The organism is Micromonospora sp. NPDC004540 (assembly GCF_040610095.1).
In the GTDB taxonomy this organism is placed as follows: domain Bacteria; phylum Actinomycetota; class Actinomycetes; order Mycobacteriales; family Micromonosporaceae; genus Micromonospora.
Genome location: NZ_JBEXLR010000003.1, coordinates 1 through 54,238 on the forward strand (window position 1 = coordinate 1; position 54,238 = coordinate 54,238).

At 74.6% G+C, this 54,238-nt stretch carries 57 protein-coding genes and 1 pseudogene (1 of these 58 cut by a window edge); 32 read left to right on the forward strand and 26 right to left on the reverse strand.

Annotation, left to right across the window (positions count from 1 at the left end):
- The 4 genes and pseudogenes from ABZV78_RS01535 to ABZV78_RS01550 all read left to right on the forward strand — a co-directional run.
- A pseudogene (locus ABZV78_RS01535) lies at positions 1-428 on the forward strand (hypothetical protein); the annotation flags it as partial.
- A complete protein-coding gene (locus ABZV78_RS01540; RefSeq protein WP_355634826.1) occupies positions 425-922 on the forward strand; it encodes an SRPBCC family protein in 498 nt (165 codons plus the stop codon). The pseudogene ABZV78_RS01535 and the gene ABZV78_RS01540, both read left to right, overlap by 4 nt.
- Positions 923-969: 47 nt before the next feature.
- Positions 970-1,554, forward strand: a complete 585-nt coding sequence (locus tag ABZV78_RS01545; protein WP_355634827.1) for a DNA-3-methyladenine glycosylase I — start codon at positions 970-972, stop codon at positions 1,552-1,554.
- A 55-nt stretch (positions 1,555-1,609) separates the two neighbouring features.
- Positions 1,610-2,233 (forward strand): hypothetical protein, encoded by a 624-nt coding sequence (locus tag ABZV78_RS01550; protein WP_355634828.1) that lies wholly within the window; start codon positions 1,610-1,612, stop codon positions 2,231-2,233.
- 12 nt (positions 2,234-2,245) lie between these two features.
- On the opposite strand, the gene ABZV78_RS01555 is transcribed toward ABZV78_RS01550, so the two are convergent.
- Both ABZV78_RS01555 and ABZV78_RS01560 read right to left on the reverse strand, forming a co-directional pair.
- Positions 2,246-3,037, reverse strand: coding sequence for an enoyl-CoA hydratase-related protein (locus ABZV78_RS01555; protein ID WP_107076012.1), 792 nt, complete (start codon positions 3,035-3,037; stop codon positions 2,246-2,248).
- A 4-nt stretch (positions 3,038-3,041) separates the two neighbouring features.
- Positions 3,042-3,860 carry a PaaX family transcriptional regulator C-terminal domain-containing protein gene (locus ABZV78_RS01560; protein WP_355634829.1) on the reverse strand — a complete coding sequence of 273 codons (819 nt, stop codon included), beginning with the start codon at positions 3,858-3,860 and terminating at the stop codon, positions 3,042-3,044.
- 190 nt (positions 3,861-4,050) lie between these two features.
- Between ABZV78_RS01560 and ABZV78_RS01565 the strand changes: the two genes are divergently transcribed.
- Together ABZV78_RS01565 and ABZV78_RS01570 are read left to right on the forward strand one after the other, a co-directional pair.
- A complete protein-coding gene (locus ABZV78_RS01565; RefSeq protein WP_013283866.1) occupies positions 4,051-4,218 on the forward strand; it encodes a DUF3117 domain-containing protein in 168 nt (55 codons plus the stop codon).
- Positions 4,219-4,362: 144 nt separating this feature from the next.
- Positions 4,363-5,823, forward strand: coding sequence for a leucyl aminopeptidase family protein (locus ABZV78_RS01570; RefSeq protein WP_355634830.1), 1,461 nt, complete (start codon positions 4,363-4,365; stop codon positions 5,821-5,823).
- A gap of 10 nt (positions 5,824-5,833) precedes the next feature.
- On the opposite strand, the gene ABZV78_RS01575 is transcribed toward ABZV78_RS01570, so the two are convergent.
- A complete protein-coding gene (locus ABZV78_RS01575; protein WP_355634948.1) occupies positions 5,834-6,484 on the reverse strand; it encodes an O-methyltransferase in 651 nt (216 codons plus the stop codon).
- A gap of 207 nt (positions 6,485-6,691) precedes the next feature.
- On the opposite strand from ABZV78_RS01575, the gene ABZV78_RS01580 reads away from it, so the two are divergent.
- Together ABZV78_RS01580 and ABZV78_RS01585 are read left to right on the forward strand one after the other, a co-directional pair.
- Positions 6,692-8,002 (forward strand): trypsin-like peptidase domain-containing protein, encoded by a 1,311-nt coding sequence (locus ABZV78_RS01580; protein WP_355634949.1) that lies wholly within the window; start codon positions 6,692-6,694, stop codon positions 8,000-8,002.
- 72 nt (positions 8,003-8,074) lie between these two features.
- Positions 8,075-8,497 carry a preprotein translocase subunit TatB gene (locus tag ABZV78_RS01585; RefSeq protein WP_355634831.1) on the forward strand — a complete coding sequence of 141 codons (423 nt, stop codon included), beginning with the start codon at positions 8,075-8,077 and terminating at the stop codon, positions 8,495-8,497.
- Positions 8,498-8,562: 65 nt separating this feature from the next.
- Here the strand turns inward: ABZV78_RS01585 and ABZV78_RS01590 are convergent, their stop codons facing one another.
- The 3 genes from ABZV78_RS01590 to ABZV78_RS01600 form a co-directional block, all read right to left on the reverse strand.
- The gene (locus ABZV78_RS01590; protein ID WP_355634832.1) at positions 8,563-9,711 is read right to left on the reverse strand and encodes an Mrp/NBP35 family ATP-binding protein; all 1,149 of its coding nucleotides are present in this window, start codon (positions 9,709-9,711) and stop codon (positions 8,563-8,565) included.
- A gap of 175 nt (positions 9,712-9,886) precedes the next feature.
- A complete protein-coding gene (locus ABZV78_RS01595) occupies positions 9,887-10,495 on the reverse strand; it encodes a DUF1003 domain-containing protein (protein WP_355634833.1) in 609 nt (202 codons plus the stop codon).
- Positions 10,488-11,774 carry a CBS domain-containing protein gene (locus tag ABZV78_RS01600; RefSeq protein WP_355634834.1) on the reverse strand — a complete coding sequence of 429 codons (1,287 nt, stop codon included), beginning with the start codon at positions 11,772-11,774 and terminating at the stop codon, positions 10,488-10,490. The genes ABZV78_RS01595 and ABZV78_RS01600 overlap by 8 nt, the downstream gene beginning before the upstream one ends.
- Before the next feature lie 33 nt (positions 11,775-11,807).
- On the opposite strand from ABZV78_RS01600, the gene ABZV78_RS01605 reads away from it, so the two are divergent.
- Both ABZV78_RS01605 and ABZV78_RS01610 read left to right on the forward strand, forming a co-directional pair.
- Positions 11,808-12,677, forward strand: coding sequence for a PhzF family phenazine biosynthesis protein (locus ABZV78_RS01605; RefSeq protein WP_355634835.1), 870 nt, complete (start codon positions 11,808-11,810; stop codon positions 12,675-12,677).
- A gap of 18 nt (positions 12,678-12,695) precedes the next feature.
- The gene (locus ABZV78_RS01610) at positions 12,696-13,229 is read left to right on the forward strand and encodes a hypothetical protein (protein ID WP_355634836.1); all 534 of its coding nucleotides are present in this window, start codon (positions 12,696-12,698) and stop codon (positions 13,227-13,229) included.
- Between the two features lie 24 nt (positions 13,230-13,253).
- Here the strand turns inward: ABZV78_RS01610 and ABZV78_RS01615 are convergent, their stop codons facing one another.
- Positions 13,254-13,949 (reverse strand): HAD family hydrolase, encoded by a 696-nt coding sequence (locus tag ABZV78_RS01615; RefSeq protein ID WP_355634837.1) that lies wholly within the window; start codon positions 13,947-13,949, stop codon positions 13,254-13,256.
- Between the two features lie 103 nt (positions 13,950-14,052).
- On the opposite strand from ABZV78_RS01615, the gene ABZV78_RS01620 reads away from it, so the two are divergent.
- The gene (locus ABZV78_RS01620) at positions 14,053-15,009 is read left to right on the forward strand and encodes a DMT family transporter (RefSeq protein WP_355634838.1); all 957 of its coding nucleotides are present in this window, start codon (positions 14,053-14,055) and stop codon (positions 15,007-15,009) included.
- Positions 15,010-15,073: 64 nt separating this feature from the next.
- Complete coding sequence (locus ABZV78_RS01625) at positions 15,074-17,230, forward strand: APC family permease (RefSeq protein WP_355634839.1); 2,157 nt, start codon at positions 15,074-15,076, stop codon at positions 17,228-17,230.
- Between the two features lie 3 nt (positions 17,231-17,233).
- On the opposite strand, the gene ABZV78_RS01630 is transcribed toward ABZV78_RS01625, so the two are convergent.
- Positions 17,234-17,950, reverse strand: coding sequence for a GNAT family N-acetyltransferase (locus tag ABZV78_RS01630; protein WP_355634840.1), 717 nt, complete (start codon positions 17,948-17,950; stop codon positions 17,234-17,236).
- Between the two features lie 49 nt (positions 17,951-17,999).
- Positions 18,000-18,824, reverse strand: a complete 825-nt coding sequence (locus tag ABZV78_RS01635; RefSeq protein WP_355634842.1) for an SDR family NAD(P)-dependent oxidoreductase — start codon at positions 18,822-18,824, stop codon at positions 18,000-18,002.
- A gap of 126 nt (positions 18,825-18,950) precedes the next feature.
- Between ABZV78_RS01635 and ABZV78_RS01640 the strand changes: the two genes are divergently transcribed.
- Positions 18,951-19,907 (forward strand): CoA ester lyase, encoded by a 957-nt coding sequence (locus ABZV78_RS01640; RefSeq protein ID WP_154229812.1) that lies wholly within the window; start codon positions 18,951-18,953, stop codon positions 19,905-19,907.
- 45 nt (positions 19,908-19,952) lie between these two features.
- Here ABZV78_RS01640 and ABZV78_RS01645 read toward each other — a convergent pair whose 3' ends face one another.
- Positions 19,953-20,549, reverse strand: a complete 597-nt coding sequence (locus ABZV78_RS01645) for a DUF4190 domain-containing protein (RefSeq protein WP_355634843.1) — start codon at positions 20,547-20,549, stop codon at positions 19,953-19,955.
- A 114-nt stretch (positions 20,550-20,663) separates the two neighbouring features.
- On the opposite strand from ABZV78_RS01645, the gene ABZV78_RS01650 reads away from it, so the two are divergent.
- On the forward strand, positions 20,664-21,554 hold the full coding sequence (locus ABZV78_RS01650) for an SDR family NAD(P)-dependent oxidoreductase (RefSeq protein WP_091260769.1): 891 nt from the start codon (positions 20,664-20,666) through the stop codon (positions 21,552-21,554).
- A gap of 3 nt (positions 21,555-21,557) precedes the next feature.
- Here the strand turns inward: ABZV78_RS01650 and ABZV78_RS01655 are convergent, their stop codons facing one another.
- Positions 21,558-21,992 carry a DUF4190 domain-containing protein gene (locus ABZV78_RS01655; RefSeq protein WP_355634844.1) on the reverse strand — a complete coding sequence of 145 codons (435 nt, stop codon included), beginning with the start codon at positions 21,990-21,992 and terminating at the stop codon, positions 21,558-21,560.
- 181 nt (positions 21,993-22,173) lie between these two features.
- Here ABZV78_RS01655 and ABZV78_RS01660 point away from each other — a divergent pair, with 181 nt between their 5' ends.
- Entirely contained in the window at positions 22,174-23,370 is a 1,197-nt protein-coding gene (locus tag ABZV78_RS01660) for an acyl-CoA dehydrogenase family protein (RefSeq protein ID WP_154229816.1), read from the forward strand.
- 71 nt (positions 23,371-23,441) lie between these two features.
- Here the strand turns inward: ABZV78_RS01660 and ABZV78_RS01665 are convergent, their stop codons facing one another.
- Positions 23,442-24,089, reverse strand: coding sequence for a hypothetical protein (locus ABZV78_RS01665; RefSeq protein WP_355634845.1), 648 nt, complete (start codon positions 24,087-24,089; stop codon positions 23,442-23,444).
- Between the two features lie 92 nt (positions 24,090-24,181).
- Between ABZV78_RS01665 and ABZV78_RS01670 the strand changes: the two genes are divergently transcribed.
- Together ABZV78_RS01670 and ABZV78_RS01675 are read left to right on the forward strand one after the other, a co-directional pair.
- Complete coding sequence (locus ABZV78_RS01670; RefSeq protein ID WP_355634846.1) at positions 24,182-24,781, forward strand: TetR family transcriptional regulator C-terminal domain-containing protein; 600 nt, start codon at positions 24,182-24,184, stop codon at positions 24,779-24,781.
- A 74-nt stretch (positions 24,782-24,855) separates the two neighbouring features.
- Positions 24,856-26,742 carry a hypothetical protein gene (locus ABZV78_RS01675; protein WP_355634847.1) on the forward strand — a complete coding sequence of 629 codons (1,887 nt, stop codon included), beginning with the start codon at positions 24,856-24,858 and terminating at the stop codon, positions 26,740-26,742.
- Positions 26,743-26,749: 7 nt separating this feature from the next.
- Here ABZV78_RS01675 and ABZV78_RS01680 read toward each other — a convergent pair whose 3' ends face one another.
- Together ABZV78_RS01680 and ABZV78_RS01685 are read right to left on the reverse strand one after the other, a co-directional pair.
- A complete protein-coding gene (locus tag ABZV78_RS01680; protein ID WP_355634848.1) occupies positions 26,750-27,157 on the reverse strand; it encodes a CoA-binding protein in 408 nt (135 codons plus the stop codon).
- A gap of 50 nt (positions 27,158-27,207) precedes the next feature.
- Complete coding sequence (locus tag ABZV78_RS01685) at positions 27,208-29,253, reverse strand: intein-containing Rv2578c family radical SAM protein (protein WP_355634849.1); 2,046 nt, start codon at positions 29,251-29,253, stop codon at positions 27,208-27,210.
- 83 nt (positions 29,254-29,336) lie between these two features.
- On the opposite strand from ABZV78_RS01685, the gene ABZV78_RS01690 reads away from it, so the two are divergent.
- Complete coding sequence (locus ABZV78_RS01690; RefSeq protein WP_355634850.1) at positions 29,337-29,717, forward strand: DUF393 domain-containing protein; 381 nt, start codon at positions 29,337-29,339, stop codon at positions 29,715-29,717.
- A gap of 21 nt (positions 29,718-29,738) precedes the next feature.
- Here ABZV78_RS01690 and ABZV78_RS01695 read toward each other — a convergent pair whose 3' ends face one another.
- The 6 genes from ABZV78_RS01695 to ABZV78_RS01720 form a co-directional block, all read right to left on the reverse strand.
- On the reverse strand, positions 29,739-30,485 hold the full coding sequence (locus ABZV78_RS01695; RefSeq protein ID WP_355634851.1) for a cellulose binding domain-containing protein: 747 nt from the start codon (positions 30,483-30,485) through the stop codon (positions 29,739-29,741).
- A gap of 71 nt (positions 30,486-30,556) precedes the next feature.
- Positions 30,557-30,937, reverse strand: coding sequence for a DUF742 domain-containing protein (locus tag ABZV78_RS01700; RefSeq protein WP_355634852.1), 381 nt, complete (start codon positions 30,935-30,937; stop codon positions 30,557-30,559).
- Positions 30,915-31,358 (reverse strand): roadblock/LC7 domain-containing protein, encoded by a 444-nt coding sequence (locus ABZV78_RS01705; protein ID WP_355634853.1) that lies wholly within the window; start codon positions 31,356-31,358, stop codon positions 30,915-30,917. The genes ABZV78_RS01700 and ABZV78_RS01705 overlap by 23 nt, the downstream gene beginning before the upstream one ends.
- A complete protein-coding gene (locus ABZV78_RS01710; RefSeq protein WP_355634854.1) occupies positions 31,355-33,181 on the reverse strand; it encodes a nitrate- and nitrite sensing domain-containing protein in 1,827 nt (608 codons plus the stop codon). Before ABZV78_RS01710 ends, ABZV78_RS01705 begins: the two co-directional genes overlap by 4 nt.
- 32 nt (positions 33,182-33,213) lie before the next feature.
- A complete protein-coding gene (locus tag ABZV78_RS01715) occupies positions 33,214-35,784 on the reverse strand; it encodes a LuxR C-terminal-related transcriptional regulator (RefSeq protein ID WP_355634855.1) in 2,571 nt (856 codons plus the stop codon).
- Positions 35,785-35,789: 5 nt separating this feature from the next.
- Positions 35,790-37,046, reverse strand: coding sequence for an Hsp70 family protein (locus ABZV78_RS01720; RefSeq protein WP_355634857.1), 1,257 nt, complete (start codon positions 37,044-37,046; stop codon positions 35,790-35,792).
- Between the two features lie 287 nt (positions 37,047-37,333).
- Between ABZV78_RS01720 and ABZV78_RS01725 the strand changes: the two genes are divergently transcribed.
- The 3 genes from ABZV78_RS01725 to ABZV78_RS01735 all read left to right on the forward strand — a co-directional run bounded on the left by ABZV78_RS01725 (position 37,334) and on the right by ABZV78_RS01735 (position 41,684).
- Positions 37,334-38,260, forward strand: coding sequence for an IniB N-terminal domain-containing protein (locus ABZV78_RS01725; protein ID WP_355634858.1), 927 nt, complete (start codon positions 37,334-37,336; stop codon positions 38,258-38,260).
- Between the two features lie 101 nt (positions 38,261-38,361).
- Complete coding sequence (locus tag ABZV78_RS01730; RefSeq protein WP_355634859.1) at positions 38,362-40,221, forward strand: dynamin family protein; 1,860 nt, start codon at positions 38,362-38,364, stop codon at positions 40,219-40,221.
- Positions 40,218-41,684, forward strand: a complete 1,467-nt coding sequence (locus ABZV78_RS01735; protein WP_355634860.1) for a dynamin family protein — start codon at positions 40,218-40,220, stop codon at positions 41,682-41,684. Before ABZV78_RS01730 ends, ABZV78_RS01735 begins: the two co-directional genes overlap by 4 nt.
- Here the strand turns inward: ABZV78_RS01735 and ABZV78_RS01740 are convergent.
- The 3 genes from ABZV78_RS01740 to trxA all read right to left on the reverse strand — a co-directional run bounded on the left by ABZV78_RS01740 (position 41,598) and on the right by trxA (position 43,466).
- Positions 41,598-42,500 carry an MFS transporter permease gene (locus ABZV78_RS01740; protein WP_355634861.1) on the reverse strand — a complete coding sequence of 301 codons (903 nt, stop codon included), beginning with the start codon at positions 42,498-42,500 and terminating at the stop codon, positions 41,598-41,600. The genes ABZV78_RS01735 and ABZV78_RS01740 overlap by 87 nt on opposite strands.
- Entirely contained in the window at positions 42,497-42,937 is a 441-nt protein-coding gene (locus tag ABZV78_RS01745) for a hypothetical protein (RefSeq protein WP_355634862.1), read from the reverse strand. The genes ABZV78_RS01740 and ABZV78_RS01745 overlap by 4 nt, the downstream gene beginning before the upstream one ends.
- A 160-nt stretch (positions 42,938-43,097) precedes the next feature.
- A complete protein-coding gene (gene trxA, locus ABZV78_RS01750; protein WP_355634863.1) occupies positions 43,098-43,466 on the reverse strand; it encodes a thioredoxin in 369 nt (122 codons plus the stop codon).
- 547 nt (positions 43,467-44,013) lie between these two features.
- Here trxA and ABZV78_RS01755 point away from each other — a divergent pair.
- Together ABZV78_RS01755 and ABZV78_RS01760 are read left to right on the forward strand one after the other, a co-directional pair.
- Entirely contained in the window at positions 44,014-44,529 is a 516-nt protein-coding gene (locus tag ABZV78_RS01755; RefSeq protein ID WP_091314480.1) for a MaoC family dehydratase, read from the forward strand.
- 93 nt (positions 44,530-44,622) lie between these two features.
- On the forward strand, positions 44,623-45,114 hold the full coding sequence (locus ABZV78_RS01760; protein ID WP_355634864.1) for a hypothetical protein: 492 nt from the start codon (positions 44,623-44,625) through the stop codon (positions 45,112-45,114).
- A gap of 36 nt (positions 45,115-45,150) precedes the next feature.
- On the opposite strand, the gene ABZV78_RS01765 is transcribed toward ABZV78_RS01760, so the two are convergent.
- Positions 45,151-45,801, reverse strand: coding sequence for a hypothetical protein (locus ABZV78_RS01765; RefSeq protein WP_355634865.1), 651 nt, complete (start codon positions 45,799-45,801; stop codon positions 45,151-45,153).
- 123 nt (positions 45,802-45,924) lie between these two features.
- Here ABZV78_RS01765 and ABZV78_RS01770 point away from each other — a divergent pair, with 123 nt between their 5' ends.
- From ABZV78_RS01770 to ABZV78_RS01810, 9 genes are all read left to right on the forward strand, one after another.
- Positions 45,925-46,548: an RNA methyltransferase gene (locus tag ABZV78_RS01770; protein ID WP_355634866.1), complete on the forward strand. Its 624-nt coding sequence runs from the start codon at positions 45,925-45,927 to the stop codon at positions 46,546-46,548.
- A gap of 65 nt (positions 46,549-46,613) precedes the next feature.
- On the forward strand, positions 46,614-47,300 hold the full coding sequence (locus tag ABZV78_RS01775) for a DUF6758 family protein (protein ID WP_355634950.1): 687 nt from the start codon (positions 46,614-46,616) through the stop codon (positions 47,298-47,300).
- Positions 47,301-47,419: 119 nt separating this feature from the next.
- A complete protein-coding gene (locus tag ABZV78_RS01780) occupies positions 47,420-47,578 on the forward strand; it encodes a hypothetical protein (RefSeq protein WP_167537080.1) in 159 nt (52 codons plus the stop codon).
- A gap of 6 nt (positions 47,579-47,584) precedes the next feature.
- Positions 47,585-48,460, forward strand: a complete 876-nt coding sequence (locus ABZV78_RS01785) for a PH domain-containing protein (RefSeq protein ID WP_355634867.1) — start codon at positions 47,585-47,587, stop codon at positions 48,458-48,460.
- A 102-nt stretch (positions 48,461-48,562) separates the two neighbouring features.
- On the forward strand, positions 48,563-49,246 hold the full coding sequence (locus ABZV78_RS01790) for a SigE family RNA polymerase sigma factor (protein ID WP_355634868.1): 684 nt from the start codon (positions 48,563-48,565) through the stop codon (positions 49,244-49,246).
- The gene (locus ABZV78_RS01795; protein ID WP_355634869.1) at positions 49,243-50,505 is read left to right on the forward strand and encodes a hypothetical protein; all 1,263 of its coding nucleotides are present in this window, start codon (positions 49,243-49,245) and stop codon (positions 50,503-50,505) included. The genes ABZV78_RS01790 and ABZV78_RS01795 overlap by 4 nt, the downstream gene beginning before the upstream one ends.
- A 30-nt stretch (positions 50,506-50,535) precedes the next feature.
- Positions 50,536-51,402 carry a PHP domain-containing protein gene (locus ABZV78_RS01800; RefSeq protein ID WP_355634870.1) on the forward strand — a complete coding sequence of 289 codons (867 nt, stop codon included), beginning with the start codon at positions 50,536-50,538 and terminating at the stop codon, positions 51,400-51,402.
- A 31-nt stretch (positions 51,403-51,433) separates the two neighbouring features.
- Positions 51,434-52,048, forward strand: a complete 615-nt coding sequence (locus tag ABZV78_RS01805) for a MarC family protein (RefSeq protein WP_189193044.1) — start codon at positions 51,434-51,436, stop codon at positions 52,046-52,048.
- A gap of 132 nt (positions 52,049-52,180) precedes the next feature.
- Positions 52,181-53,026, forward strand: coding sequence for a PD-(D/E)XK nuclease family protein (locus ABZV78_RS01810; RefSeq protein WP_355634951.1), 846 nt, complete (start codon positions 52,181-52,183; stop codon positions 53,024-53,026).
- A 16-nt stretch (positions 53,027-53,042) separates the two neighbouring features.
- Here ABZV78_RS01810 and ABZV78_RS01815 read toward each other — a convergent pair whose 3' ends face one another.
- Together ABZV78_RS01815 and ABZV78_RS01820 are read right to left on the reverse strand one after the other, a co-directional pair.
- The gene (locus ABZV78_RS01815; RefSeq protein WP_355634871.1) at positions 53,043-53,894 is read right to left on the reverse strand and encodes an oxygenase MpaB family protein; all 852 of its coding nucleotides are present in this window, start codon (positions 53,892-53,894) and stop codon (positions 53,043-53,045) included.
- 76 nt (positions 53,895-53,970) lie between these two features.
- A protein-coding gene (locus ABZV78_RS01820) for a Fur family transcriptional regulator (RefSeq protein WP_091314440.1) crosses the window boundary here: on the reverse strand, positions 53,971-54,238 show its 3' portion. It continues 161 nt past the right edge of the window; 268 of the gene's 429 nt are visible here — the last part of the coding sequence; its start codon lies beyond the right edge, outside the window — the gene reads right to left on this strand; its stop codon occupies positions 53,971-53,973.

The window sequence follows — 54,238 nt, forward strand, 5'->3', positions numbered from 1 at the left end:
CCACCGCCTGCCAGCCGGTGTCGCGCTGGCGGAGCAGACTTTTCGCGTACGCCTGCGCGGCCTGCGCGGCCGCGCCGCCGCCGGCCGCCGACCCGCCGGCCGCCGAGCCGCCGATCGCCGAACCGCCGGCCGCCGAGCCGCTCACCGCCGAGGCCGGCGTGGCGGAGGCCCCGGCCGCCGCCGCCGTCGAGGACGTGGCCACGCTGCCGTCCGCCGGCCCGTCGGCACCCACCGGCGGCCCGGCCCCGATCGCCCCGGTGGCGGCCCCGGTCGACCAGACCCCGCCCGAGGTCGGCCTCCGGCCGCCCGCCGACGCGACCGCCACCCCCGCCGACCGTGACCCCACCGCCGAGGCCGCCCCGACCAACGGGGCCGCCCGCGACGACGACCGGGAACGCGGGCCGGTGGTCCGCTCGGAGTCCGCGTGACGGGCGCGGAAGGCGGCGCCGGCTTCGCCGAGGCGGCGCAGCCCGGGGCCGCCGAGGTCACCGCGACGGTGATCGTCAAGGCGCCGGCCGAGCGGGTCTTCGCCGCGCTGACCGCCTGGGAGCGGCAGTCCGACTGGATCCCGTTCACCACCGTCCGCGTGGTCGAGGGGGACGGCGGCGAGGGGAGCCTGGTCGAGGCGGTCACCGCGCTCGGCCCGGCCGTGGTCCGTGACGAGATGCGGGTGGTCCGGGTGGACGCGCCGTACGAGGTCGGGGTGGTGCACTGCGGCCGGCTGCTGCGCGGCCCCGGCGTGCTGCGCTGCACCCCGATGGCGCGGGACCGGACCCAGGTGGTCTGGCACGAGTGGTTCCACCTGCCCGGCGGGACGGCCGGCCGGGTGGCCTGGCCGGTGCTCTGGCCGGGCTCGAAGTTCGGCCTGACCCAGGCGCTGAAGAAGTTCGCCCGGCTGGTGGAGCAGGGCCGGCTGCCCTGACCGCCGCGCGCGGCCGGTTGTCGGTGGGCTGACCTACCGTGTACGGCGTGACTGACCTGGTGACCGGCGCCGACGGGCTGCCCCGCTGCGCCTGGGGGGCGAGCACCCCGGACTATGCCGTCTACCACGACGAGGAGTGGGGCCGGCCACTGCGCGGCGACGACGCGCTCTACGAGCGGCTGACCCTGGAGGCGTTCCAGTCCGGCCTGTCCTGGCTGACCATCCTGCGCAAGCGGCCCGCGTTCCGGCTCGCCTTCGACGAGTTCCGGATCGAGAAGGTCGCCGGCTACGGCGAGGCCGACGTGGCCCGGCTGCTGGCCGACGCCGGCATCGTCCGCAACCGGGCCAAGGTCGAGGCGGCCATCGCCAACGCCCGGGCCGCCCTGGTGCTGCCCGACGGCCTCTCCGCGCTGCTCTGGTCCTACGCGCCGCCGCCCCGGGCGGCCCGGCCGCGGTCGTTCGCCGAGGTGCCGGCGCTCACCCCGGAGTCCACGGCCATGGCCAAGGCGCTCAAGAAGAGCGGCTTCCGCTTCGTCGGCCCGACCACGGCCTACGCGCTCATGCAGGCCACCGGCATGGTCGACGACCATCTCGCCGGCTGCCACGTGGCCGGCGAGCGCCCCGGGGCGTGACCCGGACGGCGGACGCGCCGGGACCGGCCCCGGTCCGGCGTGATGGGATTGGGACATGACCGACACCGAGCCGCGGACGAGCGGGACGATCGAGGGCGGCACCGCGCCGGGCGCCTGGGGGGTGCTGCTGCCCGCCGAGCGCTACGAGGCCGAGCGGCTGGTGCACCACGACACGCTGGAGCTGACCGGGCTCGACGCGGCCGTCCGCCCCCGCCCCGGTGACCCGGTCGCGGTGCTGGTCGACGAGCCGCTGCGGCTGGTGGCGCTCGGCCGGGTCGCGCTGGCCACCGGGGAGGTCCGGGAGGACCCGGACGACCCGCAGTCGGAGGCCGGTCCCGGGGTGCTCGTGGTGACGTACACCCGACGCGTGCTGGACGAGCCGGTGCCGGTCGCCGGCCTGGCCCTCGACGGGCCGGTCACCGGCCTCGACCCGGCCCGCTTCCGCGAGCTGGCCGACCGGATCGGCCCGCCGCCGGCCCGCCGTTCCTGGCTGGTCAGCCTCGACCTGCCGATCGAGGCGGCGTCGCCCGCCGAGGCGGTCCGGCTCTTCTGGGCCTACGTGCAGGAGCTGGGCCCGCGCGAGCTGCCCGCCTTCGTCTCGCCGGCCGGCGACGAGCTGGCCATGCAGGCATTCGTGCTCGGCGCCGAGGCCAACCAGGATCCCGAGGAGGACGACTGACCCGGGGGCGGGTCAGCGGCCCTCGAAGACCGGCTTCTGCTTGTTCACGAAGGCCATGGTGGCGGCCCGGTGGTCGGCGGTGGCGCCGCAGATCGCCTGGGCCTGCGCCTCGGCGGCCAGCGCGTCGGCCAGGGTGCCGGCGTCGGCGATGGAGAGCTGGCGCTTGATCGCCCCGTAGGCGACGGTCGGGCCGGCGGCGAGCCGGGCGGCCAGCTCCTGCGCGGCCGGGAGCACCTGCTCGTCGTCGTCCACGAGCCGGGTGAGCAGGCCCAGCCGGCAGGCGTCCTCGGCGCCCACGGGCTCGGCGAGCATCAGCAGCTCGACGGCCTTGGCGTGCCCGACGAGCCGGGGGAGCGTCCAGGAGGCGCCGGTGTCGGCGGCGAGCCCGACCCCGGCGAAGGCCATCAGGAACCGGGTCTTCGGGCCGCCGATCCGGAAGTCGGCGAGGAACGCCAGCGAGGCGCCGGCCCCGGCGGCCATGCCCCGGACCGCGGCGATCACCGGCTTGGGCAGGTTGGCCAGCCGGGCGGCGATCGGGTTGTAGTGGGCCCGCACGGTGCCCAGGGGGTCGGCGTCGGCGGACTCCAGGGTCTGCACGTGCTCCCGCAGGTCCTGCCCGGCGCTGAACGAGCCGCCCGCGCCGGCCAGCACGACCGCCCGGCAGGACCGGTCGGCCTCCAGCTCCGCCAGGGTGTCCCGGAGCGCCTCCTTGAGCGCCACGTCGAGCGAGTTCATCGCCGTCGGGCGGTTCAGCGTCAGGGTGACGACGGCGTCGGTGCGGTCGACGAGCAGCGGCTCGGTCACGTTTCTAACGACCCTTCTGTCGGGCGAGGCGGTTGCTGGCGTCGAGGCACTGCTCGACGTACCGGTCGGCGGGCGGCCGGAGCCGGGCCGCGTGTCGGTCGAAGAAGCTGGCGGCGCTGCTGCCCGGCCAGCGCTCGGGGAGCAGTGCCGGCGGCAACTGCGGGTCCCGGAACAGGAAGGTACGCCACGCGTGCACCAGCCGGAACCGGGCCGCGTACGCCTCCTCGTCGCTGCTGCGCACGGTGACCCCGGTGAGCAACGGCTTCTGCTCGGCGACGAACCGCTCGTAGGCGCGGCCGATCTCGGCCAGGTCCCAGGCGCGGCGGACCACTCCCATGGCGCCGGGGGTGCCGGCGGCGTGCGCGGCCGTGAACCGCTCGTAGCGCACCCCGGCCTCGGCGAGCAGGACGTCGACGTCCTCACCCGGACGGGTCGCCACCCAGGTGCAGTCGTCGAGCGTGCCGTAGCCGAGGAAGGTCAGGTTGGCGGCGAGCCGCTGCCGGTCCCGCCGGGACGCGGGGGCCTCCAGCACCAGCAGGTCGAACCGGCCGTCCCAGGCGTGCCGGCCCGTGCGGTAGATCCGGGCGCCCGCCTCGTCCAGCCGCCGGGCCGCCTTCGGTGTGATCGAATATCCGGGTCCCGAGGCGAGCCGGAGCGGTTCGAGCCAGCCCTGGCGGACCATCCGGGAGACCGCGGTGCGCACCGCCGGTGGCGCGATCCCGAGCGGTGCCAGCAGCTTGACCAGGGCGGCGACCGGTGCGCGGCCACCCCTCGCCCGGAGGTGGTCGCCGTACAGGTCGAAGAGTGCCGACCGTGCCTGCATGACCGCACATTGTGACAGGCCTATCCAAGATAAGCTAGGTGCTGTTACATCAATGCTGCTTCGGTTTGGGTCCGGCGGTGTTCATCAGGGAAAATCGTTGGTCGACGCCCCCGCGACGGTTGCGGGTGGTTATGACGAAGTGGCTGTGGGGCAACCCACCAACCCTGGTGTAGGTCTGAGGGGAGACAACATGGCGGCGATGAAGCCGCGGACGGGCGACGGTCCGCTGGAGGTCACCAAGGAGGGCCGGGGCATCGTCATGCGGGTCCCGCTGGAGGGTGGTGGCCGGCTCGTCGTCGAGATGACTCCCGACGAGGCCACCGCGCTGGGTGACGCGCTGAAGGCGGCCGCCGGCTGATTCGAGGAGCGGTCCGCGCGACGTCTGTCGCGCGGACGGTTCGTCATACCCTGAGCCACCGGCCGAGCCGGTGGCTCAGGGCCTTCATCGCCCGGTGAGCGGCAAAGTGTCCCGCTTCGAGCAGTTTCGGAGGTACGGTCCAGCGTGCTGGCCATTCGTCTGGTGAGCGGGCCCGCGCGGCCCGACACCCTCGTCCTGCCCATTCGTCCCGAGGGGCCGGACACCCCGGCCGCGCTGGTCCCCACCGCCACCCCGACCGGCGACGACGTCCGGGCCGAGGCGATCGCGCTGCTGCCCGCCACCCGGCTCACCGGCGCCGCCGGGGAGGTGCGGGAGCACCTGCGTCCCAGCGGCAGCCCCGCCCGGCTCTGGCTGCTCGGCGTCGGCGCCGGTGACGAGCACGACTGGCGGGTCGCCGGCGCGGCCCTGGCCCGGGCTGCCAAGGATGAGACGCACATCACGATTGCTCTGCCCGACGAGGCCGCGGACGCGCTGCGCGGCCTGGCCGAGGGGCTGCTGCTCGGCTCCTACCGCTACCGGCTGACCGAGGCCGGCGGCACATCCGCGCTGGCCGAGGTGGACGTCGTGGTCGGCGACCCGGAGGCGCTCGCGCCGACCCTGGCCACCGCCCGGACCACCGCCGAGATGACCCGGCTGGCCCGGGACCTGACCAACACCCCCTCGTCGACCAAGAACCCGGAGTGGTTCGCCGCTGAGGTGGCCTCCGCCGCGTCCGGCCGCGCCGACCTGCACCTGCGGGTGCGGGGGCCGGAGGACCTGGTCGCCGAGGGCTTCGGCGGCATCCTGGCCGTCGGCGGCGGCTCGGCCAGCGGCCCCCGCCTGGTCGAGCTCGACTGGCGGCCGGCCGACGCGCGTACCCACGTGGTGCTCGTCGGCAAGGGGATCACCTTCGACACCGGCGGCATCTCGATCAAGCCGGTGCCGGCCATGAAGCTGATGCGCAAGGACATGGCCGGTGCCGCCGCGGTGGTCGCCGCCACCCTGGGCGCCGCCACGCTCGGGCTGCCGGTGCGGGTCACCACGCTGGCCCCGCTCGCCGAGAACATGGTGAGCGGCTCGGCGTTCCGCCCCGGCGACATCGTCCGCCACTACGGCGGCGTGACCAGCGAGAGCACCAACTCCGACGCCGAGGGCCGGCTGGTGCTCGCCGACGCCATGGCGTACGCGGTGCGGGAGCTGAAGCCCGACCTGCTGGTCGACCTGGCCACCCTGACCGGGGCGAACGCGGTGGCGCTGGGCAAGCGGCACGCCGCCCTCTACAGCGAGAACGACGACCTCGCCGCCGGCCTGCTGGACGCGATCACGGCGGCCGGCGAGCGGGCCTGGCGGATGCCGCTGGCCGACGACTACGTCGAGTACCTGGGCAGCGAGATCGCCGACCTGCACAGCTCCCCGAACCGGGGCGCCGGCTCGGTGGTCGCCGCGCTCTTCCTCCGCGAGTTCACCGGCGACCTGCGCGACCGCTGGGTGCACGTGGACATGTCCGCACCCTCCTGGTCGGACGACGTGCACGGCGAACTGGTCAAGGGCGCCACCGGTTGGGGCGTCCGCGGGCTGCTGCGCTGGCTGGCCACGCTGGCCTGACCGGAGGCGGTCAGCCCTTCACGGCGGCCAGCAGGCCGTGCCCGACCGGCAGCAGCGCCGGCACCCAGTGCTCCGACTCGCGGATCGCCTTGATGGTCTCCCGCACGGTCACCGTCTCCACGTCGCGGGCGGCCGGATCGCCGATCCGGCCGCCGGCCAGGGCCCCGTTGAGCGCGAGCACCCCGCCGCGGCGCAGCAGCCGCAACGCGGCGTCCACGCAGGCGGCGAAGCCGGCCGCCTCGGCGTCGACGAAGACCAGGTCGTAGGCGCCGTCCGCGAGCCGCGGCAGCACGTCGAGGGCCCGACCGGTGATGATCCGGGTACGGCCCGACGCGAAACCCGCCTCCTGGAACAGCCGCCGCGCGATGCGCTGGTGCTCGACCTCCACGTCGATGGTGGTGAGCACCCCGTCGGGGCGCATGCCGCGGAGCAACCAGACCCCGCTCACCCCGGTGCCGGTGCCGATCTCCACCACCGCCCGGGCGTTCCCGGCGGCGGCGAGCAGGCGCAGCGCGGCCCCGGCGCCCGGCGTCACCGCGTCGACGCCCACCTCGTGGGCGAGGGCGCGGGCCGTCCGCAGCACGAGGTCCTCGGTGACGTACGACTCGGCGAACTGGAGCGCCTGGGCGGTCGAGTTGCCGGAGCCGGCGACCGTGGCGATGGGACACCTCCGGGCGGACTGGTGCGAGGGGTCGGTTGGCACTGAGAGCCTAGAGGCGCGCCTCAACGGGCGCAGCCGCGAGTCCGCCCTCAGACGATCACGCGCCGCAACCCCTGACTCCACTCGGGGCATCCGTGCAATCCTGGACGGAGTCCCGTGCGGCACGGTCGGCTCCGCCGGCCCTCCAAGCGGGGCATGGGGGACGGACTGGGAGGCACCGACGTGACCGACGGCTGGGACTGGCGCCAGCCCGGCGGGAGCCCGGCATCGGCGGGAGGGCCGGGGCCCGGGCAGCCGCCGCAGGGCGCCGGGGGCGGCACGACCTCGCCCTGGTGGTCCGACGCGCTCGCCGACCCCTGGCGCGACCCGTACGCGCCCGCGGCCGTGGTGGTCCCGGCCGCCCCGGTCGCCGGCGGCGGCGAGCCGGAGCCGGTGACCGACCCCGACGCGCCGACCCGTCCGGGGCTGCGCCAGGTGGTGCTGATCTCGCTGATCACCGCCCTGCTCGCCGGCTCGCTCGGCAGCGCGCTGACCTACGCCTTCCTGCGCGGCGGCGGTGGCGTGCCGACGCTCGGCGCGCAGTCCGGGCAGGCCCCGGCGCTCGCCCAGCGCAAGCCCGAGTCGCTGGCCGGGGTCGCCGAGAAGGTGCTGCCCAGCGTGGTCACCGTCCGGGTGGCCAGCCTCGGCGGCACCAGCGAGGGCTCCGGCTTCGTGGTGAGCGCCGACGGGCACATCATCACCAACGACCACGTGGTCGCCGACGGCCCCGGCAAGGCCACGGTGGTCTTCAACGACGGCAGCACCGCACCGGGCACCGTGGTGGGGCAGGACCCGGAGTCGGACATCGCGGTCATCAAGGTGACCCGGACCGGGCTGAAGCCGGTGGAGTTCGGCGACTCGGACGCGCTCGCCGTCGGCGACCCGGTGCTCGCCATCGGTTCGCCGCTCTCCCTGGCCAACACGGTCACCGCCGGCATCGTCAGCGCCCTGGACCGCACCATGATGGCCGGTGAGCCGGGCGGGCCGACCCGCTACTACGCGGCGATCCAGACCGACGCGGCGGTCAACCACGGCAACTCCGGCGGCCCGTTGGTCGACGGGGCCGGCCGGGTGGTCGGGGTGAACTCGACGATCAAGTCGCTGGTCGCCGACGGGCAGGAGGCCGGCAACATCGGGCTCGCCTTCGCCATCCCGATCAACCAGGCGAAGCGGGTCACCGAGGACATCATCGGCACCGGCAAGGCCCGGCGTACGGTGATCGGCGCCCAGGTGGGCGGCACCGGCGTGAGCGGCGGCGGCGTACGCCTCAACGGCGTCGAGCCGGCCGGGCCGGCCGCGGCGGCCGGGCTGCGGACCGGGGACGTGGTGCTCCGGCTGGACGGGCACCCGATGAACGACCCGACCGACCTGGTGGCGCTGGTCCGCAAGTACGCCCCGGGTTCGGTGGTGACGGTGGAGTACCGGCGCGGTTCGAATCGGCAGAACGCCTCGGTGACGCTCGCCGCAGACGCCAAGTGAGGACGCCTCACCCCCTCCCGGTCGGCCACCTGACGTGCGTAGTCTTGCCCTGACACGCCACGAGGAGGCCGAGTGTTCGAGAACCTGAACTGGTGGGAGATCGGCGCCCTGCTGCTCCTGGCACTGTTGATCTTCGGGGACCGGCTGCCCACGGTGATCAACGACGGCCTCCGGATGGTCCGCAACCTCCGCAACATGGCGCGGAACGCCACCGGTGACCTGAGCCGCGAGCTGGGCACGGACATCCAACTGGAGGACCTGCACCCCAAGGCGTTCATCCGGAAGCACCTGCTCAGCGAGGAGGACGAGAAGGCCCTCCGGAAGCCTCTGCAGAGCATGTACGACGACCTGCGCTCGGACGTCACCGGCGTGCACGACCAGCTCAAGGACGTGGCCAAGGCGGCCGACGTGCGCACCAACGGCACCCGTCCGGCCACCGCCACCGGCGGCGCCCCGGCGCCGGCCCCCCGGCCCTCCTACGACGACGCCACCTGACCCCCTGACGGGACCGACCCTCCTCGGCCGGGCCGAAGAGGGTCGGTGGGGGAGCTTTCCGGAGGTCAGCGACCGGCGGGCTTGAGACCCAGGGGCTTGCCGAGCAGGGACTCGCGGCGCACCGCGAGGCGGTCGGCGACCTGGACCAGCGCCTTGGCGGCCGGGGCCTCCGGCTGGGCCAGCACGATCGGGTTGCCGGCGTCGCCGCCCTCGCGGACCCGGGTGTCCATCGGGATCTGCCCGAGCACCGGCACCTGCGCGCCGATGGTCCGGGTCAGCGACTCGGCGACGGCCTCGCCGCCGCCGGCCCCGAAGACCTCCATCCGGGAGCCGTCCGGCAGCTCCAGCCAGGACATGTTCTCGATCACGCCGACCACCCGCTGGTGGGTCTGCAGCGCGATGGCGCCGGCCCGCTCGGCCACCTCGGCGGCGGCCGCCTGCGGGGTGGTGACGACCAGGATCTCCGCGTTCGGCAGCAGCTGGGCCACCGAGATCGCGATGTCGCCGGTGCCCGGGGGCAGGTCGAGCAGGAGCACGTCCAGGTCGCCCCAGTAGACGTCGGCGAGGAACTGCTGGAGTGCCCGGTGCAGCATCGGGCCGCGCCAGACGACGGCCGCGTTGCCCGGGGTGAACATGCCGATCGAGATGACCTTCACGCCGTGCGACTGCGGCGGCATGATCATGTCCTCGACCCGGGTGGGCGCGCCGTCGGCGCCGAGCATCCGGGGCACCGAGTGGCCGTAGATGTCGGCGTCCACCACGCCGACCGAGAGGCCGCGGGCGGCCAGCGCGGCGGCCAGGTTGACCGTGACGCTGGACTTGCCGACGCCGCCCTTGCCGCTGGCGACCGCGTAGACCCGGGTGCGGGAGCCGGGCTGGGCGAACGGGATGACCGGCTCGGCGCTGGCCCCGCCGCCGCGCAGCTTCGACTGGAGCTCCTGGCGCTGCTCCGGGCTCATCACGCCGAACTCGATCTCGACGCCGGTCACGCCGGGCACCGCCGCGACGGCGGCCGTGATGTCGGTACGCAGCTTGTCCTTCAGCGGGCAGCCGGCCACGGTGAGCAGCAGCTCGACCCGGACCACGCCGTCGTCGCCGACGACGGCGGAACGGACCATGCCGAGCTCGGTGATCGGCCGGCGGATCTCCGGGTCGTTGACGGTGGCCAGGGCGGCCTGGATCGCGTCGGAGACGGTGCTGACGGGTGCTGACATGCCCGCAATGCTACGTCGGCGGTGATCGGCGCCCGCCGCTGGCGGGGGCCGGTGTGAGCGAATCGATGGCCGCCCGAGGGGTGGACGGGGCGTGCCGCGAAGTGGGACGATCGAGCCGAACGCCGCTCGCCTGGCCCCTTGAGGCGCGCGGCGTTCAATACGTTCCGGGCCGGGTTCAGCCCTCGAAGCGGCCGTCGTGGGCGAAGTCGCCGTCGAGGTCGTCGCGGGGCTCGTCGAGCGGCTCCCCGCCGGCCTGCCGCCGGGCCTCCCGCTCCTGCTGCCGGCGCTCCAGCTTCCGCCGCCGCTCGGCCGCCTCGTCCAGCTCCTCGGCCAGCCGGGCCAGCTCGGAGCGGAGGAAGTCCCGGGTCGCCACCTCACCCATCGCGATGCGCAGCGCGGCGATCTCCCGGGCCAGGTACTCCGTGTCGGCCTTCTGCATGGTGGCCCGCCGCCGGTCCTCCTCCAGCGCGATCCGGTCCCGGTCGGCCTGCCGGTTCTGCGCGAGCAGGATCAGCGGGGCCGCGTACGAGGCCTGGAGGGAGAGCACCAGGGTGAGGAACGTGAACGTGTACGGGTCGAAGCGCAGGCTCGCCGGGGCCAGCGTGTTCCAGGCGAACCAGGCGGCGATCACCAGCGTCATGTAGACGATGAAGTTCGCGGTGCCCATGCCCCGGGCGATCCCCTCCGACCAGCGGCCGAAGGTCTCCGCGTCGATCCGGGGCAGCCGGAGGCCCCGGGGCGCCCGCGGCTGGTCCAGCCGCTCGGTCCGTCGCTGGTCAGCCATCTCGGCCGTCCAACGTCTCCTCGTCGGTGGCGGACGCGGCCGTCAGAGCGTCCCGGTCCCGCCAGTCGCGCGGCAGCGAGTGGTCCAGCACGTCGTCCACGGTCACCGCGCCGACCAGCCGCATGCTCCGGTCCACCACCGGCATGGCAACCAGGTCGTAGGTGGCCATCCGGCGGGTGATCTCGGGCAGCGGGGTGGTCGGCCGCAGCGGGTCTATGTCGTTGACGACGACACCGCCGAGCAGGTCGGCCGGGGGCTCGCGGAGCAGCGCCTGGAAGTGGACCATGCCCAGGTAGCGCCCGGTCGGCGTGGTGAGCGGGGCGCGGGTCACGAAGACCTGCGCGGCCACGGCGGGGGAGAGCTGCGGCTCGCGGATCCGGGCCAGCGCCTCGGCCACCGTGGCGTCCGGCGGCAGGATCACCGGCTCGGAGGTCATCACGCTGCCGGCGGTGCCGGAGGCGTAGCGCAGCAACTGGCGGACCGGGGTGGCCTCGTCCGGCTCCATGAGGTCGAGCAGCACGTCCTGCTCCGGCGGGGGCAGCTCGTTGAGCAGGTCGGCCGCGTCGTCCGGGTCCATCTCCTCCAGCACGTCCGCGGCGCGCTCCCGGTCCAGCGCGGCCAGGATCTCCACCTGGTCGTGCTCGGGCAGCTCGCCGAGCACGTCGGCGAGGCGCTCGTCGTCCAGCGCGGCGGCCACCTCGTTGCGCCGGGCGTCGGGCAGGTCCTGGAGGGCGTTGGCCAGGTCGGCCGGGCGCATGTCCTCCAGCACGGCGAGCAGGTTGGCCGTACCCCGGTTGTCGGCGAGGCCGCCCAGGCCGCGGACCCGGTCCCACTCCACCTGGTGCAGGTGGCCGCGGCGGGCGAGCCGGCTGGTCTGCTCGCGGACGGCGACCCGGGTCAGCGCCCACTCGCCGCCACGGCTGCACTCCATGGCCACGTCGACCACCGAGCCGGCCTGCCCGGTGTCCAGCTGGACCCGACGATCCAGCAGCTCCTGGAGCACCAGCAGCTCGTTCGGGCGCTTCTCGAAGCGGCGCAGGTTGAGGGTGCCGCTGCCGAGCACCACGGCGTCCGGGTCGATGGAGGTGATCCGGTTGATGGAGAGGAAGATGCGCCGCCGCATCGGCATCTCGGCGACCAGCCCCACGATCTCGGGCGGGCGCTGGGTCGGCCGCATGCGGGCGACGGCGTCCCGAACACGGCCCACCTGGTCGCCGTTCGGGTCGAAGACGGCGACTCCGGCGAGTCGAGCGATGTAGACCCGGTTCGGCGTGCTCACGGGCACCAGCCTAAGGGCCTAGTGTTTATCAACATGTCGACCTTGGCCTACGAGATCGTGGACGTCTTCACCGACCGCCCGTTCGCCGGCAACCCGCTGGCCGTGGTGTTCGGCGCGGAAGGGCTCGCCACCGAGCAGATGCAGGCGCTGGCGCTGGAGTTCAACCTGTCGGAGACGGTGTTCGTGCTGCCGCCGACGCAGGTCGGGGCGACGTACCGGGCGCGGATCTTCACCCCGGCCGAGGAACTGCCGTTCGCCGGGCATCCCAGTGTGGGCGCCGCGGTCACCGCGAGCCGGCGTGGCCTGTTCGACGTGGGCAGGGTCACCCAGGAGTGCGGCGCCGGGGTGCTGCCGATCGAGGTCACCCCGACCGGCGCGACGCTCACCGGGGGCACCCCGACCCTCGGGCCCGAGCTGGACCCGGAGCCGCTGCTGGAGATGGCCGGCCTCAGCGCCGCCGATCACGCCGGCCCGGCGCCCCGGGTCGCCGGCTGCGGCCTGGAGTTCCCCTATCTTCCGGTACGCCCGGACGCGGTGGCCCGCGCCAAGGTGAACGCGGCGGCAGCGGAGCGGTACGGCATCGAGCACGTCAGCGTCTTCTCCTGGGACGCCGACTCGCAAACAGCGCACGCCCGCGTCTTCGTGCCGGGCCTCGGCGTCCCGGAGGACCCGGCGACCGGCTCGGCCGCCCTGGGGCTGGGCGTCTGGCTGGTGGCCAGCGGGCTGCTGCCCGGCGACGGCCGCTCCGACTACGCGGTCCGCCAGGGCATCGAGATCAACCGGCCGTCCGCGCTGGCCTGCACGGTGACCGCGGCCGGCGGGGTGGCGGTGGGCGCGACCGTCGCCGGCCACGTGATGCCGGTGGCCCGGGGCGAGATCGCCGTCCCGCCCTTCGTGGGCTGAGCACCCTTCCGGACCGGGATGCGGGAGGATGCCGGAGTGAGCGACGAGGTGGACGAGCGGTTGACCCCGCCCCTGGTGGACGAGGCGGTGAAGAAGGCCGCGGTCGCCTGGGTGTCGGTGGCCGGCGGGCCGGCGTACGCGTTGTGGTGCCTGCCGCTCGACGGCGCGCTGCTGGTGGTGACCGGCCCGGGCGAGCAGTCCGCCCCCGGGCTGGCCGACGCGGACGCGGCCGAGGTGAGCCTGCGCGGCGACCACGGCGGCCGGATCGTCACCTGGCCGGCCCGGGTGACCCGGTTGCGGCCGGGCACCGAGGAGTGGGAGACCGCGGCGCCGCTGGTCGCCGCGAAGCGGCTGAACGCCTCCGGGCCCGCCGCCGACCTGGTGGCCCGCTGGGCGTCCGAGGGCTGTGCCGTGAACCTGCTGAGCCCGGCGGGCACCGCCGTGTCCGGCGCCGACCTGCCGGCCGACTCGCTGGCCGAGCAGCCCCGGGAGGCGCCGGTCGTCCGGGCCACCCGCAAGCCGTTCCGGCTGCACAAGGTCCGCCGCCGCTGAGCCCCGTCCGGTCCCGCCGGCCGGTCAGCCGACGGCGACCGCGTCGAGCAGGTCGAGCACCTCGGTGAGCGAGGTCAGCACGCGGCCGTCCCAGCCGTGGTCGGCGTTGAAGACCATGTGACCGGCCAGGTCCGGGGCGGCCAGCCGGACCGCCGTCATGCCCGCCCGCTCGGCGCCGGTGAGTTCCTGGCTGCCGCCGTCGCCGACGTAGAGGCAGTCGGCCGGCCTGAGGCCGAGCCGGTGGCAGGCGGCCAGGTAGAGCGCCGAATCGGGCTTGCAGCGCCCGACCTGCACCGAGAAGACCCGGACGTCGAGCAGCGGCGCGACCGCCAGCTGGGGCAGGAACGCCGGCAGCTCGTGCGTGCAGTCGCTGATCAGGCCGGTGCGGACGCCCTGCCCGCGCAGCGCGGCGAGCACCGGCACCGCCTCGGCGCGGAGCCGGGTGTCGGCGCGTACCGCCCGGTGCCGGGAGGCGACGGCGGCGCGTACCGCCTCGTCGGAGGGGTGCACGCCGGCCTGGCCGCAGACCCAGCGCAGGGTCGCCTCGGCGTCGCCGAACCGCCCGCTGGCGCGCTGGTAGTAGCTGCGGTCGAGCACCTCGATCAGGGTGTCGGCCGAGCAGCCGAGCAGCTCGGCGATGGTGCGGTGGGCCGACCCGCGCTGGACGCAGCGGGTCAGCGTGCCGAAGAAGTCGAACAGGACCGCCTGGTAACTGGGCATGGCAGAACGCCTCCGGACGTCGAGGGGGAGCGCCGGAACGGGCATGATCGTAACGGAGCGCTGACCGTCCGTGGTGCCGGACGGCATGTGAGTATTGCTCTCCGTGCCCCACCCTCCGCACCGCCCGCCGCTCGACGCGCTGACCGTCGGCGCGCTCGCGCTGGCCGTCACCGCCGTCTCGTCCTCCGCGCCGCTGGTCGCGTTCGCCGCCGCGCCGGCCCTCGCCATCGCCTTCTGGCGCAACGTGCTCTCGCTGGCCGTGCTCGGTCCGGTCGCGCTGACCCGGCGGCGCGCCGAGTTCCGGGCGCTGACCGTCGGCGCGGGCCGGCGGGAGGGGCTGTACTGCGTGCTCTCCGGGGTGGCGCTGGCCGCCCACTTCGCCACCTGGATGCCGAGCGCGCAGCTCACCTCGGTGGCCGCGGCCACCGCGCTGGGCGCCACCCAGCCGGTCTGGCAGGGGCTGATCGCCCGCTGGCAGGGGCGGCGGTTGCCCGGGGCGGTCTGGGCCGGCATCGCCGTCGCCGTGCTCGGCGCGGTGCTGGCCACCGGCGCCGACTTCAGCGCCTCCGGCCGGGCCTTCGCCGGTGACCTGCTGGCCGTCGCGGGCGGCATGTTCGCGGCGGTCTACACCGCCTTCGGTGAGCGCGCCCGGGCCAGCATCAGCACCACCACCTACACCACCATCTGCTACGGCGTCTGCGCGGCGATCCTGCTGGTGTTCTGCCTGGCCGGCGGGGTGCGCCTGCACGGCTACGACGGCGGCACCTGGCTGGCCATCCTCGGCCTGGTGGCCGGCGCCCAACTGCTCGGCCACTCGATGTTCAACTACGCCCTGCACCGGGTCTCCGCGACCACGGTCAGCGTGCTGATCCTGCTGGAGGCGCCCGGCGCGGCGCTGATCGCCTGGGTCTGGCTGGGTCAGCTGCCCCGCGCGCTCGCCCTGCCCGGGCTGGCCCTGCTGCTGGCCGGCGTCGCCGTCGTCGTCCTCGGCGGGGCCCGGGCCGGCCGCCGCGCCGAGCCGGTCGCGGTGCCCGCCGACCCCGCCCCGCTCGGCGACTGATCCGGTCCACCCGCATTCGGAGAAAGTGCTCCCGGCCGCGCCGGTTTCGGTGAAAGTGCGGAGGGTGGGGGCGGAAGGGGATCGCGACGACGCGGCCGACCGGGGGACGATCGTCACCCCGTCGGCCGAGTTCCCGCCGCTCGGCCCCGAGGAACGGACGGCCCTGGGCCGGATCGGGGAGCGCTGGCAGGAGCCGCGCGGCCCGGACGAACTGCCCGTCGACCCGACCCTCGGGCGCAGCGGGCAGCCCCCGCGGCCCACCCGGTTCGGGCGGCTGGTGCCGATCGAGATGTTCACCGTCGAGGAGCCGGACGAGCTGGTCGCCACCGAGCCGGCCCACGAGCTCGGCTCGCGGGCCGGGCGGCTGCTCACCCGGGCCCGCCGGACCCTGTTCGGCCCGCCGATCTCCAGCGCCTCGGTGCTCTACGAGCGGATGCGCAAGCTGGTCGCCCTGCCCGTGCTCTCCTCCGACCTGCTCAGCTCGGTGGCGTACGGGCCGGAGGCGATGATCGGCGTCCTGGTGCTGGCCGGCAGCGCCGCGCTCGGGCTCTCCCTGCCGCTGGCCGCCCTGCTGGTGGTGCTGATGATCGCGGTCGGGCTGTCGTACCGGCAGACCATCCCGGCCTACCCGCACGGGGCCGGTTCGTACATCGTGGCCGGCGACAACCTGGGACGCACCCCGGGGCTGGCGGCGGCGGCCGGGCTGATGCTCGACTACGTGCTCACCGTGTCGGTGTCGGTGGCGGCCGGGGTGCACGCGGTCACCTCGGCGCTGCCCGGGCTGGCCCCGGTCACCGTGCCGCTCGGTGTGCTGGTGATCGCCGTGCTGCTGGCCGGCAACCTGCGCGGCGTGCGTACCGCCGGAAACCTCTTCGTGCTCCCCACGTACGCCTTCGTGGTCGCGGTCCTCGCGCTGCTGGTGGTCGGCTACGCGCGAGCGGCGGGCCGGGGTTTCGCGCCGGTGCCACCGCCGGCGGTGCCGGCCGTCGAGGGGCTGGGCCTGCTGGTGCTGCTGCGCGCGTTCGCCTCCGGCGCGGTGTCGATGACCGGCATCGAGGCGGTGTCGAACGCGGTCCCCGCGTTCCGGCCCACCGAGTGGCGCAACGCCCGCACCACGCTCGGGTGGATGGTCGCCATGCTCGTCGTGCTCTTCGCGGGCCTGATCGGGCTGATCCACCTGGAGGGCCTGGTCCCGCGGCCGGGCGAGACGCTGCTCTCCCAGGTCGGCCGGGCGACCTTGCCGACCGGCCCCTGGTATGCGCTCCTCCAGGCCACCACCGCGCTGATCCTGCTGCTGGCGGCGAACACCGCGTTCAACGACTTCCCCCGGCTGCTCTTCTTCATGGCCCGGGACGGCCACGCTCCCCGCCGGTTCCTGCACATGGGCGACCGGCTGGCGTTCAGCAACGGCCTGGTCGCGCTCTCCCTCGCCGCGGGGCTCATCTTCGTCGCCTTCCGGGGCAACACCGAGTCGCTGATCCCGCTCTACGCCGTCGGCGTCTTCCTCGCCTTCACCCTGTCCCAGGCCGGCATGGTGGTGCACTGGCGGCGCCGCCGCGGGCCGGGCTGGCACCGGCGCCTGGCCCTCAACGCCGTCGGCGCCATCCTCTCCGGGCTGGTGCTGCTCACCGCCGCGGTGGCCAAGTTCAGCGAGGGCGCCTGGGTGGTGGTGGTCGCCGTGCCGCTGCTGGTGCTGCTGTTCCGGCGGATCCACCGGCACTACGCCACGCTGCACCACGCGCTGGCACTGCAACCGCCCGCGCCCGCGCCGTCCGGGCCCGCCGGCTCCGCCGAGGGCGAGGAACTGCCCCAGGAGGTACGCCACCTGGTGGTCGTGCCGGTGGCCCGGCTGAACCGGGCGTCGCTGCGGGCCCTGGCGTACGCGGCGTCGCTGGGCCAGCCGACGCTGGCCGTGCACATCGCACCCGAGGAGGCCGAGGCGGACCGGTTCCGGGAGCAGTGGCGGGCCTGGGGCGACCACCTGCGGCTGGAGACGATCGTGTCGCCGTACCGGGCGGTGATCGGGCCGCTCGCGCACTACCTGGAGGCGCTGCACACCACCCGGCCGGAGCTGACCCTGACCGTGATCGTGCCGGAGGTGGTGCTCCGCCGCCGCTGGCACCGCCCGCTGCACAGCCGCATCGAGCAGCGGCTCCGCGCCGCCCTGCGGGAACTGCCCGGCGTGGTGGTCACCAGCGTCCCGGTCCACCCCGCCGAGTGAACGTCAGACGTCGTGGACGTCGAGGACCTGGGTGGTGGGGGCGGCGTCGCCCAGCGCGGCCCGCAGCGCCACCCGCTCCGGGTCGGCCAGGAACGCGTCGTAGCCGGCCCGCCCGGCGAACCGGATCACGTGCACCTCGGTCTGCCCGTCCCCGGTGCGCAGCCGCCGCTCCAACCGCCCGCCGTGCCGCCCGAGCAGGGCGAGCACCGCGTCCTCGTAGCGCCGGCCGGCCTCGGGGCCGGCGCTCAGGTCGACCAGGGCGACCACCCGGAGCACCCCGGCCGGGTCCGCGTCGAGCGGCTTCCAGAACTGGTGGTCGACGTGGCCGCCCGGGATGCCGTCCCGGATGCCGGTGTCGGTGTAGCCGTGCCGGCGGTAGAAGTCCGGCGCCTGGAAGGAGAACGAGGCCACCGAGATCTCGGTGCAGCCGCGCTGCCGGGCCTCCTCCTCGGCGGCGAGCAGCAGCCGGCCGCCCCAGCCCTCGCGGCGGCGGTCCGCCCGGACCCAGACGGTGTTGATCCCGGCCCGGCCGCCCCAGGTCCAGCCGGTCAGCCCGGCCACCAGTTCGCCGTCGGCGTCGACCACGCGCACCGTCAGATCGCCCTCGTCGGTGGCGCCGGTGGCGGCGTTGTTGAAGGCCGTCAGCTCCCGGTCGATCCGGTCGGCCAGCTCGGCGTCCGCGCCCCCGACGCGCAGGGTCGCTCCCTCGTGCTCGGTCATGCGGCGGAGTATGGCAGCGACCGGCCCGGCGGGCGGACCCGGAACCGGCTCAGGCGTCGATCCCGACGGCCTTGGCGCTGGCGGTCCAGAGCCGCGCGGCAAGGGCCGGGTCGGCCGCCTTGGGCAGCGGCCGGCGGAGCCGCCGGTCGGCGTAGTAGCCGCCGTCGACCAGCCGGGCCGGGTCCTGGTTGGCCAGCCAGACCAGGGTCTCCGCGCCCCGCTCGGGGCTACGGAACGGCAGCAGCCGCATGCCGAGGGCGACCAGCCGGCTCTCGTTGCCGAACCGGGTCCGCACCACGCCGGGGTGGAACGAGTGGGCCGGCACCTCGGGCCAGCGGCGGGCCGCCTCGGCGGTGAACAGGATGTTCGCCTGCTTGCTGGTGCCGTACGCGCGCATCGGCCGGTAGCGGCGCAGCGCGGCGTTGAGGTCGTCCGGGTCGAGCGCGCCGCTGCGGTGCGCGCCCGAGGCGGTCACCACCATCCGGCCGATCCGGTCCCGCAGCAGGTTGCTGAGCAGGAACGGCGCGAGGTGGTTGGCCTGCATGCTCAGCTCGAAGCCGTCGACCGTGCTGACCGGCTGGAGCACGATCGCCCCGGCGTTGTTGGCCAGCACGTCGATCCGGTCGTACGCAGCGCGCAGCCGTTCGGCGAGCCCGCGCACGTCGTCGAGCACGGCGAAGTCGGCGCGGAACAGTTCGGGCTGCTCGCCGCAGCACTCGCGCACCCGTTCCCCGGCCGCGCGCAGCCGGGCCGGATCCCGGCCGACCAGTACCACCCGGTCGCCCCGGCGCGCCAGGTCGACCGCGGCGGCCAGGCCGATGCCCGAGCTGGCGCCGGTCACCACCACGGTCCGACGCTCAGTGAGATCTTCCACAGGTCCATTCACCCCGGTCACGGGACGAGGTTACCGTGGCGTCACAACGCCCTTTGGGATCGTTAAGTTCTCGTCTTTCACCTGGTGGCGTCGGCGTGCCCGCCGGACGCTGGAAGGAGCGCATCCATGGCCGCAGTCGGTCGCCCCCGCCGGTCCTGCCTCGCGGTACCCGGCTCCAGCGTCAAGATGCTCGGCAAGGCCCAGGGCCTCCCCGCCGACCAGGTCTTCCTCGACCTGGAGGACGCGGTCGCGCCGCTGGCCAAGCCGGACGCCCGGAAGAACATCGTCGCCGCGCTGAACGAGGGCGACTGGGCCGGCAAGACCCGGGTGGTCCGGGTGAACGACCTGACCACGCCGTGGACCTACCGGGACGTCATCGAGGTGGTCGAGGGCGCCGGGGCCAACCTGGACTGCATCATGCTGCCGAAGGTGCAGAACGCCGAGCAGGTGCACTGGCTGGACCTGCTGCTCACCCAGATCGAGAAGACGCTCGGCCTGGAGGTCGGCCGGATCGGCATCGAGGCGCAGATCGAGAACGCGGCCGGCCTGGTCAACGTCGACGCGATCGCGGCCGCCTCGCCCCGGGTCGAGACGATCATCTTCGGCCCGGCCGACTTCATGGCCTCGATCAACATGAAGTCGCTGGTGGTCGGCGCGCTGATCCCGGACTACCCGGGAGACCCCTACCACTACATCCTGATGCGGATCCTGATGGCCGCCCGGATGCACGACAAGCAGGCCATCGACGGCCCGTTCCTGCAGATCCGGGACGTCGACGCGTTCCGCGAGGTGGCGAAGCGCTCGGCGGCGCTGGGCTTCGACGGCAAGTGGGTGCTGCACCCGGGCCAGATCGACGCGGCCAACGAGGTCTACTCCCCGGCCCAGGCCGACTACGACCACGCCGAGCTGATCCTCGACGCGTACGACTTCTACACCTCGGAGGCGGGCGGGAAGCTCGGCGCGGTGATGCTCGGCGACGAGATGATCGACGAGGCGTCCCGCAAGATGGCGCTGGTGATCGCGGCCAAGGGCCGGGCCGCCGGGATGAGCCGCACGTCGTCGTTCACCCCGCCCTCGGAGTGACCGGTCCGGCCGCCCCGAGTTCGCACCCGGGGCGGCCCGCCGGGTTCAGTCGGTCGTGCTGTCGAAGCTGGACGGGTCCTGGTTGGCCGCCCAGACAATGAAGATCACGATGGCGATGGTGGCCAGCACGGCCAGCGCGGTGGCGATCCAGCCGACGATGATGCCGGCGGTGGCGAAGCCCTCGCCGCCCTCGCCGCGCTCCCTGATCTGCTTGCGGGACACGTGGCCGAGGATCGCGCCCACCACGCCGATGTAGCCGCCCAGGCCGTAACCGCAGAGGCCGAGGGCGCCGATGATCGAGACGATCATTGCGGCGATGGCCAGGCCGTTCTGCTTCGGTGCGGGCGGGTAACCGTATCCGGGATAACCGGCCGGAGGCGGGTACGCGCCCGGCTGCGGATGGGTGCCCGGCTGCGGATAGGCGCCCGGTGCGTAACCGGCCGCGTACGGGTCGCCGCCGGCCGGTGGGTAGCCCGGGGCTGAGTAGGGCGACGCGGCGCCCGCGTAGGGGTCGGCCGAGGTGGGCTGGCTGGGGATCGGAGCACCCGCCATCGGCAGTGTCGGGTCGGCCGGCGGGCTCGACTGCGGTCCGGCCGCCGCCGACGGGTCGTGCCAACCACCGGACGGTGGGGGATAGGTCATCAGATCATCTCCATGGACGTGGTGCGGTCAGGGTAGCCACCGGCGGGCAAGTCGCAGGACCCCCTTTCCGGGTGCCGCGTTGCCCAGGACGTCCACAGCGGGCAGGATCGCGGCATGGCACTTGACGCGCGCGGTGGTCGGTCGCGACGGGACGTCAGCAGGCCGGGGCTGGTGCGCCGGCCCCGCGGCGGCGCCCCGGCCGGCTCCGCCGACCAGGACCAGCCGGCACCGCTTGAAGAGCCGGCCACCATGCGCCTGGACGGCCGGGTCGCGCTGGTCACCGGCGCGGGCAGTCCGGACGGCATCGGATACGCGACCGCGCGCCGCCTGGCCGACCTGGGCGCCCGGGTGGCGATCGTCTCCACCACGCGGCGGATCCACGACCGGGCCGGCGAGCTGGGCGTCACCGGCTTCGTCGCCGACCTCACCGACGAGTCCGAGGTGGGCGCGCTCGCGGATGCGGTGGCCGAGCAGCTCGGCGACGTCGAGGTGCTGGTCAACAACGCCGGCCTGGCCAGCCGGGCCAGCCCGGAGGTGCTCCGGCCGGTGGCCCAGCTGACCTACGACGAGTGGCGCGGCGAGATCGACCGGAATCTCACCACCGCCTTTCTGTGCAGCCGGGCGTTCATCGGCGGGATGGCCGAGCGGGGCTGGGGCCGGATCGTCAACCTGGCCGCCACCGCCGGGCCGGTCAACGCCCTGCCCACCGAGGCCGGCTACGCGGCCGCGAAGGCCGGCGTGGTCGGGCTGACCCGGGCGCTGGCCATGGAGATGATCGCCGACGGGGTGACTGTGAACGCGGTGGCGCCCGGCATCATCCACACGGCGGCGTCCACCATGGTCGAGATCAAGCAGGGCCTCGGCACCCCGGTCGGCCGCCCCGGCACGCCGGACGAGGTGGCGGCCGCGATCGCCTTCCTCTGCTCGCCGGCCGCCTCCTACATCACGGGGCAGATGCTGGTGGTCGACGGCGGCAACAGTGTCCGCGAGGCCGAGTTCCGCTGACGGTCAGTAGGTGCTGCCGTTGTCCGAGTTGGCCCAGATGGCCAGGCCGATCCAGCCGCAGCAGACCAGCAGGCCGATCGCGGTGAAGATGTAGCTGAGGATCAGCCCCCAGGTGGCGAGCTGGTCGCCCTCCTCGCCGGTCTGGCGGATCTGCCGCTTGGCCAGGTGGCCGCAGACGATGCCGGCCGGGGCGAAGACGAAGGCGAAGACCAGCGACAGGATGGCGAGCGCGTTCGGGCCGCCGCCGCGTGGCTGCGGGCCGGGGCCGGGCGGCCCGTACTGGCCGTACGGGGGCTGCGGGGCGTAGGGCGGCTGGGCGGCTCCGGGCGGCTGGTGCCCCCAGTGCGGCTGCTGCTGCGGCTCCCCGTACGGCTGTCCGTAGGCCGGCGGCTCGTACGGCGACGGTGGCTGATCCGGCTCACCGGGTGGTTGGCTCACGCCCTCCTCGCCCCCTCGGTCGCAGGTCGACGGCCCTCTCTCTTGCGGACGCTACTCGCAGCGGTGAACCTTTTCACAGCGGTTGTGTGGACTGGTCACCTTGGCTCCGCCGGTCCCGGGGCCGATACTGACCCAGCGTTCAGTTACCCACGAGTAATGCGCCGATCCCCCGGAGGCTGAGATGGCCCGACTCGCCCAGACGCCCGGCCTGACCGATGTGCAGCGGTCGATCCTGGAAACCGTTCGGGAGTTCGCCGACAAGGAGATCATCCCGCACGCCCAGCGGCTGGAGCACGCCGACGAGTACCCCACCGACATCCTCGACGGGATGCGCGAGATGGGGCTGTTCGGCCTCACCATCGACGAGGAGTACGGCGGTCTCGGCGAGTCCCTGCTGACCTACGCCCTCGTGGTGGAGGAGCTGTCCCGGGGCTGGATGTCGATCTCCGGCATCGTCAACACCCACTTCATCGTGGCGTACCTGATCTCCCAGCACGGCTCGGCCGACCAGAAGGCCCGGCTGCTGCCCCGGATGGCCACCGGCGAGGTGCGCGGCGCCTTCTCGATGTCGGAGCCCGAGTGCGGCTCGGACGTCTCGGCGATCAAGTCCAAGGCGGTCCGCGACGGGGACAACTACGTGCTCAACGGCCAGAAGATGTGGCTGACCAACGGGGCGTACTCCTCGGTGGTCGCCACCCTGGTCAAGACCGACACCGGGGCCGACTCGGTCTACGGCAACATGAGCACGTTCCTGCTGGAGAAGGAGCCCGGGTTCGGCGAGACCGCCCCTGGCCTGACCATCCCCGGCAAGATCGACAAGATGGGCTACAAGGGCGTCGAGACCACCGAGATGGTGCTCGACGGCGTCACCGTCCCGGCGTCCGCCGTGCTCGGCGGCGAGGAGAAGGTCGGGCGCGGCTTCTATCAGATGATGGACGGCATCGAGGTCGGCCGGGTCAACGTGGCCGCCCGCGCCTGCGGCATCTCCATCCGCGCCTTCGAGTTGGCCGTCGCGTACGCCCAGCAGCGCCGCACCTTCGGCCAGCCGCTCGCCAAGCACCAGGCCGTCGCGTTCAAGCTCGCCGAGATGGGCACGAAGATCGAGGCCGCCCACGCCCTCATGGTCAACGCGGCCCGGCTCAAGGACGCCGGCCAGCGCAACGACGTCGAGGCCGGGATGGCCAAGCTGCTCGCCTCGGAATACTGCGCCGAGGTCGTCCAGGAGGCGTTCCGCATCCACGGCGGCTACGGCTACTCCAAGGAGTACGAGATCGAGCGGCTGATGCGGGAGGCCCCGTTCCTGCTGATCGGCGAGGGCACCTCGGAGATCCAGAAGACCATCATCTCCCGGGGCCTGCTCAAGGAGTACAAGCTCTGAGCCGCGCCGTCCCCGGGTTGATCAAGAAGTTCGCGTCCGATCCGGCCGTGCCGCTGACGCAAACTTCTTGATCAACGGGACTGCGTGGGGTCCGGAGCCGGCAGGTGCCGGCGGGCCAGCTTGACCAGCGCGTCGGGGTCGTCGGCGTAGAGCCGGATCTCGCGCACCGGCTCGCTGGGGCCGCCCGGCAGCCGGACCGGCAGCGGCCGGCGCAGCACCAGGTCAACGCTGGTCTGCTTGCCGGTGACCACGTTGAGCACCGTCCCCGCCTCGTCCCGTTCCAGCTGCACCGAGCGGCTCCCGGGCAGCGAGCGGTACCGGGCGTCGACCCGAGCCACCGCGTCCCAGGGCACCGTGAAGTCCACCGAGAAGCCGTTGCGGACGCGCAGCCCGGCAGGTTCGGCGACGTGCGGGTGGATCTGCAGGGCGGCGTAGAGGCCGATCATCCACAGCAGCCCCCAGATGCCGAGCCCCAGCGCGACCTCCCGCACCGACTGCCAGGGCATGGTGTGCCGGATGATCACGTCGAAGATCGGGATCTCGACCGCGGAGAGCGCGATGAAGGCGATCAGGATCGGCTTCACCGCGCCGAGGTAGCTGAACGCTTCGGCCCCCTGTGGCAGGGCGAGGGGCCGGCGCAGAAGCCAGCGGAAGAGGCTGCGCCACATGCGCCACTCGTACACGACCACACGACGCAGCAGGCCGAGCGCCTTCCGCATGTCTCCACCCTTCGCCGTTTCACGTTGCAGTCGCAATGTAAAACGCCCGCCCGGGAAGTGTCAATGCAGTCGTATTGTGAAACCATGAGGGCATGCCGAAGCGGGTCGATCACCGGGAGCGCCGGGCGCTGATCGCGGACGCGCTGATGCGGGTCGCGGCCGAGCAGGGACTGGAGGCGGTCAGCCTCCGGCACGTGGCCGCCGCGGCCGGAGTCAGCGCCGGGATGGTGCAGCACTACTTCCGTACTCGCGACGAGATGATGACCTTCGCGCTCGCCGTGGTCCGGGAACGAAACGAGGCCCGGGTGACCCGGGCGGTCACGGCGCTCGGCGCCACGCCGGCACCGCGCGCGCTGCTCCGGACCATGCTGGCCGAGTTGCTGCCTCTCGACGAGGAGCGCCGCGCCGACGGCCGGGTGGCGCTGGCGTTCCTGGCCTACACCGCCGTACGCCCGGCCGTCGCCGCCGCGCTGCACGACGAGACGGCCGCCCTGCTGGGCTTCGTCGCCGGTCTGATCCGGGCCGGGGCGGCCCGAGACGTGGACCCGGAACGAGCCGCGGTCGGGTTGCTGGCGGTGATGGAGGGGCTCGGCATCTACCTGCTCGGCGGCCACTACCCGCCGGAGACCGCGCTGGCCGCCCTCGACACCCAACTCGACCTGCTCTTCGGCCCGGTGGGCCACCCGAGCTGAGCGCCCTCTCGGGCAGGTCCCGACCAGCAGGCAGGGGGACAGCGGCGGTGACGGCCGGGCCGTACCGTACGCCCGTGCCGATTCCCCGCCGCAGCGCCGCGCTCACGACGCTCGTGCTGGTGCTCGTACCGTGGTCGCTGCTCCGGGTGGTCTGCGGGCTGCTCCCGCTGCCCGGCGTCGACCCGGCGCGGGTGGTCAACGGGATGTTCGTCCCGCCCGCCGGCGTCGTCGGTGCCCTCGTGGAGCCCGCCGTGTGGGCCTGGGCGGTGACGGCCGCGATCGCCGCTACAGCCCCCGTCGACCGTCCACTGCGCCGCGCGTTCCGGGCCCTCCCCACGGTCGGCGCCGCCCTGCTCGCCGGGGCGGGCACGCTGCTCGTCGCGTTACTCCTGCTGGGGACGGTGCTGCTCGCCGGCGGGGGGCTTGTCTGGGTGGTCGCCGCGCTGGTCGCCCTGCCGGTCGCCGCGTTGCTGGTCCGCTTCGCGCTCGTCCTGCCGATCGCGGTCCTGGACGGCCTGCGCGGCAGGGCGGCGTTCCGGGCTTCCTTCGTGGGCGTACGCGGCAACGCGCTGGGCCTGGGCGTGGCCTTCCTGTTCGGTGTCGCGGCGCCGGCACTGCTGTACGGGTGGGCCTTCGCCCGTCCCGAGGAGAAGGTGACCGATCCTCTCCTGGGTGTCCTGGCCTGGTTGCTGCGGGACGCGACCCTCATCGCCGTCGTCGCTCTCCAGGCGCAGACCCTCCTCGTGGCCCACCGCAACCTGCCCGGACGGTCGTTGCTGCCGGCCCTCGATCCCGAGGAGCCCGCGCCGGCGGCCGATCGGCTCACCCGGCGGCTCGGCCGACTCACCGTGCCGCTGGGGCTGGCCGCAGTCCTGCTGCCCACCGGGCTGGTCGGTGGCGTCGTCGCCGCGGAAGGGTTGCCCGAGGTCACCGTGAACACGTCCGACCGGCTGCACCGGATGATCGCGGTGGGCTGGCCGGCGGGATGCGGTCCGATCCTCGTCGGGCAGAGCTGGTTCGACGACTGCCTCGACGACAGTTGCCGGACCCGCCGTCGCACCGACCTGTCCGTGACGATGTACGAACCGTTCGGGGGAGCGGCCTTCGGAGCGGACGGCTCCGTCTACGCCCTTGGCCAGCACGCGCTGGAACAGTGCAACGCCCAGCGGATCTGCCGGCGGGGCAAGGGTGCCCTGGAGGTGCTGCGCGAAACCGGAGCGGCGGCCATCACCCTCACACCCGCCGGAGAGATCCTGCTCGCCAGCGCCACGGAGGTCCCGCCCGCCGCCCCGACCCCCAGCGACGCCGGCCACGTCGAACTGAAGCTCATCCACTGCCCGGACGTCTTCTGCGCCACCCCCCGGGTCACCAGCCTCGGCCGGGTGAACGGATCGCTACGCGATCGGGACGGTTCCCGGCCCACCAGGCTGGTGGTTCGGGTCGACGCGAGCGGCCGGCCGGTCGTCGCCCTCCGCTCCCCTTCCACCGGTGCGGTCTCCGTGGGCTGGTGCGCCACCCTCGACTGTGCGCAGCCCGAGGTCGCGCCGATCGACGGTCCGCGACGCCCGGGCATGCCGACGCCCGAGGAACTCGCCCTGCTGGACGTCGGCGACGTCCTCGACTGCCGGGCCGGCCACGGGTGCGGCGGCAGCGACCCGCTGGCCACCGTTCACCGAGCCGAGGGCGGCGTCTGGGACGTGGTTGCCGAGCCGGTTCACCCGGACGGCCTCTACGTCCGGCTGGGTTCCGGGCCCTGGCCCGACCGCGCCGTACTACGGGTCTGCACCGACCCGGCCTGCCGGGAGGCCAGAGAGGTTCCGCTCGTGGAGATACCACCGGTCCAGACCTGGTGGAGCGACCGGCCCGCACGGGAGCGCTGGCTGATGGCGGTCCACGGCGACGGCCGGGTGGTGGCGACCGACCCTTACGGCCTGCACGTCGTGGTGGTTACCCGGCCATGAGCCGAGCTCAGCCCCGGCGGGTCAGGCCCCCGGCGGCGCGTTCGATGATGAGGCAGCGGTCCTCGACGTAGTCGATGCCCGCCTCCTCGGCGATCCGCCGCGCGTCGGCCGAGAAGATCCCGAGCTGCAACCAGACCGCCGGCGCGCCGATCGCCACCGCCTGGCGGACCACCTCGACGGCGTCCGCTGCCGGGCGAAAAACGTCGACCAGATCAACGGGGTGCGGGATGTCGGCCAGCGTCGGGTACGCCTTCTCGCCGAACAGTTCGTCCACGGTCGGGTTCACCGGGATGATCCGCCAGCCGTGCCGCTGCATCTCCAGCGGTACGCGGTGCGCGGCCTTGCCCGGGTCGCGGGACGCGCCCACGACGGCGATCACGGCGGAGTCGGCGAGGATCTGCTGGGCGGAACGCATTCCCCGAGCCTAGCCCTCGTCGGCGCCCCGCAGCCCGGCCCGGCTCGTCCTCACAGCAGGGAGAGCTGTTCGGCCGCCGGGGCGGGTGTGGCGGGCAGTTGCCGGTTGTCGCCGGCCTCGCCCCGGTGCAGCCCGTGCCGGCGGGCCGCCATCCGCACCCGCGCGGTCACCTCCCGCTGATACGCCTGCGGCGCGTACGCCCCGGCCTGATAGAGCTGCCGGTAGCGGGGGACCAGGTGCGGGAACTCGCGGGCCAGCCAGCGCGCGTACCACTCGCGGGCGCCGGGGCGCAGGTGCAGCGGCAGCGGGGTGACGCCGGTGGCCCCGGACGCGGCGATCGCGGCCACCGTGGCGTCGATCGACTCGTCGTCGTCGCTGAGCCCCGGCAGGATCGGCGCCATCAGCACCCCGACGGCGAAGCCCGCCTCGGTGAGCTGGCGTACCGCGTCGAGGCGGCGGCGCGGGCTCGGGGTGCCCGGCTCGACGGCCCGCCACAGCGCCTCGTCCACGAACCCCACCGAGTAGGACAGCCCGACCCGGGTCACCTCGGCGGCCTGCCGCAGCAGCGGCAGGTCCCGCAGCAGCAGCGTGCCCTTGGTCAGGATCGAGAACGGGTTGGCGAAGTCGCGCAGCGCCTCGATGATCTGGGGCATCAGCCGGTAGCGCCCCTCGGCCCGCTGGTAGCAGTCCACGTTGGTGCCCATGGCGATGTGCGCGCCGCGCCACTTCGGGGCGGCCAGCTCCCGGCGCACCAGCTCACCGGCGTTGACCTTGACGATCACCTTGCGGTCGAAGTCCGCGCCGGCGTCGAGATCGAGGTAGGTGTGCGTGTTGCGAGCGAAGCAGTTGTGGCTGACCACCCCGTTGGCGATGAAGTCGCCGGTGCCGGTGGTGATGTCCCAGAGTGGCAACTCCAGCCCCAGATCCTCGATGCCGGCCACCCGCAGCCGGGCCCGGCACTTGAGCGCCATGCCCTCGATCGAGCGCTTGCGGGTGACCGCCGGGTCGGTCAGGTGGAAGAAGCGCAGCCGCTCCGGCAGGCCGCCGGTCAGCCGGAGCTGGCGGACCCGGTTGAGGTTGCCCGGGTCGTCGAGCACCCAGCGGAAGCCGAACCGGTCCAGGGCGGCGCCCGCCCGCTCCCGGCTCTCGTCGTCGCCGACGCTGATCCGGAAGACGCCCCGCCGGCAACTGCCGGCGGCGTCGAAGCTGCCGGCGAGGAGGCCCAGCCACCAGTCGTCCGTGAGCTCGTCCGCCGGACGGATCAGCTCGGCGACCGCCTCGGCGTCACCGGGCCGGGCGGTGCGGATCGCGGTCGTCGACCGGCGGCCGGCCCGGACCGGCGGGCCGGGCAGCCGTTCCGTGCCGATCCCGGCGTCGGCGAGGAACCGCTCCGCGCGCTCCAGCGCCTGCTCGTCGGCAGTGGCCAGCCGGAAGTGGCTGCCCGGGTGGTCGGCGTCGCGCACCAGGGCGCAGAGGTAGCCCCGCCGGTAGTCGGCGGAGCGCTTCGGGGCGGATGCGAACCGGCCGGTGCCGAGCAGGCGGTTGCGGGTGGTCAGGTAGGGCCGCCGGCCGCCACCGCGCATGCTGCCGGTCACGTGCTTCCAGCCGCGTTCGGTGAGGAACCGGTGGTCGCCGCTGGCGACCAGTGTGGTGCCGTCCTCCAGGGTGACCCGGTAGGCCCGCTTCACGGTCGACCACTTGTCGAGCACCGTGGTCACCACATAGTGCCGGTAGGCGCCGCGCCGCTCGGTGCCGTAGATCCGGTCGCCGACCTCCAGCTCACTGATCGGCTTCGTGCGGCCGTCGGCCATCAGGATCGGCGTGTCACCCGACAAGCAGTAGACGCACGCATGGCTGCATCCACGGTAGGGGTTGATCGTCCACTCGAACGGGACGCGGGACTGGCCCGGCACCCGATTGATGATCGACTTAGCCCGCACCTCGTAGAACGTCATGCCGGCGAAGCCGGGGGTGTCGAACGTGCGGGCGATCGCGCCGGGGAGCGCCAGCGGCAGGGGTGGAGCCGCTGGCGCTGCCCCGTCGGGAGTCCCCTCGTCCGGGGGAGCGGAGAGGTTGTCCCAGCGCATGTGCTTCATTCGAACATGCGTACGAACGAAGCGCAAGTGACCCGCCGGACACCGGCCACCGGAGTGGGGCGGGCGGGGTGCAGGATGGGGGCATGGAGACGTCGACCTTCGTCTACGACGGCGACTGCGCGTTCTGCACCCGCTGCGCGGAGTTCATCGAGCGCCGGATCCCGACCGGGACCCGCGTGCTGCCCTGGCAGTTCGCCGACCTCGACGCGCTCGGCCTGACCGCCGCCGAGTGCGAGGAGGCGGTGCAGTGGGTCGGCGCGGACGGCGCGCGCGCCGCCGGTCCGGACGCCATCGCCCGGCTGCTCGGCGACAGCAACCCGTTCTGGCGGATCGCCGGGGCCGGCCTGCGGTTCCCGCCGGTGCGCGCGGCCGCCTGGCCCGCGTACCGATGGGTGGCCCGCAACCGCCACCGGCTGCCCGGCGGCACCGCGGCCTGCGCCGTGCCGTCCGCCCGGCGCGACTGACCCGCCGGCTCGGCGCGCCCGTCAGCCGGGCAGGCCGGCGCAGGCGGCCCCATCGATGGTGCAGGCCGTTGGCGTGGAGGTGACCGCCGCGCCGTTCACCCGGAACGTGACCCGCACCGTGCCGCCGCCGGGCACCCGCCCGGTGTCCCCGTCCGGCACGAAGGTCCACGTCGCGCCGTCCTGGCTGGTCCGAGCCCCGGTCACCGAGGTGACCCGGAGCGACTCGCGGGGCAGCACGACGACCAGGGCCCAGTCCGGCGCCGCCGCCGGGCCCGGGTTGCCGATCGTCACCGCCGCGCCGTAGCTGAGCAGGGCGCTCTCCTCGACGGCGAAGTCGGCGTGCAGCGCGACGGGTGCGGGTGGTGCCGCGGTGGTCGCCGAGGGCGCCCTGGTCGAGGGCGGGTCGCCCGGCGGAGCGGGCGCGGGCGGCGCGGCCCTGGTCGCGGGCGGCGCGGACGTCCGAGGGGTGGCGACGGCCGGAGCGGGCGGGGCGTCGGGCGTGCCGGTCGCCACCGGTTCGGTCGCCGGCACGTTTCCGCCCGGCCCGACGGCCACCGGGGTCAGCCGTTCCGGTGTGCGCAGCACCGTGACGATCGAGTAGGCCGTGGCCAGCAGTACGCCAAGCGAGGCCACGATGGCGACGTACGCGAGCCGCGACCCGTCGCCCCGGCCGAGGACGGCGCGACGGGTGGCCCCGGCCAGCGCGACGATCCCGTCCAGCAGAACGAGCGGCAGGGTCCGCCGGGGCGGGGACGGTGGTGCCGGCACTGAGCCTTTCCCCCTTCAGGTCGTCCGTCGGACCCGAGTGCGCGGTCTCGGGTCCCGGCTGTCACCGCCCGTCACAGCGTGCGGAGTCCGTCGAGCAGCGCCTCGAGCAGTTCCCGGGACGGCACCCCGGACAGCGCCGGCGGCTCGTGCGTCTCGATGAGCCCCGCCGCCAGCAGATCGCCGAGCAGCACTCGGACGGTACCCAACGGCAGTTGCAGGTCGGCGGCGACCTCCGCCACCGACAGTGGACGGTTGCACCGTTCGACGATGCGGGCCTGCTCGGGAAACAGCTGTGCGGAGGCGGGGGCCGACCGACGGGCCACGACGAGGGAGATCAGGTCGAGCTGGCCGTGCTCGGAGGTCAGGCGGCCGCCCGTCACCGTGTACGGCCGGGCCACCGGCCCGGCGTCCTCGTCGTACCACGCCTCGTCATGGTCTCCGGTGGTGCGCACCGCTGTCCCCGCCTGTCGCCGTCCGGGGTTCGAGGTATACGGGCAGGGCCCGCTCGGCCTGCGCCGCGAACAGCGCCACCTCGTACGCCATGTCGCCGACGTCGGCGTCACCGCCCATCCGGACGGTGAGGATCGCTCCGCCCCGGGTGGTGGCGACGAACACGAACGCGCGCGACATCTGCACGACGACCTGCCGCAGCGCGCCTGCGGCCCACACCCGGGCGGTCGCCTGTCCGAGCGCGTACAGGCCGCTGACCAGGCTGGAGAGCTGCTCCGCGAGCCGGTCCGGCACGTTCCGGGAGCGGCCGAGCAGCAGCCCGTCGGGGGAGAGGACCACGGCCAGCTCGGCCCCGGGGACCCGGTCGACCAGGCCGTCCAGGGCGGCCGTCAGGCCGTCGGTGGTGAGCACTGAAGGAGTCATCTAGGTCCTCTCCCGCTGTTGCGGAGCGTTGTCTGGACGATGTGGGGGCCGGTGGCGTCGGGGGCGGGCCCGACCGCCCCGGACTGGCGGATCCGCGTGGGCAGGCCACCGCCGTCGGCCGCCGGGTACGTGGGCCGGGCCGGCGCGGGCCCGGTGGTGCCGCCCTCAGGTGCGGTGCCGGCGACCAGACCGAGCGGGAGCAGCACGACGGCGGCGGTTCCGCCACGTGGTCCGGGACGCAGCGAGACCCGGGCGCCGCACCGGGCGGCGAGCAGGGCGGCGACGTACAGTCCGGCCCGGTCGGCGGGCGGCCCGTCCGGGGGCGGCCGATCCAGCAGATCGTTCGCCTCGGTGAGCGCGGCGTCGTCCAGGCCGGGACCGTCGTCGAGGATCACCACGGCGCAGCCCTGCGGCGCCGGTTCACCGGCGACCCGGACGGTGGTGTGCTCCGGCGAGCAGGCCAACCCGTTCTCGATCAGCTCGGCCAGCAGGTGGACGACGTCGGTGACGCCGGACCCGGCGAGCGACCACGGCCAGTGCGGCGCGACCAGGACCCGCTCGTAGTCCGGCACCTCGGCGATCGCCCCGCGTACCACGTCGAGCAGCGGCACCGGCCGTCGCCAGCGGCGGGCCGGCGCCGCGCCGGCGAGGATGACCGCCTTCTCCACGTTGCGCCGGACGCGGGTGGCGAGATGGTCGAGCCGGAAGAGGTCGGCCGTCTCCTCCGCCGCCAGCTCCCGCCGCTCCATCGCGCCCAGCAGGGTGAGCTGGTCGCGCAGCAGGGCCTGGTTGCGCCGGGTCAGCCGCAGGAGCAGTTCGCTGGTGGCGGGCGCCGCCGGCTGGTCGGTCAGCCGGCGCACGATGCGGGACCAGCCGACCAGCACGACGAGCACCGTGATGAGTCCCAGCCCCAGCACCAGACCGGTCCGGGTGACCACCAGCGCGGCACCCGGCGCGGCCCGCTCGGCGCTGTCGCGGGCCGCGGCGATCACCAGTTCCCGCAGTCCGCTCAGGGCCGGGTCGACGGTCGCCCGCCAGCTCTGCGCGCTGACCCCGGCCGTGCCGTCCGTGCCCGCCGTCCGGAGCAGCCGGTCCTCCAGCACCAGCAGGCCGGCGAACGGGGGGCTCTCCACCAGCCGCTGGTGCCGGTCCCGTCCGGCGGCCGGCAGTTGCGCGGCCGCCGCCGCCCGGGCGTACCGCTGGGTGGCCACCAGCTCGGCCAGGCGGCGCCGGTCGTCGTCGCCGATCCCACCGCCGGCCAGCGCGGCGGTCAGCAGGGTGTCCTCCCGGGCGAGCAGCTCGCGGGCCCGGGCCAGCGCGACGACGGCCCGGGTCTCGCCGGCCAGGTCGTCCTCGCGCCCGCCCCACTCCGGGCCGTACACCGCGAAGGCGGCGCCGATCAGCCGGTCGTACCCGGCGACCGCGCTGGGCCGGTCGAGCCGCCCGCCGTCCACCTCGGACCGGAGGATGGCCAGTCCGGCCAACTGCCGGACCAACTCGTCGGCCCGGTCCCGCACCGCGCCCGCGGTGAGCAGTCGCGGGTCGTGGTTCTCGGTGAACGCGCGCACCGGGGCGACGGCGCCGTCCGTCCGGTCGCGCGCCTCGATCAGCGCGGCCCGCGTCCGCCCGGCCCCGGCGATCGTCTCGGCGGTCAGCCGGCGTTCCCGCTGGAGGTGGAGGATCAGCAGGTCGGTGGGCTGGCCGAGGGTGTCCGCCAGGGCCCGGACCCGGACCAGGTCGGCAGCGTCCCGGGCGGTCAGCACCGCCCCGTACGCCCACAGGGTCAGCAGCACGGCCGCCAGGGCGCCGAGCCTCAGCCGCATCCGGTCCACCGGCAGAGGCCGTACCCGCTGGTTCACCGCGGGTCCCGCGCCGGCCACGGCTGGCGGCCCGCCGCGCTCGACCGGTCGGCGACGACGGTGCGCAGCAGGGCCAGCAGCTCCGCCCGGTTGGCGCAGTTCAGCCGGGACCGCATCCGCGCCACGTGGTGCTCCACCGTCTTCGCCGAGATGAAGAGCCGGTCCCCGACCTCCCGGTAGGTCAACCCGGCCAGCACCAGCTCGGCCACCTCGTGCTCGCGGTCGCTGAGCCGGTACCGGGTGGGAGCGGTGACGGCGTCGGCGACCGGTGCGGAGCCGTCCGCCCCGGCGGCCCCCTCGTCCGGGCGGGCGGGCGGCCGGGCCTGGAGCGTCCGGGCGCACTCCAGCAGGGTGGTCATCGCCCGCCGGTCCGAGGTACGGATCGCGGCCTGTCCGGCGAGGCGGGCGGCGTCCCAGCACAACCCGGCGTCGTGCAGCCCGCGGGCGGCGGCCTCCACCCGGACCGGGTCCACGACGCCGCGCAGCACCTCGACCCAGACCGTGGCAGCGGCGGCGACCACGGCGGCGTACCGGCTGTGGTCGGCCGCGGCGAGCAGGGCGGCGACGTGGGCGTCGGCGACGGCCGGCTCCTCGGTGAGGATCGCGGCGTGCAGCCCGGTCCAGTGCAGCGGTGCGCTCCACAGCGCCGGGTCGCCGAGCCGGTCCAGCAGCAGCCAGGCCTCCCGCAGGTACGGCCGCAGCCGCGCCAGGTCGCCCAGCCGGGCGCCGGCCACCGCGAGCTCGCCCAGCGGCAGCAGCGTGAACAGGTCCACGGGGTGGCGGACCACGGCTTCCAGCGCCGGCCCCCAGCCGCGTTGCAGCCCCCCGACGTCGCTGTTGCGCCGCGCGATGCCGAGTTGGAGCGCGCTGGCCAGGAGCAGGTCGCGGGACTCCAGCGGTCGTGCGTCGGCGGTCACCGTGGCGAGGCAGTCGGCCGCGGCGGCGGTCTGGCCGCGGACCATCTGGATCCAGGCCTGCCAGAGCCGGTGGCGGCGGGCCATCAGGGGCCCACCGATGCCGGTCGTCGTGGCGCGGTCGAGCACTCCCTCGGCGATGTCCAGCTCGGCGCAGTGGATCGCGGTCAACGCGGCGAGCGCCGCCGGACTGTCGGGCAGCAGCACCCGCCGCCCGTCGGGCTCCAGCAGCGCGGTCGCCTGCACGAGCCGGGAGAGTGCGCTGGTGGGCGGGCCGGTGACGCTCTCCCGTACCCCCTCGGCCATCAGTCGGGCGGCGCTGGCGTGCAGGGTGGGCGGCCCGCCGGCCGGGTCGTCGGGCCGGTCCACGCCCGCGACCGGGCGGCCGAGGGCGAGCGCTCCGACGGCGGCGTACGCGGCGGACGGGGCGTGGCCCGACCACCGGTACAGCTCGACGCTGCGCTCCACCTGGCCGCGGTGCGCCAGCGCCGTCGCGGCCACCGTGGCCGCCTCCGCCCGCACGGCCGGGGCGGCCGTGGCGAGCAGCCGGTTCGCCAGCCGCAACGCGGCCTCCAGGTCACCGGCGAGCGCTGCGGCGACGGCCTGGCGGGCGCCGGCCGGCAGCCCTCCCGCGCTGGCCGCGGCGAACAGGTCGGCCGAGAGCGCGGGGTCCGTGCCCAGCGCCTCCTCGGCCGCGGCCGCCAGCGCCGCGGCCGGGCAGTCGTCGAGCGCCCCGGCCGCGCGCAGCGACCGGACCAGCGGGAGCACCGCCGCGCCGCGCCCGAGCTGCACTTCGGTGAGGCGGCGCCAGACCGCGGTGCGTTCGGTGGCCGGGCTGAGCGCGATGACCGCCCGCCGGACGATCGGCGCGAGCCGGCCGTCGGCGCCGAGCAGACCCGCCGCCCTGGTGTGCGCCACCAGCTCGTCCACCGCCGCCGGCTCCCGGTCGAGCAGCGGGCCGAGCAGGTCCACCGGCAGCGGCACGCCCGCGGCGACCGCCAGCAGCAGCCGCCGGACGTCCGGCGGCAGCTCCTCCAGGTCCGGCCCGAACGGGAGGACGGCCGGCCGGGGTGCTTCAGTCGGGGGACCGGGCCGGCTCTCCTGGCCGCGTAGCGCGCGGGCCAGCCGCTCGACGTCCCGGGGGACACCGCCGGTCTGCCCGTGCACGAACGCGACCAGCTCGCTCCCCCGGCCCAGCTCGGGCACGCCGGCGAGGTAGTCGCGGGTCTGGTCGGCGGTGAACGGGCCGAGCACGACCTGCTGCCCGTCCCGCTTCAGCGCGTCGGCCAGCTCCGTCAGCGCCGCCGGCCGGGGCCACGGGCGGTAACCGATCAGCAGCCGGTGCCGGCGGCCGACCACCAGCCGGCGCAGCGTCTCGAGCCGAGCGTCGTCCAGCAGATGCGCGTCGTCGACCAGCAGCACGGTCTCGGGGTCGACCGACCGGGTCGGGCTCGGCGCCCCTTCGAGCACGGTGCCTCCCGCTGCCCGGTGAGCCCGCGCCAGCTCTCCGAGCAGGGCGCTCTTTCCGTGGCCGCCGGGGCCCGTCACGCCGACGGCGAGGGGACGCCCGGGGTCCGCCGCGACCGCCTCGAGCAGGGCGGTCGGTCCCGGGCCCAGCACGAGGCGGGCGTCGGTGGCGGTACTCATGATCATGACGGTCATCCTTCGCGGTCCCGGTCCCGGCCCCGGGCCAGCACCAGGCGGGACGCCTTCGGCAGGTTCAGCGGGGTGATCCGAACCGGGGGACGGGCCGGCGGCTCGCCGTGGACGGGCTGGTCGGGTTCGGCGTGCCGCCACGCCGGAACGGCCGGTCCGGCGTCACTGACCGGCGCCGGGGCGGGGGCCGGCGCCGGGCGGCGGGACCGTGGTGACACCACCTGGCAGGCGGCGAGCGCCGCCCCGGTGGCGGCGGTCAGCTGGGGATCGGGCTCCACCTCGACCGGGACCGGCAGGGCCGCGCCGAGCAGTTCGGTGACCAGCGGGATCCGGGCCGAGCCGCCGGCCAAGAGGACGCCGTCGAGCTGCGTCGGGGTCAGGCCGGCGGAGTGCACGGTCTGCACCAGCAGGTCGACGGTGGCCCGCACCGCGGGTCGGATCATCTCCTCGAACTGCGCCCGGGTCACCGGCACCCGGACCGGCCCGGTCGGCAGGGTCAGCATGACGTCGGTCTCCGTACCGACGGTCAGCTCACGCTTGACCCGGTCGCACTCCGCCAGCAGCCCGGGCAGGCTCGGGTACGCCTCCCCGGCGAGCTCGCGGCCGAGGGCGCCCCGCACGTGTTCGGCGAGCGCCTCGTCGAAGTCGGTGCCGCCGAGCGTCGCCAGGCCCTGTGGCAGGCCGAAGGTCTCGTACCTGCCCCGCGCGTTGCGCCGGACCAGCGCCGCCTCGAAGGTGTTGCCGCCCAGGGCGTAGACCGCGGCCGTGCTGCCCGGGAAGCCCCGCGAAGCATGGCTCTCGGCCACCGTGACGGTGCTGGGCAGCAGCGTCACGGTGCGCAGGTCGAGATCCCACAGCGCCCGGTGCAGCAGTTCGCGCCGGTGCGGGCCCCACCCGGCCGGGTGGCTGAGCACGACGGCCTCGGCGAACCCGCCCTCGTGGGCGGAAACGCGGTGCACCACCCACGCCGCCAGCTCCGCGACCAGCGTCTCCGGCGGGCACGGCTCGCCGCCGAGCAGGAGGGGCACGTCGTCGCCGACCCGGCGGACGAAGTCCCGGGTGGTGCGGCTGCGGTCGTCGGTGGCCGGCTCGCCCACCAGGAGCGACCCGTCGGGTGCCAGGTGCAGCACCGACGGTACGACGGCCGACCCGCCGCCCAGCGCGACCACCTCGGGGCGGGCCCAGGTCCCGCCGCGCCGACGTGCGACCGTGGCGGCCGTGCCGGTGTTTCCGATGTCCAACCCCAGGACGTAGGGCATTCGTTCTTCCTCCACCGCGAGTGGCCCTGGCAACGGTGTCGGCACCGTGGCGACCCACCCCCGGCGAGCCCCGTGGGCTCCTACGTTCGTACCAGAGATCGTCGCCGACCCGGTACCCTAACTCCGGCCGCCCCGGCTCCCCCTGTCCCCCTAACGCCCGAGGGGTCGATGACCCTAATGAGACGGGGCCGGATGCGGGTCGCGCCCCGATGACGACCCCGCACCCCCGGCCATAGCGTCACTGTCGCGGCACGACGGTGCTGACGCTACGTTCGAGGAGAGCCCCCATGGATTCGCACCAGACCCTGCACGACTTCGTGCTCAACCTGCTCACCGACCCCGACGCGCGGTCGGCCTTCGACCTCGACCCGGAGGGTGCGCTGCAGGCCGCGGGGCTCACCGACGTCACCGCCGCCGACGTGCAGGACGTCGTCCCGCTGGTGGTCGACTACGCCCCCGGCGCCGCGGGGCTCGCGCCGGTGGCCCCGGTGGCCGGGCAGCTCGGGCTCGACCCGCTCGCGGGCGACGCCACCGACGTGGTCAGCCAGCTCCAGGCGGTGCCGCACCAGATCGGCGTCAACAGCTCCCACAGCGGTGTGGACGTGTCGGCCGGCGCGCTCGGCGCCATCGCGGTCGACCCGGCCGGCCTGTACGCCGGGGCGTCCCTGGTCCCGGGCATCGGCCTGGGCATCGGGCCGGGCGGCCTGGGCACCGACCTGACCGGGGTGCACGACGTGGCGGACACCCTGGACTCGGACGTGGTGGGCGCCGTGGACACCGTCGCCGACCCGGTCGTCGGCGACGTCGCCGGGATGGTCGGCGACCCGCTCGGCGCCACGGCCGGCGCCGATCTGCTGCACGACGGCGGCGTGCTCGGCGGCGACCTGGGCATCCTCTCCGGTACGCAGGCCCAGGTCGACGGCGTCGTCGGCTCGCTCGGCGTCGACCAGACCCTGGGCGGGCTCGGCCTGGGTGACGGCTCCGGTGTGGTCCCGCCGGTGCACGTGCCGGCCACCGTGGACGGTGTGACGCACCAGGTCGACAGCACCCTGTCCGGCGTCACCGGCACGGTCAGCGGCGTGACGGGCACGGTCGGCGGCCTGACCGGCGGGATCACCGACGGGGTGAGCGGCGGGGCCGGGGTGGACGGCGCGGGGATCCACGGTGACGTGCACGGCTCGACCGACGGCGGTCTGCTCGGCGGCCTGCTCTGACCGAGGGCTCAGGCAGGGGCGGGAGGCACGATCCGGCCTCCCGCTCCGTCTGCCGATCGCGACCCTCTTGATAATTGCGCCGAAATCCGCACACTTGGTGCGTGATCACGGGGATCTGGCTGGATGTGCTCGACGAGATCGCCCGTACGTGCGGCGCACACGGGCGAGGCGACCTGCTCCAGACGGTGCGGCAGAAGCGGGTCCAACTGCTGGACCCGCGGCTGCGCGTGCTGGTCATCGGCGAGTCGCAGCAGGGCAAGAGTCAGCTGATCAACGCCATCGTCAACGCGCCGGCCTGCCCGGTCGGGGACGGCCGCACCACGGTGCTGCCCACTGTGGTGCGGCACGCCGAGGTGCCGTCGGCCGCCGTGGTCCAGGCGCCGGCCGCCGCACCGGGCCGGCCCGCCGGCGCGGCGCTCCCGGTGACCGGCGAGCGGACCCCGGTGCCGCTGGACCAGGTCGCCGCCGGGGTGGCCGGCACGGTCGGCCGCCGGCCCGGCGGCGGCCCGGCGTACGTCGAGATCGGACTGCCGCGCGCGCTGCTCGGCTCCGGGCTGGTGCTGGTGGACACTCCGGGCACCGAGGAGGTGGCCGCGCTGGGCGCCGTCGGTCCGACCGCGGCGCCGGCGGGGGCGGACACCGTGCTGCTGGTCTCCGACTCCACCCGGGAACTGTCGGCCGGCGAGCTGACCATGCTGCTGCACGTCGCGCGGTCGCACACGAACGTGGTGCTGGTGCAGACCAAGACGGATCTCGTGCCCGACTGGCGTGCGGTCGCCGAGCGCAACCGGCAGCACCTCGCCGAAGCCGGCGTGCCGGCGCCGGTCATCCCGGTCTCGGCGGCCCTCCGGCTGCGTGCGGCCGTCGCCGACGACCGGGAACTCAACGCCGAGTCCGGCTTTCCTGTGCTGATGGCCCGGTTGCAGCGGGACCTCGCCGGCAAGTCCGATCGCCTGGCCCGTGCCGCGGTCGGCGTGATCGCCCGCACGGTGGTGGAACAGCTCGCCGCGCCGCTGCGCGCCGAGCTGGAGAGCCAGGAGGTCGAGGAGCAGTCCGGGCCGATCTCCCGCCTGCACGCGGCGCAACGTGAGGTCGACGAGTTGCGTCGCTGCTCCACCCGGTGGCAGAACACCCTCGCCGACGAGATGGCCGACCTGCTCTCCGACATCGAGTACGACCTGCGCGACCGGACCCGGCGGATCCTGCGCGAGGTCGATGAGGCGTTCGAGAGCGCCGATCCGCTGGTCGGCTGGGACACCTTCCAGGAGTGGCTGGAGCGCAGCCTGCTGGAGGCGGCGGAGGCCAACCACGAGTGGCTGGCCCGGCGCTGCGACTGGGCCGCCCGCCGGGTGGCCGACGTCTTCGCCCGGTACGGCGGGGACGTGCTGCCGCCCTGGTCGATGACGACGGCGGCGGACCTCGGCGATCGCCTGCCGGAGATCGAACGGCCCACCATCGACCGGTTCACCACCAGCCAGAAGCTGATCAGCGGCATGCGGGGTTCGTACGGCGGCCTGCTGATGGTCGGGCTGGCGACCACGCTGGCCGGGATGCCCATGATCAACCCGCTCTCGGTCGGGGTCGGCGCGCTGTTCGGCGGCAAGAGCATCCGCGACGAGAGCAGGCAACTGCTCCGCCGCCGCCAGGCGGTGGTCAAGACGGCGATCCAGCGACACGTCGATGACTTCTTCGTCCGGATCACCAAGGACCGCCGGGACGCCGTCCGGCAGGTGCAGCGGATGCTGCGGGACCACTTCACCGCGCTGACCGAGGAGCTCCAGGAGGCCATCATCCGGTCGTTCCGCAGCGCCAAGCAGGCCGCCGACACCGACGCTGCCGTCCGCGACCAGCGGCAGCGCGAGATCCGGCTGAAGATGACCCGACTGGCCGGGCTCTTCGAGCAGGCCCAGCAGTTGACCGCCGCCCGGCCCGCCCCGGCGCCGCTGGAACCCCGGCCATGACAGTCGGGCTGCGGCTGGACGAGGCGGTGTGGGGGCTGCTGCACCAGGCGCTCCAGCACTACCGGGACAACCCGAGGGCGACGGACCACCTGCGGCACCAATTGGCCCGGCTGGAGCAACCGCTGCGGATCGCGGTCGCCGGCCCGTGGCGGTCCGGCAAGTCGACCCTGCTGAACGCGATCATGGGCGAGGAGGTCGCCCCGGTCGACGGGGTGGCCGGCAGCGCCGTGTTCGCCTGGTACGAGGACGGGCCGCAGCCGCGCGCCACCGCGTACGCGACCGGCCAGCCGCCGCAGGAACTGGCGATCGTCAAGTCGGCGACCGGGATGCGGGTGGACCTGGTCGGCCGGCGGGCGGGCGAGTTGCGGGACATCGTGGTGCAGTGGCCGACCCGGACGCTGCGCCAGGTGACGCTCATCGACACGCCGGCCACCGGCCTCGACGAGCAGGGGCGGGCGCCGGTGATGGAGCGGGTGCTGCGGGACGCGGACGCGGTGCTGTACCTGACCCGCGACGGCCGTGACAGCGACTTGCGGGTGCTGGAGACCAGCCGGGAGAGCGCGGTGGGGCAGGCCGCCGCAGTGAATGTGATCATGGTGCTGTCCCGCGTGGACGAGACCGGCGGCGGCCGGATCGACGGGCTGCTCACCGCCCGCCGGCTGGCCCGACGCCAGCACCGCGACCCCCGGGTGAACGAGCTCAGCGTGCACGTCGTGCCGTGCAGCGGCCTGCTCGGCCTGGCCGGCCGGATCCTCAGCGAGTCGGACTACGCCGTGCTCGCCGAGCTGGCCCGGGTGCCCCGTCCCGAGTTGGAGCCGCACCTGCTCTCGGCCGATCGTTTCGTGCGCGGCGACCTGCCCGTCCGGCTCGACGCCGGGGTACGCGCCGGGCTGCTGGCCCGGCTCGGGCTCTTCGGGATCCGGCTGGCGACCACGCTGGTCCGTACCGGCTGCGACAGCCGGGCGAAGCTCTCCGCCGAGCTGATCCGGCGCAGCGGCCTGACCGAGCTGCGCGAGTCGATGGCCCGCTTCCTCGTCGACCGGCGGGACACGCTCAAGGCGCGGTCGGCGCTGGCGGCCGTGGAGGCGCTGCTGCGCGCCGAGCCCGGCCGGGGTGCGGACGAGCTGCTGGGCCGCGTCGAGCAGATCCTCGTCGGGGCGCACGAGTTCCGCGAGCTGCGCCTGCTCGCCGCGCTGCGGACCAGCCGGCTCGGTTTCGACACCGAGCTGGCGGCCGAGGCGGCACGGCTGGTCGGCGGCGACGGGCTCGGGCTGGCGGCCCGGCTCGGCGTCGAGCACGACGCGACGGTGCACCGGCTCTGGGAGGTCGCCGCGGAGGCGCAGTGGCGGTGGCGGAACCGTGCGGAGGATCCGCTGCTACGCCTGGCCCAGCGGCGCGGCGCCCAGGTCGTCGTCCGCAGTTGCGAGGGGATGCTCGCCGAGCTCGCCGAGGGGGGCCGGTGACCTCCGGCGGCCGAGCCAGGCGATCGGGCGGACCTTCTCCAGAGGCAGGAAGCTGGTCATCGCCACCAGGTGCGGGGCGAACGAGATGGTGATCGTCGCGATGGTCACCAGGTGGAACGAGTAGAAGAAGCCGACCGCGGCCAGCCGCCACCGCTCCGGCAGCAGGAAGACCAGCGGGCTGAGCAACTCGAAGGCCAGGATGCCGAACTGGGCGACGATCAGCAGGTGCGGCACCTGGGCGATCACGTCGGCCAGGTCGGTGCCGCGCCGGATGATCGCCCGGGCCAGCACCGAGCCGGTGGCCCAGTCCAGGCCGCCGAAGCGGAACTTGGCCCACGCGGCCAGGAAGTAGGTGCAGATGACCGCGATCTGGGTGACCCGCAGCGCCCAGCCGCCCGCCTCGGTGCGGGTCGGGTCGCCGTGCCGGGCCCGCCCGGCGGTGGGCAGGACGGCCAGCGCGACGAGCAGACCGAACCGGTCGTGGTCGACCTTGCCGTAGCTCATCGCGACGATCATCCACTCGAAGTAGAGGGCGAAGACCGTCCAGCCGAGCAGCCGGGGCGCCCGGCCGGTGGCGGCGAGCAGGGAGACCGCCAGCAGCACCCAGAAGATCACGCCGACCAGGGCGGGCGTGGGGGTGGGCAGCGGGAGCAGCCGGCCGATCAGCAGCGGCTGGTAGAGGTCGCCGGGCACGTCGACCCGGGTGCGGACCCAGGGGGTGAAGACCACCAGGTCGGCGGCGACGAAGAGGTAGACGAGGGTGCGGAAGGCGGCCACCCGGCCACGCGGGACCGCCTCGGTCAGCCAGCCGGTCACGGGGCGGACTCCCAGCGCACGGCCGTGCGGTCGGTCCAGCGGCCGGTCGGGCGGCCGCCCTGGATGTCGTACCAGCGGATCACGATGCGGACCTCGACCAGCGCGGGTGCGGCCGGGTGGCGCTCGGCGTACGCCTCGGCGACCCGGCGCAGCAGGCTCGGGTCGGTGGCGTAGCGGCCCTGCTGGCCCTCGATCTCGGCGCGCCGGATGCCGGTGGCGTCCTGGCCGAGCGGCACCACGGCGCCGGTGCGGTCGACGCCCTCGACCCGGGTGTCTGGGGCGGGCGCGTCCGGTGGGTCGGAGGTGGAGTACATCCGGAACGGCCCGAACGGGAAGTGGTCGTCGGCTCCGCGCAGCGTGCCGAGGAGGAGCAGCGCCAGCCCGAGCAGCGTGGCGCCCAGCCGGACGGCACGCCCGCGGGTGGTCAAGGTCTCCATCGGCTGGTGACGATACGGGAAGGACATGACCGGAAGGCGTCGGTCCGTCGTCCATTCCTGGCTGCCCGTATCGCTCTTTCCGGGCCTTCCGGGTGGGTGCGGACGACACCGGCCGGGTCCCCGCCGCGGGGACCCGGCCGGTGTGTCGGAGCCGGTCGGCTCAGTGCTTGTGGCCGTGCTCGGCGAGCTTCTTGCGGACGTCGTCCATGTCGAGCTGCTGGACCTGCTCGATCAGGTTCTCCAGGGCCGACTCCGGCAGGGCGCCCGGCTGGGCGTAGACGATCACGCCGTCGCGGATCGCCATCACCGTCGGGATGGAGCTGATGTTGAACTTGGCGCCCAGCTCCTGCTCCGCCTCGGTGTCGACCTTGCCGAAGGTGATGTCCGGGTGCTTCTCGGACGAGCGCTCGTAGACGGGGGCGAAGCGCTTGCACGGGCCGCACCAGTCCGCCCAGAAGTCGAGCAGGACGATGCCGTCGCGTTCGGTCACCTCGTCGAAGTTGGCCGTGGTCAGTTCAACCGTTGCCATTGCACTCTCCGATCAGCGCGATTTACCTACGTCCCGTGGAACCAGGGTGGATGTCTCCGCATTCCCGTGACGTGCGCGACGAAACGCTCCGCAGCCCGACGGTGACGCTGGGGCGCATCGAGCGCGGTCGGTTTCCGCCCCCCCTGCGAACCGCAAGTGCACGACGCATTTGCGTGACGGGACGTGATGGGAGCGCTTCCAGAGAGATCACGCTGAGTGCACGCTACGAATCGGTAACTTGACGCCTGACAAGCGGTGATCCGGCCGGCGGAGATCGCTTGTGGAGTGATCACGAATCACTACGAGTAGTGTTACGAAAAGATAAATGTGACGTCCGTCTCTGTCGATACAGTACCGGCGTACGGCAGAATCTCTGCCATCAGAGCGTGGGCGGCGGGTGCCGGGGAGGGCCCCGCCGCTCATTGCGTCTCCACCCGGGTCGGTCCGGGTGTGACTTTTCCGCACCGGCAGCGCCCCGCTCACCGCCTTAACAAGCGGTAAGGCATGCTGTGCCGAACTCCATCGCCGCCCGTCGAAGGGGACAAGGATGCAGTTCGGCCGCTACTACGAGGAGTTCGAGGTCGGCGCGGTCTACCGGCACTGGCCGGGCAAGACGGTCACCGAGTACGACGACCACCTCTTCTGCCTGCTCACCATGAACCACCACCCGCTCCACATGGACGCCCACTACGCCGAGTCGGCGAGCCAGTTCAAGCGCAACGTGGTGGTCGGCAACTACATCTACTCGCTGCTGCTCGGCATGTCCGTGCCGGACGTCAGCGGCAAGGCGATCGCCAACCTGGAGATCGAGTCGCTGCGGCACGTCGCCCCGACCTTCCACGGCGACACCATCTACGGCGAGACCACGGTCCTCGACAAGCGGGAGTCCTCCTCTAAGCCGGACCGCGGCGTGGTCGCGGTGGAGACCCGGGGCTACAACCAGGACGGCACGCTGGTCTGCGTGTTCCGCCGCAAGGTCATGGTCCCCAAGAAGGAGTACGCGGCCGCCGCGCTGCCCGAGGGTGTCGACCCCGAGCGGCCCAGCTTCCCCGAGCCGCGCTGACCTCTCGCGTACGCCCGGAAGGGCCCCTTTTCCGATCCGCGGGGAAGGGGCCCTTTTTCCGTTCCGGGGCATATGCTGACGCCGGAGGTCCCCATGAGCCACTCCGTCGCCGGAGAGCCGCCCTCTGCCGGCCGCCGCGCCGCACCGCTGACCACCGCCGTCTACTCCGCGGCGGAGTGGGACCTGTTGACCGACCTGCCGGGACGGGTCCTCGTCGCCGCCGCCTCGCCCGCTCCCGGCCGCCCGCCGCGCGGCGTCGCGGCCGGCCTCGCCGGGCTGGACGCGGTGGCGGCCGGCCGGGCCTTCGACAGCGACCTGATCCGGGCCGTGGTCGCGGCGATCTACGCCCGCCACGACGGCGCCGCCGAGCGGGACGAGCGCCTCACCGACCTGGTCGACCTGCTCGCCGCCGCCCGGGCCGCGGTGCGGGTGCTCCGGCGGCGCGCCGACCCCGCCGACTCGGCGGCGTACCGGCAGTGGGTGGAGTCGGTGGCGGCCCGGGTGTGCCGGGCCGGCGACACCCCGCCGAGCCCCGCCGACCGGCGCTTCCTCGACCGCCTCGGTGGCGCGCTCGACCTGCGCTGATGGGTCCGAGCCGCCGAGGGGCACGTGGGTCTCCGGTCAGCCGCCCTTGTTCTCGTACCGCGTCTCGGCGAGAACCAGCCGGGCGATCACCCGTCCCGCCGCGTCGTAGAGGGTGCAGACGGCGCGCTGGTCGGTGGGCACCTCCGCGGTCAGCGGCCGGCCCGGGCGGGCGGCCCAGAACAGAGTCGACGGGTCGTCCCCGCCCCACTGTGCCAGCGCGAGGGTGGTGGTCGGGTAGCCCGGCTGGGCGATGGTCGCCCGGGCCACCGGCGTCGAGGCGAAGCCGTACGTGATCAGCCGGCCGTCCGGGCCGGGCCGCTCGCGGACCTCGAAGAAGGGCAGGGCGCGGTCGCCGCCGAGCGCCGAGCGGAAGTTCTCGTCCTCGGGCAGGCCGTGGTAGCGGCCGGTGCGGGTGTCGAACCAGGCGAGGTCGACGATGTGGTCGCGGGCAGGGCTGAGCAGCAGTTCGTCGTCGCCGATCCGGATGCCGGTGCGCAGCACCTGTTTGACGGGTTGGGCGCTGGCGTTCGGCCAGGCGCCGGGCGTCGGCCCGGCGGCGGCACTCGTGCCCGCGATCGTGGTCGGCGCGCCGCCCGAGCCGGCCCGCCCGGCGGCCGGACCGCAGCCGGCCGCCAGCAGGCTAGCCAGCAGGACCACTGTCGCGCCGCCCCGCATCCGTGTCCGCATCGCGCACCCCCTCTTCGACCGGAGCCTAGGTGGCGTCGGCCCGGCCCGCGGCCCCGCGCGTCGACGGACACCCGACACCCGGTCCCGCGGGCGCGGCGCTGCGGGCCGTACCCTCTTCAGACCGTGACCGACGACCAGCTCGACGTGGGTGTGGGGCCCTGGCCCGGCGACCCGCCGGACGACCCGCGCTACGACCCGGAGCTGCTCGCCGAGGGCGACCGGCGCAACGTGGTGGACCGCTACCGCTACTGGCGGCGCGAAGCCGTGGTGGCCGACCTGGACCGGCGCCGGCACGACTTCCACGTGGCCGTCGAGAACTGGCAGCACGACTTCAACATCGGCACGGTGGTCCGCAACGCCAACGCCTTCCTCGCCGCCGAGGTGCACATCGTCGGGCGGCGGCGGTGGAACCGGCGGGGCGCCATGGTGACCGACCGCTACCAGCACGTCCGGCACCACCCGACGATCGAGGAGTTCGTGGCCTGGGCGGCGGAGGAGCGGCTGCCGGTGGTCGGCATCGACAACCTGCCCGGCTCGAAGCCGCTGGAGAGCGGCACCCTGCCGCGGCGCTGCGTGCTGCTCTTCGGCCAGGAGGGCCCGGGCCTATCCGAGGTGGCCCGGTCCGCCTGCGACCAGCTCTTCTCGATCGCCCAGTACGGCTCCACCCGCTCGATCAACGCCGGCGTGGCCAGCGGCATCGCCATGCACGCCTGGATCCGGGAGTACGCCGGACCGCCCCCGGAGTGACCGATCCGGCCGCTCCGCTTGACGGCCCGCCGGTCCCGGGTGACGGTGAAGGCGTGAGTGTCGCGGTGAGTTGTCCCAGGTGCGCGGGCCCGGTCCGGGAGCCGGACCTGATGCACGGTGAATACCGGTGCCTGCGCTGCGGCCCGGTGCCGCCGCTGCACGTGCCGGAGCACATCGGTGCCGAGATCATGGCGAGCGTGGTGGAGCGGGTGGCCGCCCACGCCGACCCGGCCGGGCGGCCGGGGGTGCCGCTCTGGTGCCCGTGGCCGCTGCCCACCGGGTGGACGCTGACCGGGGTGGCCTGGGCGGGGGACGACCGGTCCGGGGTGCGCGCCACGGCGGTGGCCTGCGCCGGCCCGGCCCCGCTCGACGGTGGACCGGCCGACCTGCTCTTCGTCGCCGAGGAGCCGGGCGTCGGGCTGGGCTCCCGCCTGGCCGGCCTGCCCGGCCCCGATCCCGGGCCCGAGGTTGCGGAGGCGCTGGCCGATCCCGGCCCAGGTCACCCCGAACGGCTGCCGCACGCCAAGATCCGGGTGGGGGGTCACCCCACTCCACTGTGGCTCGTGCATTCCCCGACGGATCGAAGCGCGTACGCCGGCGAGGCTCGGGGAATGTGGCTCCATGCGATAGCCTGGCCGGCGAGTGCGGGTCACCTCCTCGCGGAAGAAGTCGTGCTGCACGACCTCACCGAGTGGACACCGCCCGAACTCGTGTACGGCGCACCATCTCCGTACCTGCACGGGCGGGCCTGAACGGCCGGCACCGGCGGGTCGGAGACCGGACGCGGATATTCACTCTACGACACTGCACTGATACTCTGGGTACCCCCGGTGAAAATGGGGCCCGGCGCCGCGCGAGAGGATGGCCCACCATGGTCAAGAAGGTCCTCACCTGGGCCCTGGTCGCATTCTTGATCTTCTTCATCGCCTACCGGCCCAACTCTGCTGCGGACGTCGCCAAGTCCCTCGGTGGCGGCATCATGGACATCGCCCAGGGCTTCGGCGACTTCTTCACCAACCTGGTCGCGTAGCCGCCGATGGGAAGCCCCTCCGGTCCACCCTTCGACCCCGACGATCCCGACCGGGAGCGCCGGGAGCGCGACACCGAGCCGATCCCGCGGATCGACCCCGACGACGGCCCGGGCTACGGCTCCGGTTCCGGCTACGGCGGCGGTCCCTCCCTATCGGACGACGCCGCCTTCGGCGACGGGCCGGGGTTCGCCGGGGAGGGGCGGTCCGGCCGCGCCTGGATCCGCGACCCGGAGGCCGGCTACCAGGACCCGCAGATCTCCGAGGAGGAGTTGGCCGGCCTGCGCGCCGACGCCTCCGGCATGGCCCCCCGCCGGGTCCTGCCGCTGGAGGACGAGCCCAGCTCGCTGGTCGCGCGTTACCTCTTCCCCACCGAGCGTTACCGCGGCGAGTGGAAGCGGCACTGGATCCACCTCTCCACGCCGATCATCGTCGGCATCGCGGCGACGTTCGTGCTCGGCTACCTCTCCGGCTTCCTCGCCGGGCGCGACGTCGGGGCGCTGACCACCGTCGCCGTGCTGCTCTGGTTCGCCGTGATGGGCTGGGTCGCCTGGCGGGTCGCCGACTGGTGGTACGACCGCTTCATCCTCACCAACAAGCGGGTCATGGTCGTCAACGGGATCATCACCCGCCGGGTGGCGATGATGCCGCTGGTCCGGGTCACCGACATGAAGTACGAGCAGACCCCGACCGGCCGCGCGCTCAACTACGGCACCTTCGTGCTGGAGTCGGCCGGCCAGGAGCAGGCGCTCCGCGAGATCAAGAACCTGCCCAACCCGAACGAGCTCTACCTGCGCGTCGTGGAAGAGATGTACGAGCCGCAGGCCGTCGAGGCGCGGTTGGGCAAGGAGGCCGACGAGGCCAAGGCCGACGACGGCGCCTGAAGGTTTTCGTCCGAACATCGGAGGAACTGCGCACCTTTTGCCGTCGACCCGGCTGCCGCTTCCGTGGGAGCCTGCCAGGCAGGACCGGGTGCGGAGGTGAGCGTGGCGAGCAGGGACCCGCTGGAGGAGGAGTTCCGCGACTTCGTCGCGGCCCGATCCGCGGCCCTGCTCCGCACCGCCTACCTGCTGGCCGGTGACTGGGCGACGGCCGAGGACCTGCTCCAGACCGCGCTCACCAAGACCTACCTGGCCTGGAAACGGCTCGGCGGGATCGACGCCATCGAGCCGTACGCCCGCCGGGTCCTGGTCAACACCTCGACGAGCTGGTGGCGCCGCCGGTGGCACGGGGAACGCCCGACCGAGGTGCTGCCCGAGCGGGCCGGCGTCGACGAGATCGAGCAGCAGCTCGACCGGGACGCGCTGTGGCGGCACCTCCAGGCGCTCCCGGCCCGGCAGCGGGCCGTGCTGGTGCTCCGCTTCTACGAGGACATGTCCGAGGCGCAGACCGCCGCGCTGCTGGAGATCTCCCCGGGCACCGTGAAGAGCCAGACCTCCCGGGCGCTGAACACGCTGCGCCGCCGGCTCGGCTCCGAGGCCGCGCTCGGCCTGCCCACCGAGCCGGAGGAGAAGGTCGCGCCGCCCGCGCCGCGTACCCCGCCGCGGGTGCTCCGGCAGCCCGCCGCGCCGCCGCCGACCCCGGTGCCGCCGGTGGTCCGGCCGACCGCGCTCCCCGGCGCGGCGGCTCCCGCGCGACCCGCCGCGTCCGTGCCGGTGGAGTCCCGATGAGCCGCGCACCGAACTCCTGCGACAACCAGACGGGCGGCCCGAAGCGTCCATTCCCCGTGACCGAGGACGAGCTGGAGCGGGCGCTGCGGCAGACGCTGGCCGGCCGCGTCGCCACGCCCCGGCCACTCGCCGCCGACCCGGCCGGCGTGGCGCTCCGGCGGGCCCGGCGCACCGGCCGGCGTCGCACGCTGACCGGGCTCGCCCTGGCCGGGGTGGCGACCGCGCTGGTCACCACCGGCATGGCCCAGCTCGGCGGGCCGAGCGGGCACGGCGGCCCACCGACCGTGGTGCTCGGTGACCCGGGTGGCTTCTCGGCCTCCCCGCTGCCCACCGCCTCCAGCCCGGCGTCCGGGAAGGGGCCGGTCCGCGCCGAGCTGGACCTGATCATCGGCTCGTGGCTGGACACCAGCGGGGGCGAGCACCGCGAACTGACCGGGGTGAGCGGCGTCGAGCGGGCGCAGCGGGTCCCCGACTACGGCGGCTGGCTGGTCACCTCGGCGGCCACCCCGGCCGGCCGTACCCTCTGGTGGGTGCCGCCCAACGGCAGCGCGCCGCAGGTGCTGCTCGCCGGGGCGGACGCGGTGGTGGTCGCCGCCGACGGGCGGCAGGTCGCCTGGCGCGACGGCCCCTACCTGACCGCCGCCGGCGTGGTTGGCGGCCAGCTCCTGGCCAGCAGCCGGACGGCGGCCCCGGAGGGAGCGACGCCGGTCGGCTTCGCCGGCGACGCCGTGCTGGTCCGTCAGCCGGACCACGGCGGGGTCAGCGTCTGGCGGCGGTCCGGGGGCGGGGTGCCGGGCGGGGCGAACCGGGACGTGCTCACCGTCTACGGCGCGCTGCCCGACGGCCGGGTGGTGGGCCTGGTCTCCGCCGGCACGCCCCGGCAGCCCTGCGTGGCCCTGCTCGACCCGGCCCGCGACCTCACCCCGGTCCGCACCGGGTGCGGCCCGGCGCTGGCCACCGACGGCCTCGGCGGGGTCTCCGCCGACGGGCGGTGGCTGCTGCTCAACGCGCGCAAGAGCGCCCTGCTCGTCGACCTGGCCGGCCTCGGCGACGCCACCGCGACCCAGCCGGCCGGCCCGGCGGTCGCCGGTGCGGTGGCCTGGACCCGCAACGGGGCGGCGCTGCACACCGACGCCACCGGCGGCCTGGTCCGGGTCCGGCCCGACCGGGTGCTGGCCGGCGAGCGGCCCACCGCCTCGCCGCTCGACGGGGTGGCTCCGGGCGAGCGGCCCGTGGTGGTGGCCGACACCCGCCCCTGACCCGGGCGGGTGGGGCGTAGCGTCGGCGGGGTGAGCGCGGCGCCCCGGATCGACCTGCACACCCACTCCACGGCCAGCGACGGCACCCTCGGTCCCGCCGAGCTGGTCCGGGCCGCCGCCGCGGCCGGTCTCGACGTCGTGGCGCTCACCGACCACGACACCACGTCCGGCTGGGAGCCGGCGGTGGCCGCCCTGCCGACCGGGCTCACCCTGGTCCGGGGCGCCGAGCTCTCCTGCCGCTGGTTCGGCGTCGAGCCGGCGATCCCGCTGCACCTGCTCGCGTACCTGTTCGACCCGACCGAGCCGGAGCTGGTCGCCGAGCTGGCCCGGGTCCGGCGTGCCCGCGAGGAGCGCGGCGAGCGCATCGTGCGGCTGCTCCAGGCCGACGGAATCCGGGTGAGCTGGTCCGAGATCCTGGCCGGCGCGGCCGGCGGGACGGTCGGCCGGCCGCACATCGCGCAGGCGCTGATCCGGGCCGGACTGGTCGCCACCACCACCGAGGCGTTCGGGCCGCACTGGCTGGGGGAGCGGTACCGGCTGCCCAAGGAGGACATCGACGTGTTCCGGGCGGTGGCGCTGGTCCGGGCGGCCGGCGGGGTGCCGGTCTTCGCCCACCCCCGGGCCAGCCGGCGGGGCCGGATCGTGCCCGACTCGCTGATCGTGGAGCTGGCGGCGGCCGGGCTGGCCGGCCTGGAGGCCGATCACGAGGACCACAGCCCGGCCGAGCGCGAACACGTCCGCGCTCTCGCCGCCGAGCTGGGGCTGCTGGTCACCGGGTCGTCGGACTTCCACGGCACGCACAAGACCGTCCGGCTCGGCGCGTTCACCACCGGGGCCGAGGCGTACGAGCGGATCATCGAGCTGGCCCGGGGGGTGACCCCCGTCGCTTCAGGCTGAAGCGTTCCGGCCGCGCGGCTACCGTGTCCGGGTGGATCTCAAGCTCTTCGGCGAGGTCTTCGTGACCCTGCTGGTGATCGTCGACCCGCCCGGCATGATGCCCATCTTCCTCGCGCTGACCGGCCCGCTGGCCGCCCGCGACCGGAACCGGGCCGCCTGGCAGGCCGTCGCGCTGGCGCTCGGCGTGATCGTGGTGTTCGCCGTGGCCGGCCAGACCATCCTGGCCTATCTGCACGTCGACCTGCCCGCCCTGCAGGCCGCCGGCGGGCTGCTGCTGATCCTCGTCGCCCTCGAGCTGCTGACTGGCAAGTCCGACGATCCGAACCAGCAGGCCACCTCCAACATCGCGCTGGTGCCGCTGGGCACTCCGCTGCTGGCCGGCCCCGGCGCCATCGTCGCCACCATGCTCTTCGTGCAGCAGGCCGGTGGCTTCACCGACTACCTGGCCATCGCCGCCGCGATCGTCGCGGTCATGGTCGCGGTCTGGGTGGTGCTGCGCTTCTCCGGCGGCATCGTCAAGGTCCTCCGGCCGGGCGGCATCGAGGTGCTGACCCGGATCGCCGGCCTGCTGCTGGCCGCCATCGCCGTGCAGCTCATCGCCGACGCGATCGCCGCGTTCGTCACGCAGTACCTCACCATGAGCTGAGCCGTCGCGGCGCTGTCGTACGGAGGTGGCAGGATCTCAGGCGTGCGACGACCCTCCCCGACCGGGCGACCCACCGGCGGCCGGCCACCACGGCCCCGCGCCGAGCAGGCCGAGCAGCTCGGCTTCGAGGGCATGCCGGAGCGGCTCTTCGTCTGCACCCCCAGCAAGCTCGGCGCCTACGCCGACTGCCCCCGCCGCTACCGCTACTCGTACGTGGACCGTCCCGCGCCGCCCAAGGGCCCGCCGTGGGCGCACAACTCCCTCGGCGCCAGCGTCCACACCGCCCTGAAGAACTGGTACGCGCTGGCCCCCGACCGCCGCCGCCCCGAGGTGCTGGGCACGCTGCTCAAGGGCACCTGGGTCCGTGAGGGCTACCGCGACGACGAGCAGGAGCGCGACGCCTTCCGGCGGGCGCTGGCCTGGCTGGAGTCCTACGTGGCGGGGCTCGACCCGGCCGACGAGCCGGTCGGGGTGGAGCGGGTGGTCGCCGTGAAGACCGCGGTGCTCGCCTTCAACGGCCGCACCGACCGGATCGACTCCCGCCCCGGCCCCGACGGCCGGCCCGAGCTGGTCATCGTCGACTACAAGACCGGCCGCACCGGGCTGGACAGCGACGACGCCCGCGGCTCGCAGGCCCTCGCGCTCTACGCGTACGCGGCCGAGCGGGTGTTCCGCCGCCCGTGCCGCCGGGTCGAGCTGCACCACCTGCCCACTGGCACGGTCGCGGCGCACGAGCACAGCCCGGAGTCGTTGCAGCGGCAGCTCACCCGGGCCGAGGACACCGCGCGGGACATCATGGCCGCCGAGCGGGCGGTCGCCGACGGCGCCGACCCCGATGCGGCGTTCCCCACCGAGCCGGGGCCGCGCTGCGGCTGGTGCGACTACCGGCGCACCTGCCCGGCGGGCGCCCAGGCTCCCGGCAAGGAGCCGTGGGCGGCCGTGGAGCGCCCCGCCGAGTCGGCCGCCGACCAGGACTGACCCGCCGCCGCCCGCGTCAGGCCGCGGCCAGGCGGGCCGCGCGCGCCTTGGCGGCCTGCTGCAACGGGCCCTCCCGGTAACGGCGCGGCACCGCCGCCAGGGCGAGGCGCAACGCGCGCACGCTCAGGTCCGCCGAGAGCGCCGTGGTGGGCAGGCCGAGACCGCCGTACAGCCGGTGGGCCCAGGCCGGCAGCAGGGCCAGCGCGGTGCCGGCGATCCCCAGGTACGCCCAACGCGGCGGGCCGAGGTGCAGGCCGAGCTTCACCGGCAGGCTGAGCTTCCACGGGATCGGCGGGGCGGTCAGGAAGAGGGCGGTCTCGGCCGCCTCCCTGGTCATCCGCAGATCGGGCCGGACCCGGCGGTAGTAGTCGGCCACCTCGGCGGCCGTGCCCGGAACCTCGGCCGGGTCCAGCCCGACGAGGGCCGCCGCCCGGCGCTGCTCGGTGTAGTAGCCGTCCACCTCGTCGTCGGTCAGTGCCAGCCCGGCCCGCCGGGCGGTGCTCACGAACGACTCGACCTCGGCGACGTGCACCCAGCGCAGCAGGTCGGGATCGTTGATCCGGAACCGCTCGCCGGTGAACGGATCGGTGGCCCGCATCCGGGCGTGCAACGTACGCAGCCGCCGGCCGGCGGCCTCCGCCTCGGCGGTGGTGCCGTAGACCGTCGTCGCCACGTAGGTGGCCGTGCGGATCAGCCGGCCCCAGGCGTCGGTGCGGTAGTTGCTGTTCTGCGCGACGCCGGCCATCGCGCGGGGGTGCAGCGCCTGGAGGTAGAGCGAGCGCAGGCCGGCGACGATCAGGATCGGCTCCTCGTGCACCTTCCACGTGACCGATCCCGGACCGAAGAGGCCGAGGTCATCGGAGTCCACCGCCCAAGAGTGCCACGGCCGCCGAGGCGCGGGAGACCGGTGCGTCCGCTCGCCGGGCGGGTCGCGGCCGGTGCGGTCAGTCGTCGGCGGAGCGGCGGGCCTGGCAGGCCGGGCAGAGCCCCCAGAAGGTCACTTCCGCCTCGTCCACCTCGAAGCCGTGCGAGACGTTCGGGTCGAGGCAGGGGGCGTCACCGGTGGCGCAGTCCACGTCGGCGATCTCGCCGCAGCCCCGGCACACCACGTGGTGGTGGTTGTCCCCGACGCGGGCCTCGTAACGGGCGGGGCTGCCGGCCGGCTCGATCCGGCGGGACAGCCCGGCCCGGGAGAGCGCGCCGAGCACGTCG

What these genes read in the sequence shown, in the direction of transcription:
- ABZV78_RS01550 (WP_355634828.1), top strand. Translation starts at nt 1,610, where the DNA reads ATGACCGACACCGAGCCGCGGACGAGCGGGACGATCGAGGGCGGCACC.
- ABZV78_RS01560 (WP_355634829.1), bottom strand. Translation starts at nt 3,860, where the DNA reads ATGCAGGCACGGTCGGCACTCTTCGACCTGTACGGCGACCACCTCCGG.
- ABZV78_RS01565 (WP_013283866.1), top strand. Translation starts at nt 4,051, where the DNA reads ATGGCGGCGATGAAGCCGCGGACGGGCGACGGTCCGCTGGAGGTCACC.
- ABZV78_RS01590 (WP_355634832.1), bottom strand. Translation starts at nt 9,711, where the DNA reads ATGTCAGCACCCGTCAGCACCGTCTCCGACGCGATCCAGGCCGCCCTG.
- ABZV78_RS01595 (WP_355634833.1), bottom strand. Translation starts at nt 10,495, where the DNA reads ATGGCTGACCAGCGACGGACCGAGCGGCTGGACCAGCCGCGGGCGCCC.
- ABZV78_RS01605 (WP_355634835.1), top strand. Translation starts at nt 11,808, where the DNA reads ATGTCGACCTTGGCCTACGAGATCGTGGACGTCTTCACCGACCGCCCG.
- ABZV78_RS01610 (WP_355634836.1), top strand. Translation starts at nt 12,696, where the DNA reads ATGCGGGAGGATGCCGGAGTGAGCGACGAGGTGGACGAGCGGTTGACC.
- ABZV78_RS01615 (WP_355634837.1), bottom strand. Translation starts at nt 13,949, where the DNA reads ATGCCCAGTTACCAGGCGGTCCTGTTCGACTTCTTCGGCACGCTGACC.
- ABZV78_RS01630 (WP_355634840.1), bottom strand. Translation starts at nt 17,950, where the DNA reads ATGACCGAGCACGAGGGAGCGACCCTGCGCGTCGGGGGCGCGGACGCC.
- ABZV78_RS01640 (WP_154229812.1), top strand. Translation starts at nt 18,951, where the DNA reads ATGGCCGCAGTCGGTCGCCCCCGCCGGTCCTGCCTCGCGGTACCCGGC.
- ABZV78_RS01645 (WP_355634843.1), bottom strand. Translation starts at nt 20,549, where the DNA reads ATGACCTATCCCCCACCGTCCGGTGGTTGGCACGACCCGTCGGCGGCG.
- ABZV78_RS01650 (WP_091260769.1), top strand. Translation starts at nt 20,664, where the DNA reads ATGGCACTTGACGCGCGCGGTGGTCGGTCGCGACGGGACGTCAGCAGG.
- ABZV78_RS01660 (WP_154229816.1), top strand. Translation starts at nt 22,174, where the DNA reads ATGGCCCGACTCGCCCAGACGCCCGGCCTGACCGATGTGCAGCGGTCG.
- ABZV78_RS01665 (WP_355634845.1), bottom strand. Translation starts at nt 24,089, where the DNA reads ATGCGGAAGGCGCTCGGCCTGCTGCGTCGTGTGGTCGTGTACGAGTGG.
- ABZV78_RS01670 (WP_355634846.1), top strand. Translation starts at nt 24,182, where the DNA reads ATGCCGAAGCGGGTCGATCACCGGGAGCGCCGGGCGCTGATCGCGGAC.
- ABZV78_RS01680 (WP_355634848.1), bottom strand. Translation starts at nt 27,157, where the DNA reads ATGCGTTCCGCCCAGCAGATCCTCGCCGACTCCGCCGTGATCGCCGTC.
- ABZV78_RS01685 (WP_355634849.1), bottom strand. Translation starts at nt 29,253, where the DNA reads ATGAAGCACATGCGCTGGGACAACCTCTCCGCTCCCCCGGACGAGGGG.
- ABZV78_RS01690 (WP_355634850.1), top strand. Translation starts at nt 29,337, where the DNA reads ATGGAGACGTCGACCTTCGTCTACGACGGCGACTGCGCGTTCTGCACC.
- ABZV78_RS01705 (WP_355634853.1), bottom strand. Translation starts at nt 31,358, where the DNA reads ATGACTCCTTCAGTGCTCACCACCGACGGCCTGACGGCCGCCCTGGAC.
- ABZV78_RS01710 (WP_355634854.1), bottom strand. Translation starts at nt 33,181, where the DNA reads ATGCGGCTGAGGCTCGGCGCCCTGGCGGCCGTGCTGCTGACCCTGTGG.
- ABZV78_RS01715 (WP_355634855.1), bottom strand. Translation starts at nt 35,784, where the DNA reads ATGATCATGAGTACCGCCACCGACGCCCGCCTCGTGCTGGGCCCGGGA.
- ABZV78_RS01720 (WP_355634857.1), bottom strand. Translation starts at nt 37,046, where the DNA reads ATGCCCTACGTCCTGGGGTTGGACATCGGAAACACCGGCACGGCCGCC.
- ABZV78_RS01725 (WP_355634858.1), top strand. Translation starts at nt 37,334, where the DNA reads ATGGATTCGCACCAGACCCTGCACGACTTCGTGCTCAACCTGCTCACC.
- ABZV78_RS01735 (WP_355634860.1), top strand. Translation starts at nt 40,218, where the DNA reads ATGACAGTCGGGCTGCGGCTGGACGAGGCGGTGTGGGGGCTGCTGCAC.
- ABZV78_RS01745 (WP_355634862.1), bottom strand. Translation starts at nt 42,937, where the DNA reads ATGGAGACCTTGACCACCCGCGGGCGTGCCGTCCGGCTGGGCGCCACG.
- trxA (WP_355634863.1), bottom strand. Translation starts at nt 43,466, where the DNA reads ATGGCAACGGTTGAACTGACCACGGCCAACTTCGACGAGGTGACCGAA.
- ABZV78_RS01755 (WP_091314480.1), top strand. Translation starts at nt 44,014, where the DNA reads ATGCAGTTCGGCCGCTACTACGAGGAGTTCGAGGTCGGCGCGGTCTAC.
- ABZV78_RS01760 (WP_355634864.1), top strand. Translation starts at nt 44,623, where the DNA reads ATGAGCCACTCCGTCGCCGGAGAGCCGCCCTCTGCCGGCCGCCGCGCC.
- ABZV78_RS01765 (WP_355634865.1), bottom strand. Translation starts at nt 45,801, where the DNA reads ATGCGGACACGGATGCGGGGCGGCGCGACAGTGGTCCTGCTGGCTAGC.
- ABZV78_RS01780 (WP_167537080.1), top strand. Translation starts at nt 47,420, where the DNA reads ATGGTCAAGAAGGTCCTCACCTGGGCCCTGGTCGCATTCTTGATCTTC.
- ABZV78_RS01785 (WP_355634867.1), top strand. Translation starts at nt 47,585, where the DNA reads ATGGGAAGCCCCTCCGGTCCACCCTTCGACCCCGACGATCCCGACCGG.
- ABZV78_RS01795 (WP_355634869.1), top strand. Translation starts at nt 49,243, where the DNA reads ATGAGCCGCGCACCGAACTCCTGCGACAACCAGACGGGCGGCCCGAAG.
- ABZV78_RS01810 (WP_355634951.1), top strand. Translation starts at nt 52,181, where the DNA reads ATGCCGGAGCGGCTCTTCGTCTGCACCCCCAGCAAGCTCGGCGCCTAC.